55 protein-coding genes and 1 riboswitch (1 of these 56 only partly in view) are annotated in these 57,671 nt (G+C 36.3%); of the genes, 35 read left to right on the plus strand and 20 right to left on the minus strand.

The window, feature by feature from the left end; translation table 11 throughout:
- Positions 1-159: 159 nt before the first annotated feature.
- The 3 genes from ACIP9C_RS19910 to ACIP9C_RS19920 all read left to right on the plus strand — a co-directional run bounded on the left by ACIP9C_RS19910 (position 160) and on the right by ACIP9C_RS19920 (position 1,899).
- Positions 160-660 carry a YehS family protein gene (locus ACIP9C_RS19910; protein WP_401013585.1) on the plus strand — a complete coding sequence of 167 codons (501 nt, stop codon included), beginning with the start codon at positions 160-162 and terminating at the stop codon, positions 658-660.
- 154 nt (positions 661-814) lie between these two features.
- A complete protein-coding gene (locus ACIP9C_RS19915; RefSeq protein WP_401013588.1) occupies positions 815-1,009 on the plus strand; it encodes a hypothetical protein in 195 nt (64 codons plus the stop codon).
- A gap of 194 nt (positions 1,010-1,203) precedes the next feature.
- Positions 1,204-1,899 carry a hypothetical protein gene (locus tag ACIP9C_RS19920; RefSeq protein ID WP_401013590.1) on the plus strand — a complete coding sequence of 232 codons (696 nt, stop codon included), beginning with the start codon at positions 1,204-1,206 and terminating at the stop codon, positions 1,897-1,899.
- A gap of 44 nt (positions 1,900-1,943) precedes the next feature.
- Here the strand turns inward: ACIP9C_RS19920 and ACIP9C_RS19925 are convergent, their stop codons facing one another.
- Both ACIP9C_RS19925 and ACIP9C_RS19930 read right to left on the minus strand, forming a co-directional pair.
- Positions 1,944-3,638, minus strand: a complete 1,695-nt coding sequence (locus ACIP9C_RS19925) for a methyl-accepting chemotaxis protein (RefSeq protein ID WP_401013593.1) — start codon at positions 3,636-3,638, stop codon at positions 1,944-1,946.
- A gap of 361 nt (positions 3,639-3,999) precedes the next feature.
- Entirely contained in the window at positions 4,000-4,995 is a 996-nt protein-coding gene (locus tag ACIP9C_RS19930; protein WP_401013596.1) for a M23 family metallopeptidase, read from the minus strand.
- Positions 4,996-5,197: 202 nt separating this feature from the next.
- Between ACIP9C_RS19930 and ACIP9C_RS19935 the strand changes: the two genes are divergently transcribed.
- The 3 genes from ACIP9C_RS19935 (at position 5,198) to ACIP9C_RS19945 (ending at position 9,875) form a co-directional block, all read left to right on the plus strand.
- Complete coding sequence (locus ACIP9C_RS19935; protein WP_401013808.1) at positions 5,198-7,093, plus strand: PrkA family serine protein kinase; 1,896 nt, start codon at positions 5,198-5,200, stop codon at positions 7,091-7,093.
- 165 nt (positions 7,094-7,258) lie between these two features.
- Positions 7,259-8,425, plus strand: coding sequence for a sporulation protein YhbH (yhbH, locus tag ACIP9C_RS19940; RefSeq protein WP_340822275.1), 1,167 nt, complete (start codon positions 7,259-7,261; stop codon positions 8,423-8,425).
- Between the two features lie 49 nt (positions 8,426-8,474).
- Positions 8,475-9,875, plus strand: a complete 1,401-nt coding sequence (locus ACIP9C_RS19945) for a SpoVR family protein (RefSeq protein ID WP_401013599.1) — start codon at positions 8,475-8,477, stop codon at positions 9,873-9,875.
- Between the two features lie 69 nt (positions 9,876-9,944).
- Here the strand turns inward: ACIP9C_RS19945 and ACIP9C_RS19950 are convergent, their stop codons facing one another.
- Positions 9,945-10,382: a hypothetical protein gene (locus ACIP9C_RS19950; protein WP_401013602.1), complete on the minus strand. Its 438-nt coding sequence runs from the start codon at positions 10,380-10,382 to the stop codon at positions 9,945-9,947.
- Between the two features lie 210 nt (positions 10,383-10,592).
- On the opposite strand from ACIP9C_RS19950, the gene ACIP9C_RS19955 reads away from it, so the two are divergent.
- Entirely contained in the window at positions 10,593-11,468 is an 876-nt protein-coding gene (locus ACIP9C_RS19955; protein ID WP_401013605.1) for a radical SAM/SPASM domain-containing protein, read from the plus strand.
- A gap of 124 nt (positions 11,469-11,592) precedes the next feature.
- Here the strand turns inward: ACIP9C_RS19955 and ACIP9C_RS19960 are convergent, their stop codons facing one another.
- Positions 11,593-11,982 (minus strand): helix-turn-helix domain-containing protein, encoded by a 390-nt coding sequence (locus tag ACIP9C_RS19960; RefSeq protein WP_340822280.1) that lies wholly within the window; start codon positions 11,980-11,982, stop codon positions 11,593-11,595.
- 214 nt (positions 11,983-12,196) lie between these two features.
- On the opposite strand from ACIP9C_RS19960, the gene ACIP9C_RS19965 reads away from it, so the two are divergent.
- On the plus strand, positions 12,197-12,865 hold the full coding sequence (locus tag ACIP9C_RS19965) for a restriction endonuclease subunit S (protein ID WP_401013609.1): 669 nt from the start codon (positions 12,197-12,199) through the stop codon (positions 12,863-12,865).
- Positions 12,866-12,941: 76 nt separating this feature from the next.
- Here ACIP9C_RS19965 and ACIP9C_RS19970 read toward each other — a convergent pair whose 3' ends face one another.
- A complete protein-coding gene (locus ACIP9C_RS19970; protein WP_401013612.1) occupies positions 12,942-14,615 on the minus strand; it encodes a ribonuclease J in 1,674 nt (557 codons plus the stop codon).
- 160 nt (positions 14,616-14,775) lie between these two features.
- On the opposite strand from ACIP9C_RS19970, the gene ACIP9C_RS19975 reads away from it, so the two are divergent.
- Together ACIP9C_RS19975 and ACIP9C_RS19980 are read left to right on the plus strand one after the other, a co-directional pair.
- Positions 14,776-15,000, plus strand: coding sequence for a hypothetical protein (locus tag ACIP9C_RS19975; RefSeq protein ID WP_401013811.1), 225 nt, complete (start codon positions 14,776-14,778; stop codon positions 14,998-15,000).
- A 44-nt stretch (positions 15,001-15,044) separates the two neighbouring features.
- Positions 15,045-15,254, plus strand: a complete 210-nt coding sequence (locus tag ACIP9C_RS19980; protein ID WP_401013615.1) for a hypothetical protein — start codon at positions 15,045-15,047, stop codon at positions 15,252-15,254.
- A gap of 952 nt (positions 15,255-16,206) precedes the next feature.
- Here ACIP9C_RS19980 and ACIP9C_RS19985 read toward each other — a convergent pair.
- On the minus strand, positions 16,207-16,491 hold the full coding sequence (locus tag ACIP9C_RS19985; protein WP_401013617.1) for a hypothetical protein: 285 nt from the start codon (positions 16,489-16,491) through the stop codon (positions 16,207-16,209).
- A gap of 422 nt (positions 16,492-16,913) precedes the next feature.
- Here ACIP9C_RS19985 and ACIP9C_RS19990 point away from each other — a divergent pair, with 422 nt between their 5' ends.
- From ACIP9C_RS19990 to ACIP9C_RS20010, 5 genes are all read left to right on the plus strand, one after another.
- Positions 16,914-18,386: a helix-turn-helix domain-containing protein gene (locus tag ACIP9C_RS19990; RefSeq protein ID WP_401013620.1), complete on the plus strand. Its 1,473-nt coding sequence runs from the start codon at positions 16,914-16,916 to the stop codon at positions 18,384-18,386.
- A gap of 317 nt (positions 18,387-18,703) precedes the next feature.
- Entirely contained in the window at positions 18,704-18,913 is a 210-nt protein-coding gene (locus ACIP9C_RS19995; RefSeq protein ID WP_401013623.1) for a hypothetical protein, read from the plus strand.
- A 16-nt stretch (positions 18,914-18,929) separates the two neighbouring features.
- Complete coding sequence (locus ACIP9C_RS20000) at positions 18,930-19,133, plus strand: gamma-type small acid-soluble spore protein (protein ID WP_401013626.1); 204 nt, start codon at positions 18,930-18,932, stop codon at positions 19,131-19,133.
- 84 nt (positions 19,134-19,217) lie between these two features.
- A complete protein-coding gene (locus ACIP9C_RS20005; protein ID WP_401013629.1) occupies positions 19,218-19,400 on the plus strand; it encodes a cysteine-rich CWC family protein in 183 nt (60 codons plus the stop codon).
- A 94-nt stretch (positions 19,401-19,494) separates the two neighbouring features.
- Entirely contained in the window at positions 19,495-20,073 is a 579-nt protein-coding gene (locus ACIP9C_RS20010) for a DUF305 domain-containing protein (protein WP_401013632.1), read from the plus strand.
- A 611-nt stretch (positions 20,074-20,684) separates the two neighbouring features.
- Here the strand turns inward: ACIP9C_RS20010 and ACIP9C_RS20015 are convergent.
- Entirely contained in the window at positions 20,685-21,296 is a 612-nt protein-coding gene (locus tag ACIP9C_RS20015) for a metallophosphoesterase family protein (protein WP_401013814.1), read from the minus strand.
- A 324-nt stretch (positions 21,297-21,620) separates the two neighbouring features.
- On the opposite strand from ACIP9C_RS20015, the gene ACIP9C_RS20020 reads away from it, so the two are divergent.
- The 9 genes from ACIP9C_RS20020 to ACIP9C_RS20060 all read left to right on the plus strand — a co-directional run bounded on the left by ACIP9C_RS20020 (position 21,621) and on the right by ACIP9C_RS20060 (position 35,264).
- Positions 21,621-23,117, plus strand: a complete 1,497-nt coding sequence (locus tag ACIP9C_RS20020; RefSeq protein ID WP_401013635.1) for a class I adenylate-forming enzyme family protein — start codon at positions 21,621-21,623, stop codon at positions 23,115-23,117.
- 147 nt (positions 23,118-23,264) lie between these two features.
- Positions 23,265-24,248, plus strand: coding sequence for a C39 family peptidase (locus tag ACIP9C_RS20025; RefSeq protein WP_401013638.1), 984 nt, complete (start codon positions 23,265-23,267; stop codon positions 24,246-24,248).
- A 90-nt stretch (positions 24,249-24,338) separates the two neighbouring features.
- Entirely contained in the window at positions 24,339-25,571 is a 1,233-nt protein-coding gene (locus ACIP9C_RS20030; RefSeq protein ID WP_401013641.1) for a carboxylate--amine ligase, read from the plus strand.
- Positions 25,568-26,269 (plus strand): cysteate racemase, encoded by a 702-nt coding sequence (gene cuyB, locus ACIP9C_RS20035; protein ID WP_401013644.1) that lies wholly within the window; start codon positions 25,568-25,570, stop codon positions 26,267-26,269. Before ACIP9C_RS20030 ends, cuyB begins: the two co-directional genes overlap by 4 nt.
- 147 nt (positions 26,270-26,416) lie before the next feature.
- Entirely contained in the window at positions 26,417-27,565 is a 1,149-nt protein-coding gene (locus ACIP9C_RS20040) for a DEAD/DEAH box helicase (protein ID WP_401013647.1), read from the plus strand.
- A 1-nt stretch (position 27,566) separates the two neighbouring features.
- The gene (locus ACIP9C_RS20045) at positions 27,567-28,796 is read left to right on the plus strand and encodes an aminopeptidase (protein WP_401013650.1); all 1,230 of its coding nucleotides are present in this window, start codon (positions 27,567-27,569) and stop codon (positions 28,794-28,796) included.
- Between the two features lie 32 nt (positions 28,797-28,828).
- Positions 28,829-29,761: an SGNH/GDSL hydrolase family protein gene (locus ACIP9C_RS20050; protein WP_401013653.1), complete on the plus strand. Its 933-nt coding sequence runs from the start codon at positions 28,829-28,831 to the stop codon at positions 29,759-29,761.
- A gap of 1,268 nt (positions 29,762-31,029) precedes the next feature.
- The gene (locus ACIP9C_RS20055) at positions 31,030-32,187 is read left to right on the plus strand and encodes an exonuclease SbcCD subunit D (protein ID WP_401013656.1); all 1,158 of its coding nucleotides are present in this window, start codon (positions 31,030-31,032) and stop codon (positions 32,185-32,187) included.
- Positions 32,184-35,264 carry an AAA family ATPase gene (locus ACIP9C_RS20060; RefSeq protein WP_401013659.1) on the plus strand — a complete coding sequence of 1,027 codons (3,081 nt, stop codon included), beginning with the start codon at positions 32,184-32,186 and terminating at the stop codon, positions 35,262-35,264. The genes ACIP9C_RS20055 and ACIP9C_RS20060 overlap by 4 nt, the downstream gene beginning before the upstream one ends.
- A gap of 187 nt (positions 35,265-35,451) precedes the next feature.
- Here the strand turns inward: ACIP9C_RS20060 and ACIP9C_RS20065 are convergent, their stop codons facing one another.
- Together ACIP9C_RS20065 and ACIP9C_RS20070 are read right to left on the minus strand one after the other, a co-directional pair.
- Positions 35,452-35,574: a hypothetical protein gene (locus tag ACIP9C_RS20065; RefSeq protein WP_255639590.1), complete on the minus strand. Its 123-nt coding sequence runs from the start codon at positions 35,572-35,574 to the stop codon at positions 35,452-35,454.
- A gap of 28 nt (positions 35,575-35,602) precedes the next feature.
- Entirely contained in the window at positions 35,603-35,935 is a 333-nt protein-coding gene (locus ACIP9C_RS20070) for a magnetosome magnetite crystal formation protein family (RefSeq protein ID WP_401013662.1), read from the minus strand.
- Positions 35,936-36,063: 128 nt separating this feature from the next.
- Positions 36,064-36,171: riboswitch (TPP riboswitch) on the plus strand.
- A 121-nt stretch (positions 36,172-36,292) separates the two neighbouring features.
- Here ACIP9C_RS20070 and thiT point away from each other — a divergent pair.
- A complete protein-coding gene (gene thiT, locus ACIP9C_RS20075) occupies positions 36,293-36,853 on the plus strand; it encodes an energy-coupled thiamine transporter ThiT (protein ID WP_401013664.1) in 561 nt (186 codons plus the stop codon).
- A gap of 254 nt (positions 36,854-37,107) precedes the next feature.
- Entirely contained in the window at positions 37,108-37,863 is a 756-nt protein-coding gene (gene map / locus ACIP9C_RS20080) for a type I methionyl aminopeptidase (RefSeq protein WP_401013667.1), read from the plus strand.
- A 47-nt stretch (positions 37,864-37,910) separates the two neighbouring features.
- Here the strand turns inward: map and ACIP9C_RS20085 are convergent, their stop codons facing one another.
- A complete protein-coding gene (locus ACIP9C_RS20085; protein WP_401013670.1) occupies positions 37,911-38,624 on the minus strand; it encodes a hypothetical protein in 714 nt (237 codons plus the stop codon).
- A gap of 207 nt (positions 38,625-38,831) precedes the next feature.
- Here ACIP9C_RS20085 and ACIP9C_RS20090 point away from each other — a divergent pair, with 207 nt between their 5' ends.
- Together ACIP9C_RS20090 and ACIP9C_RS20095 are read left to right on the plus strand one after the other, a co-directional pair.
- Positions 38,832-39,659 carry a polyphosphate kinase 2 family protein gene (locus ACIP9C_RS20090; RefSeq protein ID WP_401013673.1) on the plus strand — a complete coding sequence of 276 codons (828 nt, stop codon included), beginning with the start codon at positions 38,832-38,834 and terminating at the stop codon, positions 39,657-39,659.
- A 109-nt stretch (positions 39,660-39,768) separates the two neighbouring features.
- Positions 39,769-40,359: a GNAT family N-acetyltransferase gene (locus ACIP9C_RS20095; RefSeq protein WP_401013676.1), complete on the plus strand. Its 591-nt coding sequence runs from the start codon at positions 39,769-39,771 to the stop codon at positions 40,357-40,359.
- A 376-nt stretch (positions 40,360-40,735) separates the two neighbouring features.
- On the opposite strand, the gene ACIP9C_RS20100 is transcribed toward ACIP9C_RS20095, so the two are convergent.
- Positions 40,736-41,485, minus strand: a complete 750-nt coding sequence (locus ACIP9C_RS20100; RefSeq protein ID WP_401013679.1) for a class I SAM-dependent methyltransferase — start codon at positions 41,483-41,485, stop codon at positions 40,736-40,738.
- 139 nt (positions 41,486-41,624) lie between these two features.
- On the opposite strand from ACIP9C_RS20100, the gene ACIP9C_RS20105 reads away from it, so the two are divergent.
- The gene (locus ACIP9C_RS20105; RefSeq protein ID WP_401013682.1) at positions 41,625-42,701 is read left to right on the plus strand and encodes a helix-turn-helix domain-containing protein; all 1,077 of its coding nucleotides are present in this window, start codon (positions 41,625-41,627) and stop codon (positions 42,699-42,701) included.
- A 120-nt stretch (positions 42,702-42,821) separates the two neighbouring features.
- On the opposite strand, the gene ACIP9C_RS20110 is transcribed toward ACIP9C_RS20105, so the two are convergent.
- From ACIP9C_RS20110 to ACIP9C_RS20120, 3 genes are all read right to left on the minus strand, one after another.
- On the minus strand, positions 42,822-43,382 hold the full coding sequence (locus ACIP9C_RS20110; RefSeq protein WP_340822317.1) for a beta-class carbonic anhydrase: 561 nt from the start codon (positions 43,380-43,382) through the stop codon (positions 42,822-42,824).
- A gap of 181 nt (positions 43,383-43,563) precedes the next feature.
- A complete protein-coding gene (locus ACIP9C_RS20115) occupies positions 43,564-43,698 on the minus strand; it encodes a hypothetical protein (RefSeq protein ID WP_401013685.1) in 135 nt (44 codons plus the stop codon).
- Positions 43,699-43,840: 142 nt separating this feature from the next.
- Entirely contained in the window at positions 43,841-45,076 is a 1,236-nt protein-coding gene (locus ACIP9C_RS20120; protein WP_401013688.1) for an aminopeptidase, read from the minus strand.
- 198 nt (positions 45,077-45,274) lie between these two features.
- Between ACIP9C_RS20120 and motA the strand changes: the two genes are divergently transcribed.
- Together motA and motB are read left to right on the plus strand one after the other, a co-directional pair.
- Positions 45,275-46,078, plus strand: coding sequence for a flagellar motor stator protein MotA (gene motA / locus ACIP9C_RS20125; protein ID WP_340822322.1), 804 nt, complete (start codon positions 45,275-45,277; stop codon positions 46,076-46,078).
- Positions 46,062-46,838 carry a flagellar motor protein MotB gene (gene motB, locus ACIP9C_RS20130; protein WP_401013691.1) on the plus strand — a complete coding sequence of 259 codons (777 nt, stop codon included), beginning with the start codon at positions 46,062-46,064 and terminating at the stop codon, positions 46,836-46,838. Before motA ends, motB begins: the two co-directional genes overlap by 17 nt.
- A 64-nt stretch (positions 46,839-46,902) precedes the next feature.
- Here the strand turns inward: motB and ACIP9C_RS20135 are convergent, their stop codons facing one another.
- Positions 46,903-47,124: a DUF1128 domain-containing protein gene (locus ACIP9C_RS20135; RefSeq protein WP_340822324.1), complete on the minus strand. Its 222-nt coding sequence runs from the start codon at positions 47,122-47,124 to the stop codon at positions 46,903-46,905.
- A 182-nt stretch (positions 47,125-47,306) separates the two neighbouring features.
- Here ACIP9C_RS20135 and ACIP9C_RS20140 point away from each other — a divergent pair, with 182 nt between their 5' ends.
- Both ACIP9C_RS20140 and ACIP9C_RS20145 read left to right on the plus strand, forming a co-directional pair.
- Complete coding sequence (locus ACIP9C_RS20140) at positions 47,307-47,633, plus strand: YtxH domain-containing protein (protein WP_401013696.1); 327 nt, start codon at positions 47,307-47,309, stop codon at positions 47,631-47,633.
- A gap of 24 nt (positions 47,634-47,657) precedes the next feature.
- Positions 47,658-48,581 (plus strand): YihY/virulence factor BrkB family protein, encoded by a 924-nt coding sequence (locus ACIP9C_RS20145; protein ID WP_401013698.1) that lies wholly within the window; start codon positions 47,658-47,660, stop codon positions 48,579-48,581.
- A gap of 328 nt (positions 48,582-48,909) precedes the next feature.
- Here ACIP9C_RS20145 and ACIP9C_RS20150 read toward each other — a convergent pair whose 3' ends face one another.
- Together ACIP9C_RS20150 and ACIP9C_RS20155 are read right to left on the minus strand one after the other, a co-directional pair.
- Positions 48,910-50,814 carry a heavy metal translocating P-type ATPase gene (locus ACIP9C_RS20150; protein WP_401013700.1) on the minus strand — a complete coding sequence of 635 codons (1,905 nt, stop codon included), beginning with the start codon at positions 50,812-50,814 and terminating at the stop codon, positions 48,910-48,912.
- A gap of 345 nt (positions 50,815-51,159) precedes the next feature.
- A complete protein-coding gene (locus tag ACIP9C_RS20155) occupies positions 51,160-52,701 on the minus strand; it encodes a fumarate hydratase (protein ID WP_401013703.1) in 1,542 nt (513 codons plus the stop codon).
- Between the two features lie 226 nt (positions 52,702-52,927).
- On the opposite strand from ACIP9C_RS20155, the gene ACIP9C_RS20160 reads away from it, so the two are divergent.
- Positions 52,928-53,728 (plus strand): YwqG family protein, encoded by an 801-nt coding sequence (locus ACIP9C_RS20160; protein WP_401013705.1) that lies wholly within the window; start codon positions 52,928-52,930, stop codon positions 53,726-53,728.
- A 45-nt stretch (positions 53,729-53,773) separates the two neighbouring features.
- Here the strand turns inward: ACIP9C_RS20160 and ACIP9C_RS20165 are convergent, their stop codons facing one another.
- Positions 53,774-53,959 (minus strand): SE1561 family protein, encoded by a 186-nt coding sequence (locus tag ACIP9C_RS20165; protein WP_401013707.1) that lies wholly within the window; start codon positions 53,957-53,959, stop codon positions 53,774-53,776.
- 368 nt (positions 53,960-54,327) lie between these two features.
- On the opposite strand from ACIP9C_RS20165, the gene ACIP9C_RS20170 reads away from it, so the two are divergent.
- Positions 54,328-55,509, plus strand: coding sequence for an MFS transporter (locus ACIP9C_RS20170; RefSeq protein ID WP_401013817.1), 1,182 nt, complete (start codon positions 54,328-54,330; stop codon positions 55,507-55,509).
- 367 nt (positions 55,510-55,876) lie between these two features.
- Here the strand turns inward: ACIP9C_RS20170 and rlmD are convergent, their stop codons facing one another.
- A complete protein-coding gene (gene rlmD, locus ACIP9C_RS20175) occupies positions 55,877-57,253 on the minus strand; it encodes a 23S rRNA (uracil(1939)-C(5))-methyltransferase RlmD (protein ID WP_401013710.1) in 1,377 nt (458 codons plus the stop codon).
- Between the two features lie 72 nt (positions 57,254-57,325).
- Positions 57,326-57,671 carry the 3' end of a polysaccharide deacetylase family protein gene (locus tag ACIP9C_RS20180; protein WP_401013712.1) on the minus strand. 473 nt of this gene lie beyond the right edge of the window, so only the last 346 of its 819 coding nucleotides appear in the window; its start codon lies off the right edge, out of view; the stop codon is at positions 57,326-57,328.

Raw genomic sequence — 57,671 nt, forward strand, 5'->3', positions numbered from 1 at the left:
CGAGCTAGTTTTTCATACATTTAAAAAGAAGGAAATGTGCAAACTATATACTATAGTTAGGAATAACAGGAAAGCTAGCTAAAAATGCAATTCACTCTGTTATAATAAATCCTGGCTCTTAAAATTAAGGTTTAGCTAGAAGATCGAGGAGGTTTTGATATGACGAATAATGATATTTTGATTCGTTTACGATATGCACTAGATATTAAAAATACGGATATGGTGGAAATCTTTAAGCTAGGTGGCATGAAATTTTCAAAAGAAGATGTTTTAAATATGCTAATAAAAATTAAAGATGAAGAAGAAGAGAACATCCCAGAGAATTACATCAAATGTAATAACAAAATGTTAGAGTCATTTCTAAATGGTTTAATTACATTTAAAAGAGGCCCGCAACAATCAACACAAGGTCAACAAGAAGGACCCCCACCGGTGACAGGGAATGAAAGCGCAAATAATATGCTGATGAAAAAAGTGAAAATCGCATTAGCATTAACAACTGAGGATATGCTTGAGCTTTTAGATGAAGGTGGCGTGTCAGTATCGAAAGGTGAACTCGGTGCGATCTTAAGAAATCCAAGCCATCGTAACTACAAAGAATGCGGTGATCGATTCGTAAGGAATTTTTTAAAAGGTTTAACATATAAATATAGAGATTGAAAACAACAATCATTACTTATTTAAAAAATATATTGTAAAAGTACCATTTTTTTCTTTTGACCATTGCAATATGTGACAAAATTGTGTACACTTGAATTGACACAATGTTGTCACAAAAGGGAAAAGAAATGTTCATGAACAGAGGGGTGCTTTTATGATATTTTTTGATCTTATTTTAATTATTGTTTCTTGCATTAGTATTCCATTAATAGTAGCTATCATGTTAGATATTTTTTATGCAGAACACAAAAAAGTTCGTTTTTCATTACGCCGTACTTCAGTATGGTATATGTTTGTTTTTGCTTTATCCTTTATTCCATCTGTGTTACTCGTAACACAATTTGCATGATTTTTTACAATAAACATTTAGGGGTAAGTGTTTATTAATATTTGAGCAGCGACACGTCTTAAAAAACGTTGTCGCTGCTTTTTTGTAGTGGTCAGCTTCTCAAATGAAGAATGAAAAGAGAGATTACTGAATAAGATTTCTAGTATATAGATGTATTTTTCCTATCTATTATTTATTTTGAAGGTGGGATAATAATGAAAACAGTTTTTCTATTATTGTTGGGTACAATTTATTTGTTTTTAGCAAATGCAATGGAAGCCATACTAATTAAGAAAGCGTATTTTTTAATTGGAATTGCATTAGTCATTGTTGGGGTCATTCGTTATATTAAATGGAAATATCATACTTATAAAATTATGACAGAGCTAAAAAGAGCAAGTGAAGAGGAGTTAAATAATATCCCGCATACTCATGGCACAATAGCCAGTGACGGTTTACATGCACTATTGCTCAATGAACATACAAAAACACTATTAGTGGCTGTTAAAGAAGATTGGGAAGCTGAGTTAGCAAAGAAGGAAGTCCATTTTAATGAAATTTATGAAGTAGCCATTGTTGAGGATGGTCATATCATTGCCAGAACGAGTAATGGATTATTTAGTGAATCGTTACTAGAGGATGACGAAAGCTCTATGGGAGAAGAAGAGGAGATTGATGAAGAAGAGTGTGAGGAAATGGAGGAGGTTTCACAATTAGCTATAAAGATGGTGGTAGATAATATTACTGCTCCGATTATTGAATATGCCTTTTTGGAACAAGAGGATGCGATTTCAAAAGAAGATGATACGTATATAGAGGCAATGGAGTTATGTGAGCAATGGTATCAAAAAATCAGTATTATTATAAAGCGCTATGAACTTGAAAGAGTGCCAATTCGACGGTGGCAGTAATAAAAAAGCTATCTCGAAAAAATTTCGGATAGCTTGTAATACTGTTATAAAGTAAATTTTTGTAGTTGTGTGTTAAGCTCTTCAGCCATTTCTGCAAGTTGATTTGCACTCTTTGAAATCTCATCCATCGTCGCGGCTGTTTCTTCGACAGTTGCAGTTGTTTGCTCTACGCCTGCAGCAGACTCTTGTGAAATAGAAGCCATTTCATCAATAGAACCATTAATCATTTCAGAGTGTTGAGAAATTTTTGTTAGGTTATTTGAAATGACATTGATATTGTCATTCATATCTTCAATAGCTAGAGAAATTTGATCGAAAGTATTATTTGTTTGATCTAATTGCGCAGTACCTTTTCGTACTTCCTCATAGCCAGATTGTAGTGAATTTGTTACACTTCCTGTTTCGTTTTGAATGCGGTGAACAATTGTTGAAATATCAGTAACAGAGAATTGTACTTGTTCGGCAAGCTTACGTACCTCATCGGCAACAACCGCAAAGCCTTTGCCATGTTCTCCTGCACGTGCCGCTTCAATTGCAGCATTTAAAGCAAGCAAATTCGTTTGGTTTGAAATCTCATCAATTACTGAAACGAGCTTTGAAATTTCAGCAGACTGCTCGTTTAAGCCTTCTACCTTTTTCACAGAATCCAATACAATGTCATTAATAGTTGCCATTTGTTTTGTTGATTGAACCATTAATTTTTTACCTGACGTTGTTAAATCATGTACATGCCCCGAATGTTCTTTTAACTCCATTCCTTCTTGCGTTGTTTCATGAATGTTACGTTGGAAAGTTGTCATAGTTTCTGCTAAATCACTAGCTGTAGATGCTTGTGTTTCAGTTCCAGTAGCAAGCTCTTGCATAGTATAAGAAATTTGTTCTGTACCCGTCTGAACTTCATTGGCAGATTGCGCTAATTCCTCGCTGCTAGCAGCGACCGTTTCAGAAACATTATGAATAGAGCTTATAGTATTCTTTAATTTCTCATTCAGGTCATTGGCAGAAAGCATTAATTGCCCAATCTCATCTTGATTTGTTACTGAAAACTTATTATGGCGCAAATTCCCATCAGCTAATTCTCTCATACGATTGGAAACAATCGTAATTGGTTTAGAAATTCGACTTGCTGTAAAAATCGCTAAAAGAATGCCTGCAACAATTAAGATCAGACTTACTGTGGACCCAATCGATTTATTGTTTGAACTCGTTGAAACGACATCATTGCCGACTTGCGTAATCAATTCAGCACGTTTATCAGCTACTTCTTCATAGCCATCACGAACTTCATTTACGAGTTGATTAATAGATGTTAAATTTTCTAATGCTAATTGTTTATCGCCCTTCTTATATACTTCAAATACTTCACTATTCACACGGTTGCTCCATTCACGAGCCAATTCTACTAGCTTTTCACGTTCAGCCGTTTTTTCATATTGCTCTACGATACGGTTATTATCCTCAGCAATCTGACGGTACTCATTAAAAGTATCTATGTATTTTTCATCGCCCGTTACAACATAACTTAAGGCTGCAGATAATCGTACGCTTATAGACATAGATAGATTTTTACTTGCTTCTAAAACAACTAAATCTTCCTTAACAAGTCCTGTTGCTTGCTTCTCCATGTTTGTATTAGAAAAATAAGTATAAGTAGTAAAACACACAAATAATACTAATAAAATTATAAATCTACTTAAAATGCGCGCTTTGATTGATTTAAACTGAAATAAATGGTTCATTTTTTCCATCCTTTAGCTTTTTCTATAGAATTAGTCCTATCTTTTTTATTTTATTACTATTTCATAAGAAAAGTAGAATTTTTTTGTTGAAAATACTAAAAAAGGTTTTTTGGCATAATTAATTTACAATTTTCTTATATTTTTATCAGATTGCAAAAGATGTATATCTATTTACCTATGTTATTGTCATTTTTAGAAAGCGAAAAATTATCAATTTCCTACATCGTTGCACCTGTGCGAAAAGATATAGTAAAAAAACAAGCCTCTCCACTATGGTTTTCGTGGGGGGCTTGCTTTATGTCTCTGCTTACGCTACGTACGAATGTCTATAAACGCTAACAAATTGCCCTTTGCAAGCTCTTTATTGCTTATCCTTTTTGGCCTGACGCTCCCATTGCAAAAGGGATGGGTATGGATCGAATGCCCATTCTGTTCGACCATTAAATTTATATATTCCATAATGAAGATGTGGTGGAAATTTTCCTGAAGTTCCTTCTTTCCCATAGCCAGAGCTACCGACATAGCCGAGTATTGTTCCTGGCTCTACAACATCTCCAACCTTAATGTCCTTATTATAGCTACCAAGATGGGCATAATAATGATAAGAATTATGATTATCTCGAATTCCAATTCGCCATCCACCAAATTGGTTCCAGCCTTTGATTTCGACTACACCATAGGAAGTGGAAAGTATAGGTGTCCCATAGCTAGCAAAAATATCAGTGCCTTCATGGATGCGCCTACCGCCCCAGCCTCTGTTGTCGCCCCAAGTACCTCTAAAGCTGTAATTGTAGCGAGTTGGAATAGGGAATGTATGAGCATCTAGCTCAGTTGTTTTAAAATGTTTATACAAAGTAGAAATTGTTACAATTTGATTGACAGCTTCTTCACTTTTGTAATATTCCCATAAAGCCAGTTTGAAGTCCTCATCTGTAGAACCAAATTTACTTAAATAGCTTGCCATGGAGTATATAACATCTCCATCATCTTTAGGACTAGCAATCCCATCATTATTGCCATCAAGCCCCATTCCACCGAAGTAACTGATTGTTTCGGGTATCGTATCTTCCTTGACAGGGTTTAATGCGCCTGACCAATATTCATCAGAAAATTGAATGGCGATGTAGCCATCTCGCTTAGGAATATCTTTGCGAACAGATTGGAGATTGCGCTCATATTGGTCGATTGCTGCTAAGAAGTGCCATGGAATCAGTAATTCATCGTATTGAACATAATAAGACATACGTTGTTGTAAAATTTCTTCATTACTAGGTCCTTCATTTGCCAAAGTAACTGTTGGAAAGAAATAACTCCACACTAGCATACAAGTCAGAAGGAAAATAAAATGACGACTCAAAATTGAACCTCCTTTCTACAGATTAGAATAACCGAAATTTTATATTTCATAAGTCCGCTTTAAATACAGTAAATGCCTTTTTTTGAAGCAAGAAATAAAAGGAACAATAAGAAGAAACTTAATCAAAGAAAAAGTAATGGGTATCATAATGTCTTTAACTTCATACTATGTTATAAATCAAGCCCTGAATGGAGGGAAGGCTATCAACATTTTAGATAAAGTGAAAAGCTATCGCGAAGAAGAAAATCGACTGAAGTGGGAAGGTACATTTGCAGATTATCTAAGCATTCTGAAGGAAAGACCTGAAGTTGCTCAAACAGCCCATTCTCGCGTCTACAATATGATTAAAAGCGCTGGAGTAGAGGAACGCGATGGGCAAAAAATGTATCAATTTTTCGGGCAAGAAATTTTTGGGCTTGAGTCAGCAATTGAAAGACTGGTGGAGGAATATTTCCATCCAGCAGCTAGAAGGTTAGATGTTAGAAAACGAATTTTGTTATTGATGGGGCCAGTAAGTGGAGGAAAATCAACGATCGTGACTTTGCTAAAGCGTGGACTTGAACAGTTCTCGCGTACAGAAGAGGGAGCAGTTTATGCAATTAAAGGATGTCCAATGCATGAAGATCCCCTGCATTTAATTCCACATCATTTACGTAATGAATTTTTTGAAGAGTATGGAATACGAATTGAGGGCAGCTTATCGCCTTTAAATACGATGCGTCTTGAAAAAGAATACGATGGACGTATTGAGAATGTCATCATTGAACGTATAACTTTTTCTGAAGACAAACGTGTCGGTATTGGAACCTTCACACCTTCTGATCCAAAATCTCAAGATATAGCCGATTTGACGGGTAGCATTGATTTCTCAACAATTGGCGTATTTGGTTCAGAGTCAGACCCTCGTGCTTATCGCTTTGATGGAGAGTTAAACAAGGCAAACCGAGGGATGATGGAATTCCAAGAAATGCTGAAATTAGATGAAAAGTTTTTATGGAATTTGTTGTCACTGACACAGGAAGGGAATTTTAAGGCAGGAAGATTTGCCTTAATTAGTGCGGATGAGTTAATCGTAGCCCATACAAATGAAACTGAATATCGTTCCTTCATTTCCAATAAAAAGAACGAAGCATTACACTCGCGAATTATTGTAATGCCAATCCCTTATAATTTAAAAGTGAGCCAAGAAGAACTGATTTATGAAAAAATGATCAATGAAAGTGATATGTCCCATGTTCATATTGCGCCGCATGCATTGAAGGCCGCAGCAATCTTTTCGGTCCTAACAAGGCTGGAAGTTCCGAAAAAACAAGGTGTGGATCTTATAAAGAAAATGCGCTTGTACGACGGAGAAAATGTGGAGGGATTTAATTCCGTTGACTTAGAGGAGCTTAAAAAGGAGTTTCCTAACGAAGGCATGAACGGTATTGATCCACGGTATATTATAAATCGTATTTCTTCAGCTATTATTCGAAAAGAAATTCCATCGATTAATGCATTGGATGTTTTGCGAGCACTGAAGGATGGTCTTGATCAGCATGCTTCTATATCGCAGGAAGATCGCGAAAAATATATGAACTATATAGCTGTGGCAAGAAGAGAGTATGATGATATTGCCAAAAATGAAGTGCAAAAAGCGTTTGTTTATTCGTATGAGGAATCAGCAAAAACGTTAATGAATAATTACCTCGATAATGTAGAGGCATTTTGTAATAAAAATAAAATTTTTGACCGCTTGACTGGTGAAGAAATGAATCCAGATGAAAAATTAATGCGCTCCATTGAAGAACAAATTGGTATTTCTGAAAATGCGAAAAAGGCATTCCGTGAGGAGATATTAATTCGTATATCGGCTTACGCTAGAAATGGAAAGCGGTTTGACTACAATTCTCACGAAAGATTGCGAGAAGCGATTCAAAAGAAATTATTTGCTGATTTAAAAGATGTTGTGAAAATCACGACTTCTTCAAAAATGCCTGATGAGTCACAATTGAAGAAGATTAATGAAGTTGTAGCAAGACTTGTCGATGAACATGGCTATAATACAACGTCAGCAAATGAGTTATTACAATATGTAGGAAGCTTACTGAATCGTTAATTTTCATTTTAGTGGCAGCCACAATTATGCAGAAAAGCGTAATTGATAGACGTAGGAGTGTCCCAATTTTAGGGCACTCCTTTTATTTCTCTAAAAAAAGTTCAATAAAGCGGATCACTAGCATAGTATAGAAAAAGCGAATTTGATAGATGGGTGAGGATAAAAATGACTGAAAACGAAAATAAGGGTTTTGTCATCTCTCAGGAAAATTGGTCCCTCCATCGTAAAGGGCACCAAGACCAGCAACGTCATATGGAAAAGGTTAAAGATGCGATTAAAAATAATTTACCTGATTTAGTTAGCGAGGAAAGTATTGTCATGTCAAATGGTCGTGAGGTAATTAAAATACCTATACGCTCCCTCGATGAATATAAAATTCGTTACAATTATGATAATTCGAAGCATGTAGGTCAAGGACAAGGTGATAGTAGCGTAGGGGATGTTGTCGCGCGTGACGGTAGCAAGAGCAATCAGCAGGGCAATGGGAAAGAAGCCGGTGACAAGCCTGGTCAAGATTATTATGAAGCAGAAGTAAGTATGGAAGAAATTCAAAGTGTGTTATTTAAAGAGCTGGAGCTTCCTAATTTACAGCAAAAAGAAAAAGCAGATATTAAAACCGAAAAAATTGAATTTAATGATATAAGGAAAAAAGGGCTTATGGGTAATGTGGATAAGAAGCGCACAATATTGAATGCGCTGAAACGCAATGCCATGGAAGGAAAGGCGCAGATTACACCAATTCATAATGATGATTTACGCTTTAAAACATGGGATGAAGTGGAGAAGCCTGAATCAAAGGCAGTAGTCCTTGCAATGATGGATACAAGTGGTTCGATGGGTGCTTTTGAAAAATACTGTGCTAGAAGTTTCTTCTTTTGGATGACGAGATTTTTACGTTCGAAATATGAAACAGTAGAAATAGAATTTATAGCACATCATACAGAGGCAAAAGTAGTTACAGAGGAAGAGTTTTTCACAAAAGGAGAAAGTGGCGGAACGATCTGTTCTTCTGCGTATATTAAAGCGTTAGAGTTGATTCGAGAGAAGTATAATCCTAGTCGTTATAATATTTATCCTGTGCATTTTTCAGATGGTGAAAACATTTCAATGGATAATGAAAAATGTTTAAAGCTAGTTAATGAATTGATGGACGTATCAAGCATGTTTGGATATGGCGAAGTAAATCAACATAATCGTTTTTCGACATTAATGTATACGTATAAAAAAATTGATGATCCAAAGTTTAGGTATCATATTTTAAAGAAAAAAGGCGATGTCTATGATGCCTTGAAGAGCTTTTTCCAAAAACATGAGTTGCAAAATGAAAATTAATATGAGGAAGGTGCGAAGCATTCATTTTTCCAGAGGAGGAGGTTGAAAAATGGAGAAGGAGCTTCACCGTGCGATTGATGAAATAACAGAAATTGCAACAGGGTTTGGTTTAGATTTTTTCCCAATGCGTTATGAAATATGTCCTGCAGATATTATTTATACATTTGGCGCATATGGTATGCCTACGCGTTTTTCCCACTGGAGCTTTGGAAAGCAATTTCATAAGATGAAGCTGCAATATGATTTAGGGCTAAGTCAAATTTATGAGCTTGTTATTAACTCAAATCCGTGCTATGCATTTTTACTTGATACGAATTCACTCACACAAAACAAGCTAATTATTGCGCATGTATTAGCACACTGTGACTTCTTTAAAAACAATGTACGGTTTTCTAATACAAGACGAGATATGGTAGAGAGTATGACAGCAACTGCAGAGCGGATTGCGGGCTATGAAAGGGAATATGGTAAGGAAGAGGTAGAACAGTTTTTAGATGCGATATTAGCTATTCAAGAACATATTGATCCTTCTTTATTAAGACCAAAGCTGTCATCAGAAGATGAAGAGCAGGATGAAGAAGAAACTGTTACTTCCAGATCGCCGTATGATGATCTTTGGAATTTAGATAATAAGGAAAATGAGCAAAGGTCGGTACGTAGAAAAATAAAACAGTTTCCAATGAAACCGGAAAAGGATTTATTACTTTTTATTGAGGAGCATAGTCGTGAACTAGAGGGCTGGCAGCGTGATATTTTAACAATGATGCGTGAGGAAATGCTATATTTTTGGCCTCAATTAGAAACGAAAATAATGAATGAAGGTTGGGCTTCCTTTTGGCATCAGCGCATCATGCGGGAGCTCAATTTAACAACAGTGGAGACGATTGAATATGCCAAATTAAACGCTGGTGTAGTGCAGCCATCAAAAACATCAATCAATCCTTATTATTTGGGATTGAAAATATTTGAGGATATTGAAAAACGCTATAATAATCCAAGTGAAGAGATGCTAAGATTAGGGGTACTACCAAATAGCGGACGTGAAAAGATGTTTGAGGTGCGTGAAATTGAATCGGATATTTCCTTTATTCGCAACTATTTAACAAAGGATTTGGCAAAGCAAGAGGATTTATATTTGTTCCAAAAAAAGGGCAATGAATATCGCATTACAGACAAAGATCATGAAATGGTTCGAGATCAACTTGTATCGATGCGCGTCAATGGAGGGTTCCCATATATCGTTGTGAAAAACGGCGATTATCTACGAAACGGGGAGTTATATTTAGTGCATGGTTATGAGGGAATGGAGCTAGATCCACATTATTTAGAAAATGTATTGCCGTATATTTATCAATTGTGGGGACGTCCTGTGCATTTAGAGACGTTTGTTGAGGGAAAACCGATGCTTTATTCGTATGATGGTACAAAAAATTATAAGCGCTCTGTCTAAAGTAAAACTTCTATCAGGTAGGAAGAAAAAACCTACAGATAGAAGTTTTATTTTTTTATTGAGATAACTTTATTCGTTGTTTTCAATGTTAGAAGGATGCTCTTCACTTGCTGAATTTTGTAATTCTGCTTCAACGTCTTGTGATTGATTAGAAGTCGAATGTATATCACTATCAACGACTAAACTATCACGAACCTTAATACCTTGTTGTCCGCCTGCTTCGTCATTATCATCTCCGGCAATACCACTTCTGCCATTTCCATCAGCGAATTTAGAATTAAGATTTCTTGTTTGGCTATGATTGAGCGCATTTTGTCCGCCTTGGTTGGCATTTGTACCAACATCTTTATTGATTTGTCCGCCACCTTCAGCTCTTTGCTCAAAATGGTTCTCTGTGTTGCCAATATTAAAAGTGATATTTATAGTAATATTATTTTTTCCTTCTTTATCTCTTTCTGGTTCCTCAGAGTGATTGTAATTTCTAGAGGCATTATTATAACCGGTCATAGTTTTCTCCCCTTTCTTTAAGTATTATTATTAAAGTATTAATTTTATAGGGGTTCACTTGTACGTGTAGCCTTATACATCTATGGAAATATTGAATATATTATATAAAGCAGTAGTTATTAATAATGAATTTCTGCGCGACGTAACGAAAATTTGTTAAAATGAATAAGATTATATGAATATCTATGGAACTGGAACGGTGAATAAACGTTGAAAACATTTAAAAAGGTTTATATAGAAATAACAAGCGTATGTAATTTAGCTTGTAGTTTCTGCCCGCCAACTGAGCGTGCAAAAGGGCTTATCAAGGTAGAACAGTTTAATAAAATACTTGATGAAATACGACCTCATACTAAATACATTTACTTACATGTTAAAGGTGAACCACTTTTGCATCCGCGTATTAATCAGCTATTAGATGCGGCACATGATAAGGGCTTTAAGGTGAATATTACGACGAACGGCACACTTATTAAAAAGAATCGTGAAAAGCTTTTGGGCAAGCCAGCACTACGACAAATTAATTTTTCATTACACAGCTTTGATGGTCATGAGGGCTCTGAAAATCGTGAGAAATATTTAGGGGATATTTTAGATTTTGTCCGCGAAGCAAAAGAGTTTAACACAATTATTTCGTATCGTCTGTGGAATTTACAGCAGGATCATGTATCAGATCTTGCAGCTAGAAGAAACCGTGAGACATTAGAAATATTAGAAAATGAATATAATCTCGATTTTCGCATTGAGGAAAAAGTTCAGCCGGGCAAGGGTGTAAAAATTGCGAACAATGTTTATTTAAATCAGGACCATGAATTTAGATGGCCAAGCTTGCTGGAGCCAGAGGATGAAGGCAAGGGCTTTTGTCATGCTTTACGCAGCCAAGCAGCCATTCTTGTAGATGGTACCGTTGTGCCATGTTGTCTTGATGGAGAAGGTGTTATTAATTTGGGGAACGTACATGAGCAGTCCTTTAGTGAAATTGTAGAAGGCGAGCGTGCGAATAATTTAGTTGATGGTTTTTCAAGACGAGAAGCGGTCGAAGAGTTATGTAGAAAATGTGGCTACCGACAAAAATTCGGAATGTAACGCCAAAAATATAATTTGGCTGTGGCAGCTTCCTACAAGGTATATGTAGATTTTCATTAATCTTAAAATTGTGCGAGTGCCTGGCACTTCCTTATACTATGTCTACAGTCTAACAGCTCCAATGTTATTCAACATTGGAGCTGTTTTTCTTTGATTGAGCATCAATCGTATTTAGAAAATCTCTTGTGATGCGTACTACATATTTTACTTCGTCTAAATTGCGCTCTCTTAATAATGAGCGATGAATGTCGAGCATAAGATTTTTTTCTTCAATATCAGTAACACCCGATAATCGTTGGAAATTAAAAAGTTCTTCTGGTGCAATATCTAACGCTTTCATAAGCAACTCTAAAGTACTTAACGTAATATTTGATTGCCCATGCTCAATATTTGAAATGCGACCTTTACTAAAACCTAACTTCCCCGTTCTCTCTGCTACTTCTTCTTGACTAAGCCCTTTGGAAACTCTAATGATACGGAGTTGTTCACCTACTAGCTTTAAAAAGTCTGACATATCACTCACCTCTATGTAAAAAGCTAGTGAAAAACAATGAATATGCATATACCATTAAAGTTATATAATGTAGATAATGTTACATTAAAATGGTACAATAATCATTATAATAATGTGATTTAAAAGAATTTATAGTATTTGATACCTTCTACACGAACATTATTTGATTGATTGTGCGAATTTTTAAAGCTCTTTAAGAATGGAGGATCTAAACTTGTTGGAGCGTTATAGACTAGATGAAGTAGCTCTTATTGTTGCTAGTTTAACAACACCTAATATTTCAGATTACTCAAACGTAGCTCAGCCTCTTATTACTGCAAAGGATTTAAAATGGTTAGCACTTGACGGTGATATTCGTAAATTATCTAAATGGAATGATACAGTTAATATTCATTTTAAGTGTACGAAGGTGCCAGCTAAAACAATTATTCTCGCGAAAAGTGACTTGGGTTGTGCTAAAAAATTTATATTTCAATGTGAGCAAGAAGTGTATATTGCTAATGATGTAGTGGCAATTATTCCAAATGAATCAATTATTTTAAGTGATTATTTATATTTTTTTCTTCATTGGTATCAGCCAAATAAAGACTGGAGACAATTGCATCATATAATGTTAGATTTACCTGCATTAGAGATACAAACAAATATTGTCAAGCTGTTAAAAACAAGTCAGCTTTTATTGAAACATAAAAAATCATTGCTAGCTGTAGTGGAGGAGCTACCAATGCATATCCAAAACATTTCAAAGCAAACTGAACAACATGCTAGCCATATAAATGACGGATTTGACCAACTTCAAACGTTATATCATTTGGCACTTCACAAAATCTTTACGGGAGAGCTATATCAGTTCCACAATAACAATTATAAAAGGAAGTCTTGAGCTCACACTAAATAAAAATAAGTCGGTGTGTAAAGGAAAGCCTAACACCGACTTGTTAACATAAAGCGATATGAAGTTAAATTTCGATGATAATAGGCAAAATCATCGGTTTGCGTTTTGTTTGTGCAAACAAATATTGGCCGACCGCTTTTTTTATTTCTCTTCTTAAAACAAATAACTGTTGTTTCCCTTCCTCTTGTAGTTCGGTAATTGTTACTTTTACAAGATCATTCACTTTATGGAGAAGTTCTTCTGACTCTTTTGCATAAACAAATCCTCGTGATGTAGTATCCGGTTCTAAAATAATAGACCCATCTGTCTTACTAAGTGTTAACACGATGACAAGCATACCATCCTCAGATAGTTGTTTACGATCACGTAATACAATTCCTTCAACTTCACCAATGCCAATACCATCAACATACGTATCACCAGATGGGATTTTTCGTGTTTGCCTAGCTTTCGAATTTTCGATATCAACAACATCCCCATTTTTCATAATAAAGGTATGTCCTCTTTTGACACCGACCGATTCTGCTAACAAACGGTGTTGATGGAGCATTCGAAATTCTCCATGAATGGGAATAAAAAACTTTGGTTTCATAAGTGTTAGCATAAGCTTTAAATCCTCTTGATAACCATGTCCTGAAACATGCATGCCTGTGTTACTGGATGATCCATAAATTACTTTAGCACCAAGCTGAAATAAATTATCAACTATTCGCGAAACACCTTTTTCATTACCTGGTATTGGAGAGGCAGCTAAAATAACCGTATCGTCTGGTAAAATTTTTACTTCACGATGATTGCCACTAGCTAAACGGGAAAGTGCAGCCAATGGCTCTCCCTGACTCCCTGTGCATAATACAACAACTTCTTCTGGAGGGAGATACTTCACTTCACGAGCATCAAGTAACAAATCATCAGGCATCGCTAAATAACCGCGCTCTAAGGCGACATCTACAACGTTCACCATACTGCGACCTAATAACGCTAGTTTACGATTTGTTGCGATAGTGGCGTCTACAATTTGTTGAATTCGATTTACATTGGAAGCAAAGGTGGAGATGATTATTTTGCGTTCGGCATGAAGAAAAGCTTCTTCGATATGGTGACCTACAAGTTTTTCCGACGGTGTTAATCCAGGTCGTTCTGCATTTGTACTTTCAGATATTAATAATAAAACACCTTCAGATCCAATAGCTGCCATCTTGTGTATGTCGGCAAACTGATTATTTACGGGTGTTAAATCAAACTTGAAGTCCCCAGTGTGCACTACATTTCCTTCAGGTGTTTGAAAAACGATACCTAAGCAGTCAGGAATACTATGGTTTGTTCTGAAGAAACTAACATCAATCTGTCCGAAATGTAACGAGGAGTCGGAGCGAATCTCTATTAAGTCAGTCTCTCTTAAAAGCTTATGCTCCTTTAGTTTTAACTCAATTAACCCTAATGTAAATCTGGTAGCGTAAATGGGAACATTAATTTTCTTTAAAAGGTATGGAATGCCACCAATATGATCTTCATGCCCGTGTGTTACAATCAAACCTTTAATTTTTGCTTTGTTCTCTTGTAAGTATGTGATATCAGGGATAATCAAATCGATGCCGAGTAGGCTTTCATCTGGAAACTTTGCTCCACAATCGACAATAAGTAAATCATTTCCGTATTGTATAACATACATATTTTTTCCAATTTCATTAATGCCACCAAGTGCAAAAATAGATAGTGCTTGATTTGTTGCGTTCAATTTTATTACCTCCGTTTAAGCGTATTCCGATAAGTTTTATTATTGCTCAGGTTTTCAATCTTATACTTTTACGGACCTTTAAAGAGTTACGAAATGAGCAGGGAATGACAAAAACAGCTATTGGATATGATAAGTGCATTAATGGAGGAGTTGTTTGACAATGAAGGAATTTAAAATAACCTATTTCTTTGATGAAATTCATTATGTTAGGCGTTTTATTCATATTGAGTCACAAGAAAAAGCACAACAATTGGTTAAAAGTGAACGCGATCAATATATTGCTTTTACAGATAGCAGAGGAATATATCATGAATTGCATACAAGAAATGTTCGGGTTGTTCAAGTTTCCGAATATCATCGGGTCGATAAAACGAAGGACACATAATCTTTATGCGTTTACACACATTAACGATAAAGGAGTGTGACAACATGAATAAAGAAAATGTACCACCTGAGAAAAGAATGTTTATGAATTTATCAAGTAAAGACAAGCCCGATATGGTTGATTCGGATACCATTAGTATTTTTGATTTGCATGAAGATATGCAAACAGTCGATATCATTCCAATTGAAGAGCTCAATAAAAGGGTGAAAAGAGAAGGCGATGAATTGATTGAAATGCGGCCAGATGAATTATAGAAAGGGAGAATGTGTTTTTGTCATTCAAATGAAGAACTAAGTGAAATCCAACATAAATGTCAGCGAAGTTTAACATAAAAATAGCAAAAACGAAAACTGGACTTAAACCGTCCAGTTTTCATTTTTTTAGATAGCATATGTGTTGGACGACTCATCCTACTTCCCCATTGTAAGGGCAATTTTTTTATCAAAAATAAAAAATTAAAAAGAAAAATATGATTTTTAATAAAGTCACAATTAAATAATTTTAATACAGAAATCGTTATTAAAAACTATAATTATAAAAATGTAAAAACAATCAATTTATATAATATCAACTTTTGTAAAATTTAATATTTTGCTGAATAAGTAGTAATTTAGCCTTTTTAATTTTCTCAAAAAAAAGATATAGGAAGAAAAAATAAGATTCTTATGTGCTTTTAAAATAATATATAGTTCAGATAATTGCAGAAGAAAAAATAAATGCAAAAAAATTTAAGGAAGGGGTCGAAGAAAAAAAGAAATAAATAAATTTAAAAAAACTGCAATTTTTGCTCTGCTACAGCATTTGTAACACCAGCAATAGTAACTCTAATTAACGCGAAAGCCACTATGCATACTCAATGCGGATATTTGAAGTGAAAACAGACCTTCACATGAGAATAGACGGTGAAAAGGTAACTGGCCAATGGTATGGCAGAACGCTTCGTTTAGTCAAATACAGAAGACGATAAAGAATTTTATATAAGTACAGTACCGGATGAGCCTATAGTAAAAAAATCGGCAACATATGACATCTATGATTTAACAGACGCAGATCAAGGAGTTGATGTTCATAAAAAGTTAAAATCGGGCGGAAAATTGTCAATTCACAATTGTGATCGTACAACTACTGTCCCTACTTCAGACTACTATAGGGAATCGATTTATGAAGAGGTGGTAGCTCAATTGATGTCATTTAATCAATTACTGATCAAAAGAAAATCTTCTCTATATGGAGCGAACCAGTTGCTGACAAAACAACAGTATCAGCAACCACACCAACAGAATCAGTTACTGTTACAACAAAATTACTTATTGTTAGAGCAAAATCAGTTATTAACACAACAAAACCAATTGTTGTCGCAACAAAATCAGTTGTTGGTTCAACAACGTAATCCTTCACCAATCCACCAACATCAGTTGCTGGCTCAAAGGCGGGTGTATCTGCCGTTGCAACTAGAACAGGTGTCGATACAAAAGAACTGGTTGTTGGCACAACAACAGTATCAGTTGGTGAACGAATGGAAATATTTGCGGAGCGAGCGGTATCAAATACTGATTTAACCCAAGAATCAGGTACCGATTCAATGCTGCTATATATATGTAATTAGTATCTACAGTAAAAGTACTTTAGAAGGGCTTTGAATTTAAATTAAATAAATTGGAAATGATCTCAATAATATAGTTGTTGGTGTTTAGCTGATACAAAATTTCAATAAAGTAAGTGAGATTGATAAGACGCTCCATTCAATAAATATTTGCCTTTAGTAATATTGTAATAAACTATTATCAATATGTTTTACATAAAGACAAAGTCTATAATGGCTTTGTTTTTATGTTTTTTAAGAAATTTTAGTATCATAGTGTTTTAATTTTAAATTTTAATATTTAGATAAAATAAAAAGGAGCTGATAGATTATGGAAAGATTTTTAGATCGCCCAGAAAAAATACTGATTTATCTTTATTGTAAAAGCGGACAAACGAAGATTGATGAGTTGGCAGAACATTTACAAGTTGGACGATCAACTATAGAAAAAGAACTTCATTTTTTAATGGAGACATTAAGTAACACAAGATTTTTTATAAAATCTGGGGAAGTCCATTTAGAAATAATTTCTCCTTCACTAATAGATGATGCACTGAAGTTACTATATAAAGATAATGTGTTTTTTAAAATAATAACAATAATTTTCGAAAAAAATATATATTCTATAAGTGAGATTACAAATATCCTGAATATGAGTAAATCTACAGTGTACCGTAAATTTAAAGTCATAAAAGAATGGCTACACGAATATAAAATAAAATTAGTTACTACTCCAGTGCTAACAATTCAAGGTGATGAAAAAAATATTAGAAATTTAATGCAACAATTTTATGATTTTTATCTATCTCGTTCTTTATCGGAAATAAGATTCTTTAACAAGGAGCTCTTTGTGAAGAAAATTGACGAAATTTGTATTTTGAATAGTTTCAATTTGACACCACAAGGTCTACGAAAATTGTCAATTTCCATGGAAATTTTGCATATAAGGAGTCGACTTGCAAGGTATATTCAATATGAAAATTTCCCAACTGAAGAAAATTCTCTTTATATAAATATTACTAAAAAGCTACAATCGTTTTTTCCTACTTATATGGACAAAAACATTAAACAATGTGAGATTATTTATTATGCAACGAATTTATATAACTACTTAATACGCAAGAGAAAGCTAACAATAGGTGAAATTTATTCTTTAAAAGATACTAGTATGCGTTATAGTATGATTTTTGATTTTTTAGAATATATATCTGAAAAATTTTATTTTGATTTTTCTTCTGATATAAAACTCGTTGAAGGGTTAAGTAGATATACTGAACTCTACTATATTGATTTACGTTTAGGAACGAATAATAGGTTAAATGAGTTAAGCGGTTACATAAACATTTGTAAAAATCATCCTTTTTATTTTCTTGTAAAAGAAGCAGCATTAAAGTTATTTAAGCAATATAATTTTCTACCTGAAATTAAAGAAATTGATATATTTGCTCTTTACTATTTTCTCTCAATAAGCCAACTTAGAATAAAAAAGATACAATCTGTATCGATAGCTATAATAACTGAATCAGAATTTGAACAAGAAAGTATATCAGAATATTTAAAGTTTAAATATGGAACAAATATACAAATATACTCATTAAACCTATACGCTTTCAAAAAGAATATATTTTATCAAGAATATGATTTGTTAATAAATATGGAGAATAACAATAGTCTTTTCAAAGGCGTTGAAAGCCTAACGATCTCTCCTTTATTAAGTAACGCCGATAAAAGTAAACTTGATTATAAAATAAACGAACTTTTAAATAAAAAAATGACTAAATATACTGATCTAATAGTATTTTAACGTAATCTCGATATGCCATTTGCATTGGATTTATCCTAATGAATTTTAAAATTGCCTAACGCAATCTTAAGCAAGATGTAAAAGAGCAATTATCACCTATTTTCTGTTTACTCTAATAGCCTTGCAATCTACACGAACAATGAATTTAGTCTTTATTCAACTTTCTGTAGTAGTCAAATTTTTTGATTTTCAAATCTAAAAAACATGGAAAGTTCACGTTATGCATGTTTTAAAATACTATAAGGTGGATATACAATAAAGAAGTACACATAATCTATACACGTTTACACACATTAACGATAAAGGAGTGTGACAACATGAATAAAGAAAATGTGCCACCTGAGAAAAGAAAATTTATGAACTTAGCAAGTAAAGATAAGCCCGACATGGTTGATTCAGATACAATCAGTATTTTTGACTTGCATGAAGATATGCAAACGGTTGATCCCATTCCCGTTGAAGAGCTCAATAAAAGGGTGAAAAGAGAAGGCGATGAATTGATTGAAATGGAGCCTGATGAATTATAGAAAGGAATGAATTTGCTTGCAAAATAGGGATGAAGAGCAACTTACGGCGTCTGGTACGAATATTAATGATGTAAAACAGAAAAATGCAGAAGCAGGTTTATCCTATAATGAAGTGAAAGAGCTACTAGCTAAAACGGGTGGATATGGTACTGGCAAATATAGTGATACAGATAGTGAAGAAGTGAAGGCGCAAAATAATCAATCAATGCGTAATATGTGATAGTGTAGGGAGTGCGAAATTTAGCCTGTATTTCGTGCTCCTTTTGTTGTACAGTACAACCATCGTAGAAAGGAGTGTAATTATATGCTATATGAAGAAAAATGTTGTCCTATATGTGGGAAAGAAAATCAATGTGGTGTTGCAGAAGGCCAGGAGGAATGCTGGTGTATGGATGAAAAATTTCCTGAAGATATAATAGGAGCAGTCTCTAACGAACCTAAAAAGTGCATTTGCCAAAAATGTTTACATACATATAAAAACATATAGCTTTCTCTGTTTCATTATCTTGGTATTTGATGGTACAAATGTCTATCGCACAACAACCTACCTGGCATACATTACTCTGAAAGGAGTGTGTCTAATGACTAAACCAATTCCACTTAGTAATGTAACCCAGGCATATTTAGAGGAAAACAAAAGAATAATCAATAAGATGATGCAAGGTATGACCTATGTAACCATAACATGTAGCATATCGGAAAACTTCATTAAACAAATAATTCCACATCAAATTGCGGCTATTAGAATGTCAGAAAATGTATTGCAATATACAACGAATATTGCCGTTCAAAATTTCGCATTAGAAGTTATACAAACTCATACTGAAATAGTCGAGAGTCTAGAAGCAATACAAAACAGATGCTGTATCGTACAAAATACAGAATATGAATTATATGAATATATGTGTACATTTAAAGAAATTGCTGAAACAATGTTCCAAGCATTGTGCTCACCACCAACTTCTAATAGTATCAATGTAAATTATATTCAAGATATGATTGTTCATCATCAAGCAGGTGTACGATTAGTACAAAACGTTCAAAGATTCTGCATATGCCAAGAGTTAATTCCAATTCTTCAATGTATGATTCAAACATTATGTTGTCAACTTGAAGAAATGCAAAAATTACTTGATGCGCTACAAGATTGTGATTGTTAAAAATAAAACGCTAAAATTGTTCGCAATTTTAGCGTTTTATTTTTTGATAATAGAATTAATTGAAATGTATTAAAACATCAATGTGTTTGATTTTTGCTCCGAGTGGACGCGTTCCACGGGCTTGGCTTCAATCTCCTTACGGGGATTGAATCTCAAGTTGGTTTCCGTTCCAGGCACTCTATTTCCGCCGATATGGCTCCAACTAATTTTTCGCTCGTGCTGTTCCTGCAGGAGTGTCGTGCATTCCACTCCAACCAACTAATATTCTTCACATTGATAAGTAGATGGACTTTACTTGTAGCATGTATGGATGTAATGAGGATAAATCTACGAGACCGTTGATGTCCGCTATGGCGGTTGCTTTCCGCGGACACACCGTAAGCCGCAACCCTCGCTAACACGAGGACTGCTGGGTCTTACGTTGCGTGCTGTTCCTACATGAGTAACCGCCTTCGCTACCAGCAACTAGTAACCCTACTTAATATTTCGCTCTAACTCACAAAAAATATAACAGTAAAGATTTGCCTATCTCACTTTTTAACGTAGTTTCTCAAAGTTTGAAAAATTATGAGAGATTGAAGGATTTATATTGGTTTCTAAGTATCTGTAATTTAAATGCCAACTGCATCCTTAGCTTCGAAGGACGATGCGCACATAAAAGTGACTGTTCGCTTGTCGCTATCATATAGGCACCATTCACGGTGATCAACTACAGAGCCCACATTGATGCGATATTGCTTTGCTTGCAACTCAATTGGTTGACCGAAATGAATACGAATCGGCAACTTTTTATTTTGACGATAGATTCCTGATTCGTGGCTATGTCCGAAAAAAAGAAGCTGCTTATCGATTGAAGGAAACTTAGGCTGCCATGAAATACTCCATTGAAATTGGTGTCCATGGATAAGCATTGCACCTTCAATGTCCATTGTTTCAGGCATTGTAATAAAGCGTTCAATTCCTGTAACGTGCGTAATACGTTCTTCTTGATTGCCTCGAATAGACGGGAATGTCAGTAGTTTTTCGAAATCATTATTTATAATAGCGGCCTTTTGCAAAGACAAGCCTGATATCGTTTTTGCTTTTTTCTTACTTACTGTACATTCATATAAATCGCCTAATCCTATTATTTCAGCATCTTTTGCTGTTTGTTGTATTTGAGCTAATACTGCCTTTGTATCATCAATATTAGAATGTAAATCTCCTAAAAGTGCATACAGCATAATAATCATGCCTTTCATTTTCAAAATAATTTTACAAGTATCATACACCTAACAGAATTTGATAGAAAAGTAATATGTATCAGAATATTTTGTGACACAACTTACATATTTTGAATGTGTGGGAAAATTGCTAACAAATAAGTTGCTTGATAAAATAGTTTATGTAATCTAAATTTTCTGAATAATGTTAGCGGATTCCTATTTTAAAGCTTTTAAATTGTTTTAGCAGACATATTTCATCTCTGTATGTGGAGTAGCTATTGACTAGCTCAAAACGCTAATTCGCTGAGGAGTAAGTAACAACTAAAAATGAGGGGGTATATGATGACGATAATTATGACGGATATTTTACAAAAATGCGCTACACAGCAACCTGATGCGATTGCAACGATTTATGAAGGTGAAAAGGTAACTTATAGCGAGTTTTATAAGTATGCAGAAAAGTTTGCAGCATATTTACAAGAACAGGGCTATGAGAAAAATGATGTCATTGCGCTATATACACTAAATTCCGATATGTTTTTAATTGCTTACATCGGTATCCAACTAGCCGGTTATGTTGTGATGCCTATCAATACAAAACTTGCAGCACGAGAGGTTGACTTTATCGTTAATCATTCAGAAGCAAAAGGACTCATATATGACGAGAGAATAGAAGAAGTACTAGCTGATATTCCGTATAAATTTCAACATGTAATCGGCTTAAAAGAAATGAAAGAGGTTATCGAAAACTATAAAGGGCAAAGAAAGAGTATACAATTACAAGCTAATGATACGGCTGTCGTAATGTATACGTCTGGTACTACAGGGAAGCCAAAAGGGGTAATGCTGACGCATCAAAATATTGCTTCGACAGCAGATATTTGGTCAGCATCTATGAATATGACGAATGAGGACAGCATGTTTATTTGTACACCATTGTTTCATTGTGCAGGACTCCATGTATTTGCGATGCCAATGTTCTATAAAGGTGGTACGGTAATTATAGAGGAAAGTTTTTCACCAAAGAACACGTTAGAACAGCTTGTGAAAACACAGGCCACTATTTTCTTTGGTGTACCCTCCATGTATACGATGATATTAAATACACCTGAATTTAAGGATCATTCCTTTATGAATTTACGTTTATTATGTTATGGTGCAGCACCAATGCCATATGAACTTGTGAAGCAAGTTAAAGAAGCTTTGCCGAATGTAAAAGTTCAAAACTTATATGGTCAAACAGAAAATTCACCTGCTGCTACCTCTCTTTTAGATGCAGATGCATTGTCAAAGATTGGCTCAGTCGGAAAACCGTTGGCACAGACAGAAGTACGTGTTGTAGATAGCTATGGAGAAGCAGTGCCAGCAGGAGAAGTTGGTGAAATTTGCGTTAGAGGACCCCAGGTAATGAAAGGTTATTTGCGCAATGATGAAGAGACAGCCCGAGCTATTCAAGATGGTTGGCTTTATTCAGGAGATTTAGGGCGGTTTGATGAAGAAGGCTACTTATATATAGTCGATCGTAAAAAGGACATGATTATTCGCGGTGGGGAAAATATTTATCCAATTGAGATTGAGGAAGTATTATACCAATTGCCAGAAATTTTAGAGGCAGCAGTTGTTGGCTTACCACATGAGGTGTACGGTGAAGTACCAAAAGCGTTTGTCGTATTAAAAGAAGGGAAGCTGTTAGATGAAGAGTCTATTTTAGCCTATTGTCGTTCACAGCTTGCAAAATATAAAGTGCCTTATGAAATAGAATTTTTAGCACAGTTACCACGTAATGCATCAGGAAAGGTGTTAAAACATACGCTTCGACCTAAAATAGCAACATCTTAAAAGTATAAGATTTTGTCAATACATTGAAAAGTAGCAGGATAAAATATGAACACCTATTAAATTAGCGTATAATAAAGCTACGACAAATTGTAAAAATAGAATAGAAGATTATATATTTCTTCGAATGAGATAGGAGCGGAATTTGTCTTGTGGAGTGATTATAAACGCCTTTTAATAGTAAGTATTATGATTATCATGCTACTTTCTGGTTGTAATCAATTAACACAGCAGAGTCGACCAAAGAATCAATTAACTGTTTTGACGGTAGAATTTAATAGTGGTGCACCAATTCCAAGTCTCTATATAACAATGACAGATACGGAGACCGGTAGGAAAATTGAAGAAGCAGTGGGCTCTGAAGAGGGTGAAGCTACTTTTTCAAACCTTGTAGAGGGCAGAGAATATACGATTACCGCAACAACGTTAAGTAGCAAGGATGATAATGGCTATACGACAATTGAAAAATTTACGTATGATGTGACAAAGCCGTATTATCGACTGCCAACGCATTCCTCAAGAGCAGAGCAAGAGCTTGCTGTTCCAGTAATCATGCAGAAACCAGAGCTTCCTCAAGGTTGTGAAATTACGGCACTAACAGCTGTTTTAAATTATTACGGCATGGATGTTACAAAGCTTGAAATGGCGGATAACTATTTGCCTAAACAAAATATATATACATCTGGCGGTCAACGCTACGGGCCGAACCCAGCGCTTGCGTATGCAGGAAATCCACGGGATAAGGCAAATGGTATGTACGTCTTTGCAGCGCCTATTGTCAAAGCTGCGGAAGCCGCTATTGCAGATAAGCAGGCCAACCTTCGTGTAACCGATATGAGCGGTGCCTCTCAAAGTGAAATGTTAGACCTTGTAGAAGAGGGAGTTCCGGTTGTCGTTTGGGTTACACTTGATTTATCGACACCTAAAACAACTGCAAATAAAGGCTGGATTTATGAAGGTGAAACGGTGAAGCACGCTGCATACTTAAACTTACATGCCGTAGTATTAACTGGTCATTCAGATCAGCAAGTTGTCGTCATGGACCCATTACAGGGGAATGTTTCATATAATGTAGACGAATTTTTCAAGAGCTATCAGGAGCTAAATATGCAAGCGGTAGCGGTTCATAAATAATAAATTTCGCAAGAGAAGCTATTGGAGCGCAGTTTTGACAGCAGTAAAATATGTTACACTAATAAAAAAAGCTAAAGTGAGTTGAGTAGAATGGCCATTGAGCACGCTTTTTTACCAGTTTTATTGGGCGATGAAATGAATGCTTACGGTATGGCGCGAGCATTTTACGAGTCCTATGGCGTTAAACCACTTGCATTAAATCATACGAATATGGAAAAAATTCAACAAAGCGATTTATTAACTTTTCGTGAAGTACCAAGATTGCATATTGAAGAGCGCTTTGTTGTTGCTTTAAAAGCTATCGCAGAGGAATTTTCAGAAAAGAAATTATTACTTTTAGCTTGTGATGAATTTTATGTAAAGAAAATTGTGCAGCACAAAGATGAATTATCGAGTTTTTTTGTTATTCCATATGTCGATGAACCACTTGCCAATCAATTATTAAAGCGTGAAAGTATGTATCAGCTTTGTGCAAAGTATGGCTTCCATTATCCTGAAATGCATGTGTGTACTGTAAATGACTACGAGCAATTAACGATGCCATTTGAATATCCTGTTATCATTAAGCCTATGAATATGACAAAGTACGCAAGTTGTATTTTCCCAGGTAAGAAAAAGGTATATACTGCACATAATGAAGATGAAAAAGATGCTATTTTTCACGCAATATATAAGGAATCTGCTTACCGTGATGATTTAATGGTGCAACAATATATTCCAGGTGAAGATGCCCATATGCGTGTTGTAAATGCTTATGTTGGACAAGATCACAAAGTCAAGCTACTATCTGTAGGGAACCCGATTTTAGAGGAGCATTCACCAGACGGTATTGGACGCTATGTCGCTATTATGACGACTTATGACAAGGAACTAATGGATTGTGTTAAAACGTTTCTGGAGGCGCTACAATTTAAAGGCTTTGCTACATTTGATATGAAATATGATGAACGTGATGGACTGTACAAATTATTAAGTATGGAATTACATAATGAACTATCGAATTATTATGTGACAGCAAGCGGCTATAATTTAATGCAGTATGTAGCGGATGATTTTATTCGGGGAAGTAAACAGCAGCTAACATATGTGCAAAACAAGCACCTTTGGACGATTGTGCCTAATGGTGTATTATTTAAATACGTATTAAATGAACAACTTGTAATTGAAGCTAAAAGTTTGATTCGACAAGGCTTAGCAACGGATTCTATTTTTAATTATAAAGATATGAATGCGAAGCGTTGGTTGAATGTAACGCTTGATAATTTAAGCTTCTATCGCAAGTATAAGAAATATTTTAACAACAAAGGTCTGTCTAACTCATGAAAAAACAAACTTTAGGTATAATTGGTGGCGTCGGTCCACTGGCAACAATGTTTATCGGCGAAATGATTGTAAGACGTACAAAGGCAACAAAAGATCAGGACCATGTACATACCATTATTGATAATGATACAAATATTCCTGATCGAACGGCTTTTATATTAGATAAAACAAAAGAAAACCCTGTTCCAGTATTAATAGAGGATGCAAAAAAACTAGCCGCTGTTGGAGCAAATTTGATTGCCATTCCGTGTAATACGGCACATACGTTTTATGATGAAATAGCACAAGGCTCTCCAATTCCTGTGTTACACATGATTCGTGAAACGGCGAAGCGTGCTAATGATCTAGGGGCAAAACGTGTTGGTATTTTAGCGACAACAGGTACGTTAACGTCACGCATGTATCAAGATGCATTAGAGGAGTTTGGTATTATACCAGTAATACCAGATGATCAAATGAAAGAAAAAGTGATGGCGATTATTTACGATTATGTGAAGGCTGGTAAGGATGTCACACAAGAAGATTGGCAGCCTATCGAAGAAGCAATGCTAGCCTTGAATTGTGATCGTATCGTACTAGGCTGTACAGAGTTATCAATCGTCAATCGAGACTTAAAATTAAGTGACAAATATATAGATTCATTAATCGTTTTAGCTGAATGTGCTATTTTAGCATGCGGCTATGAATTAGTGGAGTAACATTTGGCTCACCTATTGTAAAAGGTGAGCTTTTTCAATACACGTCTAAAAAATTAATGAGTATTGCACAATATATAGAAGGAAAATGCTTGTGCACAGCTAGTGTGTTAAACTAATGTCAAGCAGGATAATAAGGTGGGAATTAACATGTCAGTAATAAATTTATTAAAAGAAGAATTACAAGCAAAATGGAACTTTGAAGAACCAATGAAAATTCAAGAAGAAATGATTCCAGCAATGCTTGAAGGCAAAGATATTGTAGCAGAATCACCAACAGGCTCGGGGAAAACATTGGCCTATGTGTTGCCTTTACTTAATAAAGTAAATGGATCGAAAAAGCAAACACAAGGTCTGATTGTTGCGCCATCTCAGGAATTAGCAATGCAAATCGTCGAAGTAATTCGTGAATGGATAGCGGGTACTGATGTTACCGTACAACAACTTATTGGTGGTGCAAACTCTGCACGACAAATTGAAAAGCTAAAGAAAAAGCCAACAATCGTAGTTGGTACACCAGGTCGCTTAAATGAATTAGTGCGTTCAGGTAAATTAAAGCTAAAAGAAATTGAAACAGTTATTTTAGACGAGTGTGATCAGCTACTAAGCCGCGAGTATCGCGTTGTGGTGAAATCCTTTATCGAAGGGTCAGCGTTTGGTCGCCAAGTAGTTGTTGTTTCTGCCACAATTACTGAGGAAATTGAATTAGTCGCAAGCCGTATGATGTTTGAGCCATTACGCTTTAAAATTAAACCTGAGGATATGGTGAAGTTTGGTAAAGTTGTGCATTCGTTCTTGAAAGTAGAAGAACGTGATAAAACAGACTTCCTACGTAGACTATCACATACAGAAGGTTTACGTGCCCTTGCTTTCGTCAATAATATTGATCAATTGCTAATGAAAGAAACCAAGCTACAATATCGTTCAGCACCAATTGTGACATTACATTCTGACATGAAAAAGGAAGAACGTAAAAAAGCTTTAGATGCATTCCGTAAAGGAGATGCACGTGTTTTAATTGCCACAGATATTGCAGCGCGTGGTTTAGATATTGCCGGTTTAACACATGTTATTCATGTCGATGTTCCACGTACAATTGAACAGTATTTGCATCGTTCTGGCCGTACTGGTCGTGCAGGTGCAGATGGTGAAGTACTAACATTGTTATCATACCATGATGAAAAAACGTATAAAAAGTGGACACGTGAAATTCCAGGCAAACCAGTGCAGAAGGTATGGCATGATGGCAAGCTCGTAGAAGGTAATTCAAAAACAATTGGACAAAAGCGAGGGAACTAATATGACATTTGAAGAAAAATTACAGGCATATGCAGAACTAGCGGTTAAGGTTGGTGTCAATATTCAACAAGGGCAATACTTATTAGTGAATACATCGGTGGAAGCTTTAGACTTTGCTCGTCTAGTGGTGAAGGAGGCATACAAAGCTGGAGCTGGTCGTGTTCATGTTAATTTTTCAGATGATGAAATGGATCGTGCTTATTTCGAGCATGCGTCTGATGAGGAATTTAATCGTTTTCCAGATTGGGTTGTTAAAATGCGTGATGAGCTAATCGAACGCAAAGGGGCATTATTATGGATAGATGCTGCAGATCCAGATAAATTAACTGGTATTCCAGCAGACCGTTTAGCAACACATCAAAAGGTATCAGGCGCAGCATTGAAAAACTATCGTAATGCAGTCATGAAGGATTTAATTGCATGGTCCATCGTAGCAGTACCTTCACAAAAGTGGGCAGGAAAAGTATTCCCGAATTTAGAAGTTGAAAAACAAGTACCAGCTCTTTGGGAAGCCATCTTTAAAACGGTGCATATTGGTGAGGGGAACGCTGTTGAAAACTGGCGTACACATGTTGCCAATTTAGAATCTCGCGCTACATTACTGAACAATAAAAAGTATGCAAAGCTTCATTATACTGCACCAGGTACTGACTTAACGATCGCGTTAGCACCTCAGCATAAATGGCTTACAGGTGGCAGTAAAACTCCTGATGATACTATTTTCATCGCTAATATGCCGACGGAGGAAGTTTATACGTTGCCAATGAAGCAAGGCGTAAATGGCTATGTTAGCAATACTAAGCCATTAGTTTACCAAGGCAATATTATTGACGGCTTTAAGCTTACATTTGAAGAAGGAAAAATTATTGAAGCGAAAGCACAAGTAGGGCAAGACCTTTTACAAGAGTTAATTGCAGTCGACGAGGGTTCTTGTTATTTAGGAGAGGTAGCACTTGTTCCACATGAGTCCCCAATCTCAGCTTCAGAGATACTGTATTTCAATACATTATTCGATGAGAATGCATCAAACCATTTAGCTATCGGCGAAGCTTATCCAACTTGTTTAGAAGGTGGAAGAGATTTAGAAAATGGACAACTGGAAGCGTTAGGGGCGAATATTTCAGTTACACATGAGGACTTTATGATTGGTAGCGGTGATATGGATATTGACGGTATTTTACCAGATGGTACTGTGGAGCCGATTTTCCGTAAGGGTAGCTGGGCTTTTTAATAGACTAACGTAAATAAATGTGAGGTGAGCAGATGAAACGACTATTGAGCCTAGTAAGTATAACGGTGCTTTCGTTGACACTTGGTGTTTCATCTGCTTTTGCACGCGCTGAAAATTATGTTTCACTTGGCGATTCATTGGCAGCTGGTCAAACACCGTATCGGGAAATTGATGCAGGCTATAGTGATTTTATCGCGATGCGTTTAGGAAAGATGGGACAACTGAGTCACTATACAAAAGAACTCGCTTTCCCAGGCTTCACAACAACGGACGTTTTAGAGCGAGTAAAATCAGAAGAGGCAAGTGAGGTATTAGCAAACGCAACACTTATTACAATTTCAGCAGGTGCCAATGATTTACTACGTCTTGTGCAGGTCAACCCAACGGCTGGTACATTAGCGTTTTCGCAGCTTCAGGTAGACTATGCTTTAAATATAGCCCGAAAAAATATGGAGGATATGTTAGCAGAGTTAAAATTACGTGCACCCAATGCGAAAGTGTACGTCATGGGTTATTATTTTGCCTATCCAAATGTGCATGCAACACAAAAAGAGGGAACGAATGCACAGCTCATGAAGTTAAATACGATTTTAAAGCAACAAGCTGAGCGGGCAGGGATGACTTACATTAATGTCTACGATGCTTTTGGATTGCAAGCTACTCAGTTCTTGCCAAATATTGTCGATGTCCATCCTAATTTTGAAGGTTATCGTCAAATGGCGAATGCCTTTTTAAACTCTTATAGTGGTAGTGATATGTTTGCAATCTCTACAACAGAATTACCACAGCCTAATCCAATGACATTTCAGGAGATATTAGAGAAACAGGCAGAGTCAAAGGGAAATTCCGTAGAAGCGAAACAGGAGAAAGTTTCAACTGTCAGGAACATTCAGGGCTTTATTGGCTATGCTACTTTCATAGAAAAAGCCAGAGCCAATCAGCGCTTAAAACTACAACGAATTTAGGGAATGAAAGATACAAAAAGCTGTAAAGTAAAAAAGTATGCTAAGTAAATGAACTGCCTCCTAATTAGGAGCAATTCAAGTAACTTAGCATGCTTTTTTATTACATAAAGTGCCAGGCACCGAAACAATTTTGAATTTTATGGGTGTTTTATGGGTGACAGGCACCAAAACAATTCTGAATTTTGTTAGTAGGGCGTTTCTAATATCCAAGTAAAAATCCACGAAGACTCCAGCGGGAACAGCACATGTTGTAAGACGCAACAGTCCGCGCGACAGCAAGGGTTGCGGCTTACACTGTGCCCGCGGAAAGCGAATTGGATTTTTACGGAATAGAAGGCTGAAATATTGTTAGGTACCCGTGCCAAGTGCTGTAACGAGTAACTGTAACGGGTGTCAGGCACAAAAACAATTCTGAATTTTTTTTTAGTAGGGTGTTTCTAATATCCAAGTAAAAATCCACGAAGACTCCAGCGGGAACAGCACACGTTGTAAGACGCAACAATTCGCGCGACAGCGAGGGTTGCGGCTTACACTGTGCCCGCGGAAAGCGAAGTGGATTTTTACGGAATAGAAGGCTGAAATATTGTTAGATACCCGTGCCAAGTGCTGTAACGAGTGTCAGGCACCGAAACAATTCTGAATTTTTTTTTAGTAGGGCGTTTCTAATATCCAAGTAAAAATCCACGAAGACTCCAGCGGGAACAGCACATGTTGTAAGAAGCAACAGTCCGCGCGACAGCGAGGGTTGCGGCTTACACTGTGCCCGCGGAAAGCGAAGTGGATTTTTACGAAATAGAAGGCTGAAATATTGTTAGATACCCGTGCCAAGTGCTGTAACGAGTAACTGTAACGGGTGACAGGCACCAAAACAATTCTGAATTTTTTTTTAGTAGGGCGTTTCTAATATCCAAGTAAAAATCCACGAAGACTCCAGCGGGAACAGCACACGTTGTAAGACGCAACAATCCGTGCGACAGCGAGGGTTGCGGCTTACACTGTGCCCGCGGAAAGCGAAGTGGATTTTTACGGAATAGAAGGCTGAAATATTGTTAGGTACCCGTGCCAAGTGCTGTAACGAGTAACTGTAACGAGTGACAGGCACCGAAACAATTCTGAATTTTATGGGTGTCAGGCACCGAAACAAGGCACCGAAACAGACAGGCACCGAAACAATTGAGGATTCTTCCAAATAAAAGAAGTTCTCTTAAAGTAAGAATATAGTTAAATGCATGATAAAATAAAAGAAAAAGACAGGAGGCGCAAATACAATGAAATTATTCCATACAGCCGATTGGCATTTAGGCAAGCTTGTACAAGGGATGTATATGACTGAGGATCAACACTATATTTTACAACAATTTATGCAAGCCATTGATAAAGAAAAACCAGATGCAATTATTGTAGCAGGAGATTTATATGATCGCTCAATGCCACCTGTAGAGGCTGTTAATTTATTGAATGATGTTTTAGCAGAAATTGTACTGGAAAAGAAAATTCCTGTGTTAGCGGTCGCAGGAAATCATGATAGTGCAGGTCGATTGAATTTTGGTAGTCGTGTAATGCGTGATAGTGGATTACATATAGTAGGTCAGTTCACAAAAGAACATGCACCTATTGTTCTAACTGACGAATTTGGTGAGGTTCATTTTCATCTTGTACCGTTTGCAGAGCCAGCTTCAGTCCGTACTATGTTAGAAGATGATACGATTCAATCACATCAAGATGCAATGCAAAAAATTATCGCACATATCAAACAAACGATGGATACAACAAAGCGTAATGTTTTTATTGGACATGCCTTTGTGACGAAATATGGCTATGAGGAAGAGAACACGAGTGACTCAGAGCGTCCACTATCTATCGGTGGGTCTGATTGTGTGGATGCAACGCTATTTAAACATTTCAACTATACGGCACTGGGTCATCTCCATAAAGCCCATTTTGTATTGAATGAATCGATTCGATATGCGGGTTCTCCTTTAAAATATTCGTTGTCTGAACATTTACATGAAAAAGGCTTTCTAATTGTAGAACTAGATGCAAGTGGAAACGTAGAAGTCACTAAACAAAAACTTGTGCCAAGACGTGATCTACGAGTGGTAGAGGGCTCGATGGACGATTTATTAAAACTACCGCCAAGTGATGATTATGTTTTCGTACGTTTAACAGACACCACACCTGTTGCTTCACCGATGGAGCGAATTCGAACAGTATTTCCACATGCGATGCATATTGAACGAAAAGCGTCACGAATGCAAGAAGACCATGAAATACAAGCAATTGAAATGGAAAAAGTAGAGGACATTGATTTATTCCGAGGATTTTATGCTGATATTTTGGGTGAACAGCCTGACTCAGAAACTGAGCGTTTATTTATAAATATGCTACAGGAATTATTAGAAGAGGAACGGGAGGCAGTTCGATGAAACCACTCAAGTTAACTATTACTGCTTTCGGTCCTTACAAACATACAGAGATTATTGATTTCCAACAGCTTGGTGATTATCGATTATTTGCTATATCAGGAAAAACAGGTGCTGGTAAAACGACAATTTTTGATGCCATTTGTTATGCACTTTATGGATCAGGAAGTGGCGAAGATCGTCAGGATACAGCGATGCTTCGAAGCGGTTTTGCTGCAGATGATGTTTATACTTCAGTAGAATTGATTTTTGAAATGAGAGGTAAAGTTTATCAAATTGTACGTCAGCCGGGCCATGTTAAAGCAAAAAACAAAAGTGTTACAGGAAAAAAAGTTGAATTAGCAGAAATGAAGGATGGTAAATTTGACTTTAGTATTGTAGAAAAGCAGCAAACAAATGAAGTAGATAAAAAGTTACTAGAAATTATTGGGCTGACAAAAGATCAATTTAGTCAAATTGTAATGTTGCCACAAGGCGAGTTTCGCAAACTTTTAACTTCAGATTCTACCAATAAAGAAGTGATTTTACGTAAGATTTTTAAAACGGATCGTTTCAGTGCAATGACAAAAAAGCTAGATCTTAAAAGAAAAGAAGCAGAAATGGATTTAGAACGAGCCCAGCAATTAAAAGAGCATTTACTTGGGCAAATTGCAGGCGTTTTACCGCACAGATCATCAACACTGTTTACTTGTATAAGCAATAATACCGACAATATGCATCAGCTAAAAAATGCCCTTGAGGAGGAGCAATTCTTTTATAGTGCTAGTATCCGAGCGGAACAAATGCGCTATGAAGAAGCTTATGCAAATCATCAAAAAGAACAAGAATATTACAGTATGGCAAAGGCGCTCAATGAACAATTCAATCAACAGGCACAACGGCAAGCGCGTTTGCAATTGTTGATGCAACAACGAGAAAAGTATACAGCTATGGAACAGGAAATACAGTTAGCTGAGCAAGCAGAACGTCTCATTATGCTTGAACAACAATGTGTAGATTTACGGACAGAGCAAAATCGTAAAGAACAACTTTATCAGCAAGCTACAATGAATCATCAAAATGCAGTAGAACAGCTGAAGAAATCGCAACATTTGTATACAGAAGAAGAAGCAAAAGAGCCTGAGCGTCAGCAAATATTGCAACGCGAAATAGAGCTATTAGCATTGGTACCGAAATTTGAGGCATTTGAAAGTAATCAGCAACAATTAGAAATAACAGAACAGCTTGTTGAAAGTTCCAAGCGTGCAGTAGCTGATAATCTTGATATTTTAGAAAAAGAACAAATGCAAGTTCGACAATTAACAGCAACGATTGAGCAATATGAAAAACAGATGGAACCATATGCAGGCTATTTAGAACGGCTTCCCTTACTGAAAGAGCAAGTAACACTATTAGCTCAAATCGAAAAATATGAGCGAGCGATTGAAGTAGCTGAGCAAGCTGTTAATAATGCACATCAACAATACAAAGAAAGTAAGCAAGCACTGCAAACAAAAGAGCAGCAATGGATTTCCGGTCAGGCAAGCATATTAGCAGCTAAGTTAAAGGATGGAGATCCATGCCCTGTTTGCGGTAGCACAACACATCAACTAACACATAGAGAACCGTCAGAAGTAGTAGATGAAGCGGAGCTAGAATCTTTACGAGCGATGACCAATGCAATTGAGCGTAAATATTTGGAACAAGAGGCGACGTTAAAATCGACTAAAAAACTGCTTCAAGAGGCAATTGAACAAGTAGATGCTTATCATATTTCAGTAGCTGATCGATTAGAACTAACAACCTCTTTACACGCTATTGAACAACAAGTTACTGTATTAAAAATAGTGAATGACCAACTGTCTGTCGCGCGAGCTAAGCTAAAGGGGCAACAAGAAAAAAATGAACAGCTACAACAAAAACAATTACAATTAGAGCAACATTTTGCAGAGCAATCGAAAGAGTTAATAAAACAGCAAGCGATTATAGAAGAACAGCAAAAGCAAATACCAGAACACGTACAGTCATTACGAGCTTTAAAACAAACGATTGCAGATGTGGGATCTCGAAAAATGGCGTTACAGGCAGCTTGGAATGCAATACAACAAAACTTACAAGCGACTAAGGAAGCAACAAATAAAGCATCAATGGCAGAAGAACTAGCAAAAACAGCATATGAGGAATTGCTAAATAAACTCAATGACAAGCGTGAACAGTTTTTAGTAAGCATGAAAGATGTTGGTTTTGCAACCTATGAAGACTATGCTGCTGCAAAGCGTAGCGTTAGTCAAATTGATGATTTACGTAAAGAAAGTCGAGATTATACATTACAACTGCATTCCTTACAGCAACAAATTGAAGATGGAGCAAAGCATCTTGAAGGAAAAGAGAAACAAAATCTAGCAGTATTAGAGGAAAAGCTTGAGATGCTCCGTACCACATATGAGGAAGCATTTAAAACCTTACAACAGACGCAAAGCTATGCAAAGGCATGTGCGGACTTTATTGATAAAGTAGAGGAAACGGCAAAGGAAATCCGTGTCCTTGAAAAAGAAGCAGGTCGTGTAAAAGAGCTTTACACAGTGTTGAATGGTCAAAATCCGAAAAAACTTTCCTTTGAGCGTTATATTCAAATAAATTATTTAGATAAAATCACTGCGGCAGCTAATATTCGTTTAGTCCATTTATCGAATGGACAGTTTGAACTGCGTCGTTCAGATCGGTTAGAGAAACATGCGAAGCAAAGTGGGCTTGGGTTGGATGTCTATGATGCGTATACAGATCAATTAAGAGATGTCAAAACATTATCAGGTGGGGAGAAGTTTAATGCATCACTAAGTCTTGCATTAGGTATGGCCGATGTAATTCAAAGCTTCCAAGGCAATATTCGTATCGAAACAATGTTTATTGACGAGGGCTTCGGTTCATTGGATGAGGAAGCGTTAAATAAAGCAATTGATACGCTAATTGATTTACAAGACTCTGGAAGAATGATTGGTGTTATTTCACATGTGGCCGAGTTAAAGGCTGCTATGCCGGCAGTATTACACGTTGAAAAAACGTTGAGCGGACATAGTACAACCCATTTTGAAGTAAAATAAGTGCCAGTCACTCAAACAATTCTGAATTTTCATAGCACTGCCAGTAGGGTTAGACAAACAAAAGTGCCAGTCACTCAAACAATTTATGCATAACAAAGTAAAAACCCACGAAGTCTCCTGCGGCATACAGAATGCTGCGCCGCAGGAAAGCCAAGTGGGTTTTTACGTTATAGGAGCCTATTGGCTATTATTTTTTGTGTGTCGTTACGTTTGGTGTTGTTCCTTTTTTTGCTGCGACCACTTTTTTGACAATAGGAATAACGATGGGCGCTAATTTTATAGCAGTTTTAACTACCTTCGATACTTTCATGAATACGACAGCTCCTTAGTACAAAATTTTAACGAATAACGCGTACAGCTTGAACAATATTCCAAATGACAATGCCTAATGAAACGAGTAAATAAATACCAAAAGATACAAACCATATGATAATAAATGTATTCCCATTAGACGAAGGATCAAACGTGTTTAATGACATAGTAGAAAATACAAAGACGATAAAGAAAATGATACCAAAGACAAATGGTATTAAATGAGAAATAAGTGCTTTGATGGAGTGTCTCTTGACATCACTATCTTTAGACACAAAATAAACGATTAACGGAACGATAAATGGTGCAAAAAAAATACTGAGATAACTAAAGGCAGATAAAATTTTTTGATTCTCCATAGTAGTCCCTCCTTTTTAATTATTTACGCATAGAAAACTCGAAAGTTTCAAAAAAATTAATGTTGAAAAGGTTGTAATTACAAAAGTGTTTGCGTACAATGAGGGTGTTCAACAAAAAAATAAGATGTAACGACCACAAGGGGAGCTGATGATGTCAGCTGAGACTGGGCACGTAATGCCTTTACTCTTCGAACCTGTAAGTTAACACTTGCGTAGGGATGTGGATAGAAACCGACACTTTTACGATGTGAGGCTCTGTCCTGGCATCGTTTTTTTATGCCGGATTGACATGCATCTCAAAATGATTTCTATTCCTGCTCTTGTATCCTACATCGGAACAAAGGAGAGAATAATAATATGGACAAAAAAAGATTACTCATGCTGGTGGAAATTGCAATTTTCGCAGCGGTAGGACTTGTACTCGATCAAGTTTCCTTTAAAGTATGGGCACAAGGTGGCTCGGTAAGCTTAGTAATGATACCAATCATCTTAATGGCATTTCGTTGGGGCCTCTTTGCTGGGCTAACAACAGGTTTACTGATTGGTGTTATGCAAACGATGTTTAACTCCTACATTGTGCATTGGCTTCAAGGATTACTAGATTACGGGGTAGCATTTACAGTAGTTGGGATAGCGGCAGTAGTACGCGAACCAGTATTTAAAGCGACAACAGCCTTAAACAAAAAGAAAATGGCCCTTTACATTGTAATCGGTACGGTGTTAGCAGGCTTCCTACGTTATTTAGCTCATACGTTTGCAGGTGCGGTATTTTTTGCAGAATATGCAGGCGAGCAAAACGCATGGATTTATTCAATCATTTACAATGGAACATACATGCTTCCAGCAACAATTTTAACAGCAATTGTTGCTGTGCTATTATTTACAGCGGCGCCACAATTAATGCAGCGGAAATCTTAAACACTATAAGAATGTCCTAAAAGTGAAAATAGTATGCTAAGTGTTACTTAGTATGCTATTTTTTTTATAATCTAAGGTCTCCACGTGATTGGGTTGCTATTTTTTAGACGAAGAACTTATAAAAAGGTCTGTTTTTTATTTACAAGGTACTTATGAAATAATGTTAGCATAGAATAATTAAAGCGTTTGGCGTTATGGACATATAAAGTTATGTTATATTAATGAATAGATATTAGATGAAAGGGACGTTAAAAATGATTGTAAAAACGCAAGAAGAAATTGAAGCCTTTAAAAAAATTGGTCGCATTTGTGCAGAAATTCGTGAGGCAATGAAGGCAGCTACAAAACCGGGTGTGACAACACTTGAATTAGATGAAATTGCAGGCAGCATGTTTGCTGAAGCAGGAGCTATTTCTGGTCCTAAAGGTGAATATGATTTCCCAGGATACACTTGTATTAGTGTCAATGAGGAAGTTGCCCACGGTATTCCAGGACAACGTGTTATACAAGAAGGGGATATTGTAAATATTGACGTATCCGGTTCTCTAAATGGCTATTTTGCAGATACTGGTATTTCATTTGTAGTAGGGGCAGGTTACGAGGATAAGGAAAAACTTTGCCGCGTAGCAAAAAGTGCCTTTGATCGCGCTATGACAAAAGTAAAAGCAGGTTCTAAATTAAACCAAATTGGGAAAGCTGTAGAGCGTGAAGCTTATGCAAATGATTTAACTGTTATTATGAATTTAACAGGTCATGGATTAGGTCGTTCATTACATGATGAGCCAAACCATATTTTAAATTATTACGATGCTTGGGATTCAACAATTATGAAAGAAGGTATGGTGCTAGCAGTTGAGCCGTTTATTTCTGCGAAAGCAGAACATATCGTTGAAGCTGGTGATGGCTGGACATTTGTTACACCTGACAAATCATTAGTTGCCCAAATTGAGCATTCTATTATTGTTACAAAAGACAAACCAATCATTTTAACTTCGTTAGATGAAGCATAAAATAGCCAAGTGATAAATAAGGCTAAATGAAAAACCTGCTTACCGATTTATTTTCGGTGAGCAGGTTTTTTTTTGACAAATAGGATACCAACAATTAGGACGCCACATAAAAATAAAGCCGCTGTCGTCACAAGTAATTCATCAAGGTTATTATGGAATGCAATGCCAATATAGGCCCATATAAACACGCTAGGATAAACAATGTCGAAATGATAGTAGCGAATATGTAAGGCGATGGCTACACCAATTGACAGTAAAATAACTGCCCAAAGTGGGTTGCTAAGCCCAAAACCATGCCATTCATAAGATGTTAGCGTAAAACTTGCATTTGTCATCATGATAAATGTAGACCAGGCAAAATAAATTGAAATGGGCAAACGGCCAGTTAAAGCATTATTTGTATGCGGGAAAGTATTGTAAAGGATGAACAAGTACAATACTAAAATTACGGAACAACAGAAAAATACGATGAATAATTCATAATGCCAAAATAAAATAGAGAGCGCCTGTAAAATGCATACATTGCTAAAGAGAACAGTCTGTTTAATAGATGTCTTTTGAAAATTCATAACTAACCAATAAGCAAGTAAAATGTAAATTAATATCCATATCATATAACTAATATTAATAGGTGCAAACATTACGGGAAAACGATTTGAGATTTCTAACGAAGATTGACCATTTATTTTTATGAAATAGGATGAAAAGGTTAGGATGAGCGAGACAATAAAGGTTATTGTCATTAAAATAAACTTAGGCAAGGATTCCTCTCCCTTCGTGTTAAATTGTATAGGGAAAAGACAAATAAGTATATGACTGTCACATAATATCTATTTTATTATAGCGGAAAACCCTTACAATGTATCATATGAATTTGCTTTAAAAAATCTACAATTTACCATTTGAATATGCATCCAAATATTTCTTTAGTACAATAGAAATAACCAATTTGAAGGAGTGGAATTTTTATGGCTCAAAATCTTAAAAATCTTGACCTATCGATTGAACTAGATAAAAAATTATATAAAAAGAAATTAAAAGTACTTCAATACGAAATGTTAAATGCACAGCAATTTTTACTAAACAATAAAATCGGACTTATTCTAGTATTTGAAGGAATGGATGCAGCAGGTAAGGGTGGCGCCATTAAACGTCTAATTGAACGTGTAGACCCTCGAGGTTACATAGTCCATCCAATTTCAGCTCCACAGCCTCACGAACTACGCTATAACTATTTGCAACGCTTTTGGAGAAAGTTACCGCAACATGGACAAATCGCTATATTCGATCGTTCTTGGTATGGAAGAGTGCTAGTAGAGCGTATTGAAGGGTTTGCGAAAAAGGATGAATGGTCTCGTGCTTATGAAGAGATTAACAACTTTGAAAAGATTTTAACTGCTGGAGACTACATTATTATAAAATTTTGGTTACATGTGTCAGATGAAGAGCAGTTGAAGCGTTTTAATGAGCGAGCGCAGGATCCATATAAATCATGGAAGTTAACGGATGAAGACTGGAGAAATCGTGAGAAAACACCTGAGTATATAGAAGCGGCCAATGAAATGTTTGCAAAAACAGATAAGAAAAATGCTCCTTGGATTTTGGTGGCAGGAAACGATAAAAAACATGCACGAGTACAGGTGCTACAAGAAACACTTGCACATATTGAACGCGAGGCACAAAAAAGAGGTCTACATCTATCGAATGTTTTAGATAAGTCCCATATAGAAGACGCTGAATCATCAAGTATCGAATTACAAATACATTCTAAAAAACAAGTAAAAACAAGTAAATAAATTGACTGATGCTGTGATAACAAGACAAGGCTGTTTTAGTTGTAGCAGCATCTTTTTTTACATACAATGAATATGTATTGACATTTATCGGAAGGCTTGTGGGGGAGAAATGGTGCTTAAAATTTGGAATTTATTAAGGAAAAAGGGTGGAAATGTGGTCTCGATTCAGGGGATAAAATGCTACGTTCGCACATTCCAAGAAAAAGATGCACAAAGCTTAATGGGTCTTGTAAGTCGAAATAAATACTTTTGGTCTACATATGAGCCGTTACAGCGTCCTGAATACTATACAGTTGATGCACAATATAAAAAAATTCAAGAAAGTTTATATTTAATGAACTCGAAGAGGGAATATACATTTGGTATATATGAGCTAGGTACAAATAATTTAATAGGACACATTTCGTTGTACGCTATCAAACGTTTACCTTATTCAAGTGCATTTGTTGGCTACGCAATGGATGAAATCTATGTTGGAAAAGGAATCGTTACAGAAGCTGTAGAATTAGTTGTACAATTTGCCTTTGAACAAATAGGATTACATCGTGTGGAGGCATATGTATCAACTGAAAATAATGCATCTATCCGCGTCTTAGAAAAATCAGGTTTTCAACGAGAGGGCTTATTAAGGAAGTTATTGTACATCAATGGTCAATGGGTAGATCACTATATGTATGCACGCTTAGAGCCATCATTATGAACACGCTATAAGCTATCTATAGCGTGTCGACAAAAGCATCTAAAGCTGGTGCTAATTTTTCAATCCTTCTTATAGTAAGGAAATGGAATATCCCTAATTTTTGTGATGATGGCATATATCGGCAGTAACCTTTTGCATGTTTTTTGGAGTCATCAAAATCTACATTGCCCTGTTGATTGGAGCGGAGGGTCGCGACTCCTGCGGGAACGCACAAAACGTAAGACGCAACAAACCGCGCGTTAGCGAGGGTTGCGGCTTACGTGTGTGCCCGCGGAAATTAACGCATCTCTAATTTGAAATGAAAGAAGATTTTAGCATGCTAGGTACGCCTAGTATGCTTTTTTGAAGTTGTTCTTTGTGTTTCTGGGATTGATTGTCATTTAACAGCTTCAAATGTTATGACTTGATTGCGATTTGTTGGGTATTGCTGATAGCAATAGTCTGCTGAAATAACGATATCTCTAAAACCAACTTGCATTAAAAGCCTTTTAAATTCATTGATCGCATACCATTTCAAAGTGAAAATTTCAAATTCGCTTTCGATACATTTACCATCTTTCCATTTATCGTAGCGATGATGCGAAGTAGTCGTTTGATTAATATAATTTATTTCAGATTGTGTTACTTGCAATGTAATTAATTCGCATTGATTGTTTGTAAACGTTCGATAGTGTGAGCTACCTTCACTAAAATCGGGTTGTAAAAATAAATCTACTATTAATCTCCCATTTGATTCTAAATGATGATAAAAATTAGTTAGTATATGAAAAGCCTTTTCATCGTCATCAATTAATAAAAATGTTCCTGCAGGAATAATTATTGCTTCATATTGTTGTTCTGACTGAAAGGTCTCCATATTGGCAAGAAAGATGTTTGCTTCTTTATTTGCCATCTTCAAATTGTTTCGGCAGTACGCTAACATTTCTTCGGAAAGATCGAAACCTTCAATTGCCAATCCTTGCTCAAGTAATGGAATTAAAATACGGCCCGTTCCAACAGCTGGCTCTAATATTTTTCCTTTTACATGAGAAAGTCTTTGGCTATAGTATTCAACATCTCCAAACGAACTGCCAATTGGTTTATCAAGATTATATACTTCTGCTGAAATAGAATGATAAGTTTGCATATGTTCCTCCAACTAAATTATTTTTACTATTTATAGTATTATTATACATAATTTAGTTAATTTTATTTTAAAAAAACACAAGAAATATCATATAAAAGAAATAGATGCTACTTATAATTTTATTTGGGGGGTGAAATAAATGGATGAACAGATTCAAAATATGATTGAGTGGATTGAATGTAAATTAAAAAATCAATTTTCATTAAATGAGCTTGCTAATTTCATGGGCTACTCCCCTTACTATTGCTCTTTTAAATTTCACCAAGTAACAGGTATAAGTATCCGACGGTATATTCATCTTAGAAGATTGTATTTATCTACAGAAGATTTGGCGCAAAACAGGAAGATAATTGACATCGCCTTTGAGTACGATTATTCTTCACAGGAAGCATATAGCAGAGCCTTTAAAACTGTTTTTGGTATTAGCCCGAAAGAATATCAACTTAGCAAGTTGCCTGTTCAGTCAATTGTTAAACTCACTATTAATAAAGACGGGGAATGGTATGGAATGAATGTTAATCAAATAGTTGAGGTAGAGCGGTTACAAAATACGAAAAGGGAGTTGTTTGAGAGGGACGTACTTAACATTTTGAACGGACAAATGATGTATGAGGAATTTAAGAATAATAGACTAATGGGGGCTTCCGATTACGCTCCATTTAATGAAGCTATGTGTGTAAACGCCACTACTACACAAGTTTTTAATAAAGCGTTTATAAACAAACGAGCTGACGGACATCATGATTCTGTAGAGAATTATATTCAGAAGGTAATTGCACCATTAGAGAGTCTTTTTAACAAAGAGTATAAATGTATCGTTTTATGGTTTGGTGAAGACATGTTTTGTCAAATGAACCTTCTGACTATCTTGTCTTATCTTGAACAGTCAGGCTATGAAGGGAAAGTGTTCTTAAATAGTTTCAGGGAGGACGAGTTTAAAGTTAATCAAACTGAGCTTCAATTAGGACATTATGATGCTGTATACAACGAAGTATTGGTCAACCACAATAAGCCGTCTAACGAAGTATTACCCGTAATGTATCAGGCAATCAGCATATATTTAGATATGCTAAACGAAGATAATGCAGTAGTAAAATTTGTTGCCAAAAATAAAGATGTGCCAACAACCGAATTATTGAAGCAATTATTTGCTCTATTTCCGACAGTAGGCTATGGTGATACACAATATGTAGAGCTTATAAATAAAATTAAATAGAGCAACAAAAAAATGTGTCTATCGTTCGACCTTTCGATACAATAGACACATTTTTTTATATTGAATGATTGTCTGCCAATAGAACAATGAGCTACAAATATGCTCAGTTAATTTTGTATATTATTTGCTACCATCGTCGATTAAATCAAGTCGACCAGTATTCGGATCAATTACTAAACCATGAACAGGTACAGTTTGTACCATTAGTGGGTGATTACGAATCGTATCAACGCTTTTCTTAACACTAGTCGCTACGTCACCGAAACCACGTAAAAAGTCTTTTAAATCAATACCTGAGTATTCCATCATCTTAATAGTTTCTGGTTTGATACCTCGGTTAACCATTTTGCTAAGCATTGCATCTGGATCAACTGCGCTCATACCACAGTCATAATGTCCAACTACATACACCTCATCAGCTTGTAGTTCATAAACAGCAACAAGTAAACTACGCATTACTGCACCAAATGGGTGACTTACTAAAGCACCAGCACTTTTTACAATTTTTACGTCGCCGTTTCTTAAGTTCATCGCTTTTGGTAATAGTTCTACAAGGCGAGTGTCCATACAAGATAAAACAACGATACGCTTATCTGGGTACTTAGTTGTAATAAAAGGCTCATATTTTTTTTCTTGAACGAAATCTTCATTAAACTTTAAAATATCATTTAACATTGTCATGAAAGTTTGCTCCCTTCCCTACAGAAATATTTTAGAGCAAAAACGTAAATATGCAAATAATAATAACAATATTCATGCAATTTTATGAAAAAAAAAGAAGTTTGCTTAGTTAATTAGCGAATTATAAGGCGATTGCATATATGCAAAAAAACAGCTACGGAAAGTAGCTGTTTTTATATGATTAATATTTTTCTTTTGGTTGTGGGTCTATAGTTACTGAAGATTTAGTATCTAAACCAACTTGTAGGTAGTGGATGAAGAATCCTGTAGAAATTAATAATACGGCTGAAAAGCCAAGTACAGTTGTGATGAACATAATAAAAGCTCCTCTCTACTTAAATAATCTACTATAAGAACTATACTAATTATACAATAGGTTGCTAGGAAAATGTAAGGATAATTTATGACATCCATAAGATACCTAGCCTAGAATAATATTAATAGTACTGACTATTTTCTTAAAAGGCCCAGTTACCATTGCGGAAAATCGGTTCAATTTGACCATCAGCTTTAATGCCATCAATATTCATATTTGCTGAGCCAATCATAAAGTCAACGTGCGTTAAACTTTGATTCAAACCATGTTTCAGTAGTTCCTCCGAAGACATTTCTTTGCCGCCCTCAATACAAAATGCGTAGGCATTACCTATTGCTAAATGGTTAGAAGCATTTTCATCGAATAATGTATTGTAAAATAATAACCCTGATTGCGAGATAGGTGATTGATGTGGAACAAGTGCTATTTCCCCAAGATAATGAGCACCTTCGTCTGTCGCTACTAGCGAAGCTAAAATTTCTTGCCCCTGTTCAGCCTGTATATCGACAATACGGCCATCTTTAAATGTTATTTTAAAGTTATCGATAATATTTCCGCCATAGCTTAAAGGCTTCGTATTTGATACATAGCCATTAGCACCTGTCTTTAGAGGTGCTGTGAAAACTTCCTCTGTTGGCATATTCGCCATAAATGTCTGTCCTTGTGTATTGACGCTACTACCACCGGTCCATACATGTTTTTCTGGTAATTCAATCGTTAAGTCTGTACCTGGAGCTGTATAGCGAAGGGATTTGTATTGTTTCCCATTTAAGTAGTCAGCTTTGTTATGTAGCTGTAAATCGTGTGCTTCCCATGCACTTACAGGATGTTCTTGGTCTGTGCGTGTTGCTGCGAAAATTGCTTCCCATAAGGCATCCACTTGTTGTTCTTCTGGTAGATGTGGGAATACTTTAGCAGCCCAAGGTTTAGAAGGAGCAGCGATAACTGTCCAGCTAAATTTGTCTGCCTGCAGCATATTATAATAGTTTACTAGTGCTTTACCTGAGGCTTTTTGGAAAGTCATAATTTTTTCGTGATCTATATCCTTTAGAAGGTCAGGATTTTGTGAAACGATACTTAAAAAGGCAGCACCTTGTTCAGCTAGCCATTCACGCTCTTGAATTTTCCATGGTGGGAAGAAATCAAATGAGTCTTTTGGAGCTTTTTCATAGCGTGTACGAACAAGTCTATCATCCGATAAATCGACAAAAACCTGTTTTGCACCATTTTCATAGGCAATTTTAGTAATTATTTCTGCTAATTTTAAGTTATCGGTCGAACAACTCATGTAAAGGTATTGATTTTTCTGGATATTTACACCTATTTTCACAGCTAATTCGGCATATCTTAGTAATTTTGTGTTAAATGATAATAACAAATTCTTAACCCCTCTCGATTATAGACAATTTAGTGTATTATTCTTAATTCAATATAATCAAATATGGTCGAAATGTGAATAAAAAGCATTTATTTCATCGAAAAATTAGTGAAATACATTTATACTATATAATATCTTTATTTAAATTATGGAAAATTGGACGAAAATAAGTAAGATAGAAGATTTGGAGGTTCGAGAATGGATTTATCGTCAGTAGTAGGGGTAATTTTAGCGTTTATCGCCCTGTTAACAGGGATGGTGTTAAAAGGTGTAAATTTAAGTGCCTTTTATAACCCAGCGGCTATTTTAATTATCATCTTCGGTACAATATCTGCTGTAACAATTGCTTTCCCAATGAAGGAATTAAAGCGGGTGCCAAAGCTGTTTAAAATTCTTTTTAAAGAAACAAAACTAGCGGATGATATTGAAATCATTAAGATGTTTTCACAATGGGCCGATTTAGCACGCCGTGAAGGTTTGTTAGCGTTAGAAAGTAAGGCTTCAGAAATTGAAGATCCATTTTTAAAAAATGGTCTTACATTAGCAATTGATGGTCAGAACGCAGATTATATCCGTGATGTATTAACGGAAGAAGTAGAGGCGATGGAAGACCGACATACAAGTGGCGCAGCCATTTTTACACAAGCAGGTACATATGCCCCAACATTAGGGGTACTCGGTGCGGTAGTAGGCTTAATCGCAGCGTTAGCAGATATGAACGATATTGATAAGTTAGGACATGCCATTTCAGCTGCTTTCATGGCAACATTATTAGGTATTTTTACAGGTTATGTACTATGGCATCCATTTGCCAACAAGTTAAAACGTAAATCAGCAGTTGAAGTGAAGCAAAAACGTATGATGATTGAAGGAATCCTTTCTGTATTAGAAGGGGAAGCTCCACGTGTTATTGAACAAAAATTATCTTCTTATTTAACGATGGAAGAGCGTCGTCAAATTTCGGGTGAAAGCGGGGCGGGCGGCCTTGGCAAAGAAAGCTAAGAAAAAGAAGCATGAAGAGCATGTTGATGAGTCTTGGTTAGTACCGTATGCAGATATTTTAACGTTATTATTAGCGTTATTTATCGTACTTTTTGCATCCAGTTCAGTTGACCAAGAAAAGTTAGATCGTATGTCAGCAGTATTTAATCAGGTTTTTGATGGTGGTACGAGCTTTTTAGAACAGCCATCGCCACTGCCAACGCCTGATGCAAATAATGACCAAACACCGCAACAGCCACAGCAAAACTCAGCGTATTTAAAGGATCAGCAGGAGTTAGCTGAAATTAAAGATAGTGTAGATAATTTTATCGCAGTAAATGAGATGGAAGGTCAGTTCGCAACTGAAATGACTGATGAGGGATTGCTAGTAACAATTCGAGATAGCATCTTGTTCGACCCAGGGAGAGCAACCATTAAGCCAGAGTATAATACAATAGCTAAGGAACTTGCAGGCGTATTAGTATCCGATCCTGCCCGTAGTATTGTCATTACTGGTCATACCGATAACGTTCCTCAAACAGGTCCCGAATTTGCTTCAAACTGGGAATTATCGGTTATGCGTGCAGTGAACTTCTTGAAAATTTTAGTGGATAGTAACTCAAATCTTGATCCGGTTTATTTTAGTGCAAAAGGATATGGTGAATATAAAGCCATCGCACCAAACAATACGGCTGAAGGTCGCGCAAAAAATCGTCGTGTGGAAGTGTTAATTCAACCACTTGTTGCCGAAGACGGTTCTGCAGCGAAAAACACACAGTAATAAGAAAAGCTATTAGCAATAGACTCGACGTCCTTGCTAATAGCTTTTTTAGTGAGCTGAACAATTATTTACGTAAAGAGCCTAATTCGGCAACGATAGCCTGCATTTCACTTGGGCTAAATGTGTCACGTTTCATAACCATTTCGTACAGATAGACTAAATCTTCATAATTTGCTTCATCAAAATTCTCAGATTTCATAGCATCTACATTTACCATGCGGAGCTTATCTTTCATTTGATCGACCATATAAATAACGTTTTCTTTTGACGGCACTGATAAATCCATTCAATTAAACCTACCTTTCATAATCCTAGCCAATATCATTTCATTGAATAAAAAAAATGTCAATACTGTAATTGGGCGTTGCTTTAAAAATGCACTGTTATTGGGTAGAATAAGGGCAGTAAGCTGTTTAGTTATTTTTAAAAAAGGGAATACACATTAAACAAGCAGGGGGTAAATAAAATATGGGACAAAGTAAATTATTAGCATCTATCGTCGTAGGCGCAGCTGTAGGAGCCGCTATAAGCATGTTTGATCGTACTACACGAGAAAAAACAGTCGCTACTACAAAAAGAATGAAAGAAGCGGTATCTTATTACGCATCACATCGAAGTGAACTACAAGACCTAATTGAAGAAAAGGTGTTAGCAGCAAAAGTACTTTGCGATAGCGTATCAGATAATGTCAACACGCTAGCCGAGAAAGTGGATGAGTTTAAAGAATTGCCTTCTACAATTCAAGGGATGATTAGCGATACTAAATCAGCCTTCAATTCGCCAGATAAAGAATAAGCTGTAGTAAAAGGAGGGGATTAAATGGAAAAGAGAAAAGCATCCATACGTTCAACGATTGGTGAGGTTAAGGCGTTTTTCTCACCAAATGAAGATGCGGTAGATGTGATGACATCGAAGGGCTTTATCCAAGATTTAATGCTTCGCATACAACGCGTTGAAATATCAGCTCTTGGGGCACAACTTGCTTATTTCTTTTTACTTTCTTTCTTCCCCCTATTAATTTTCCTTGTTACCCTATTGCCATATTTAAACTTAGAGACAACGCAAGTGTACTCGTTTTTAGTCAATCTAATGCCAGATGAAGTATATAGGCTTATTGAAAGTACATTAAATGAAGTTTTAACAAATCGCAATAGTAGTTTATTATCCATCGGGGTACTAGGGACGATATGGTCTGCTTCAAAAGGAATAAATGCGTTAATAAGAGCTCTAAATAAAGCGTATGATACGGAAGGTAGAGTAGGTTTTGTAGACAGAGGGCTATCACTTGTATTTACTATTGCTTTAGTTATTGTCATTGCAGTAGCTCTTCTATTACCTGTCTTTGGACAGCAAATTGGGCATTTTTTATTTTCAATTGTTAGCATTGAAGATGAGTTTGAATCTCTTTGGCGTAATATTCGTTGGTCAATGCCGCCATTACTGATCTTTTTAGTGTTGATGGCAATTTATTGGTTAGTACCGAATACAAGCCCACGATTGAAAATAATGGGTGTATGGCCAGGAGCAATATTTTCTACGCTTGCATGGCTCGTTGTAACATATGGTTTTTCTTTTTATATAAGTAACTTTGGAAACTATTCTGCTACATACGGTAGTATTGGTGGCGTTATTATTTTAATGCTATGGTTGTATTTTACAGGGATGATTTTAATTTTTGGTGGTGTGTTAAATGCCACAATGCAAAAAAGAGCCTTGCTAAAAGCTGAAGGTGCTATTAAATAACTTTAGAAAAGGGTGGTCTCAATTGGAGACCACCCTTCTTTTTACAGTTAACTCGGTTGATTTTCAGGGCATATTATTAGGTTTTCAAAACGTAAAAATCCACTACGCTTTCCGCGGGCACATTGTAAGCCGCAACCCTCGCTGTCGCGCGGTCTGTTGCGTCTTACTTTGCGTGCGTTCCCGCAGGAGTCTACGTGGATTTTTGCTTTGTTAAAAATTCAGAATTGTTTGAGTGCCAGGCACTTCATATGTGGCACCTCGCAGGAATTGAAATCAACGGTTTGTCTATACATTGAAAGGGTGGGCTCAGTTTGAGACCACCCTTTTTTTATACATTTTTATTAAGCATTCGTAAGCCATTTAATATTACAAGAATTGTACTACCTTCATGTCCGATGACACCTAGTGGTAAATCAACAGCTTGTAAAAAGTTAGAGGCAATTAGCAAAACAATGATACCAATAGAGAAGAAGATGTTTTGTTTGACGATTCGTTGCATTTTGCGAGATAAACGTACTGCATAAGCAATTTTAGATAAGTCATTTTTCATCAACACAACGTCTGCCGTTTCCAAAGCAACATCAGTACCTTCGCCCATTGCAATCCCAGTAGTAGCTGTGGCTAATGCAGGTGCGTCATTAATGCCATCTCCAACCATTCCTACAAAGTTATGTTGTTTAAGTAGGCGTTTCATTTCAGTAACTTTTGTATCGGGAAGACACTCTGCAACGTATTCAGTAACGCCAGCTTCTTTCGCAATTACTTTTGCTGTTTTGTCATTATCGCCAGTAAGCATGACGACATCTATACCCAATTCTTTTAATAATGTGACGGCTTTCTTTGCCTCATCACGAACTGTATCTTTTAACGCAGCAAGTGCAACAATACCATCTTTGTCACGCATGAAAATTACCGTTTTACCTTCTGAGGTAAGCTTCGCTAATGCATTATTCGCAAAAGCATTGGCTTCATCCACACCTACAAAATCGGGTTTACCGATAAGATACTCTGTTTCGTTAACGTAGCCCTTCATGCCCCAACCAGGGATATCTTCAATTGTTGCTTGCGCAAACTGTGAAATATGTTGTGCTTTTGCGTAGCTTGTAATTGCTTGGGCTAATGGGTGATTTGACTGTGCCTCAATACCTGCAAGAAGAGCTAGTGCTTCTTGTCGATCTAAGCCTTCACGTACGATAAACTCTGTAACGACTGGTTTTCCTTGTGTAAGAGTACCTGTTTTATCGACAGCTAATGCACGTAATACACTTAGATGCTCTAAATGCAAGCCACCTTTAAATAGCACCCCATTTTTAGCGCCATTTGAAATAGTTGCTAATGTTGCAGGCATTATGGATGCAACGAGTGCACAAGGGGAGGAAACAACTAAGAGCACCATTGCTCGATAAAATGTAGTCGTCCAATCCCAACCGAGTAAAAAGTGGGGAAGGAACATCATAAGTGCTACAGATAGTAATACAAACTTTACATATGTGCCTTCGAATTTTTCGATGAATTGCTGAGAAGGCGATTTTTCGCTTTGAGCATTTTGTACAAGCATAATAATTTTTTGGAATAATGTTTCGGAATTTGGTTTCGTCATTTCCATCGTAATTGCACCATTTAAATTAACTGTCCCTGCAAATACTTCGTCACCTTCAAATTTAGCAATAGGTAGTGGCTCACCACTAATCGCTGATTCATCAATAGATGACTGTCCTTTAAAGATAATACCGTCTGCTGGAACACGTTCACCTGGTTTAATAAGTAAATGATCGCCAATTTTTAATGTGGAGACAGCAACCTTCATCGGTTCAAATCCACCCCGTACTAGCCAAGCCTCTTCAGGTTGTAAATTCATAAGAGCAGAAATTTCACGATGACTTTTGTTCATAGCATATGTTTCAAGAGCACCACTGACAGCGAAGATGAAAATAAGGATTGCGCCTTCTGTCCAATAGCCAATAGCAGCAGAGCCGACTGCAGCTAATATCATAAGTAATTCTACATTCAATTTTTTTTCTTCTAGTGTTTCTTCAATACCTTCTTTTGCTTTTGCAAATCCTCCGACACAAAAAGCAACAACATATAAGAGAATAGAAGCTGTTGTTTGATCATTTGTATCTAAACGCCATGCAAGTAAAATAAATAATCCAGCCATAACAGCAGCAATCAGTTCAGCATGTATCTTTATATTCTCAATTAGACTTACATTTTCTCGATTAGTATATTCCATCAATATCCCCCCTGATAATGAAAATCAATATCAAAAACCTTATGAAATAAGGAAATATAAACATTCTTGTAGTTGATAATCACTTTCATTTACATCTTTTCTAATTTAGAATTATTATAACAAAGGTTTTTGGAAAATGAAAGCAATAACTTTTAGAGGATATGGTCTAGGGAAGATATCAATTAAATATAATAATGTGTTCAAGAAACTGATTGTTGATTTTCCCATTCTGAACATTGCATTGAGAACAGAAAAAGACACAGTATATTCACTAGGAATATTCTGTGCCTTTACATTTTGTGTACGTACCAGGTAAAACTCTTTAGTTAAAAATGTTCAACTAGATTAGAAAACTCTTTCTGCATGTTGAGCAAGCTTTTCTAGAGAAGATTTGTCTACATCAGCGTGAAGCGATTTACCGTGAGAGTCCATTGTTACTACAGCTGTGAACCCTTCAACATTTAAGTGCCACATAGCTTCAGGAATACCGAATTCCATTAAGTCTACACCATCTACACCTTTAATGCAGTCTGCATAGTATTGAGCAGCACCACCAATTGCATTCAAGTAAACACCGCCGTGTTCGCCTAAAGCAGCAAGCGTTTTAGGACCCATACCACCTTTACCAATTACAGCACGGATACCGAATTTTTTCATAATATCGCCTTGATATGGCTCCTCACGAATAGAAGTAGTTGGACCAGCAGCTTTCACTGTCCAGTTGCCTTCATCGTCTTTAGCCATTACAGGACCACAGTGATAAATAACTTGTCCGTCAAGATCGACTGGTGCATCATGGCTCATTAAATGATGGTGAATTGCATCACGGCCAGTGTACATACGACCAGTAATAGATACAACGTCACCTACTTTAAGTGAACGAATTTGTTCTTCTGTGATTGGAGCAGTTAGCTCTACTACATTTGTCAACGTTTCATCTGTTGTTGCAGCAACTTCTTCTGCTTCTTTAAATGTAATTTTTTCACCTTCTTGGTAGTGCCAGTTGATGATTTCGCCTGTTTCAGGATTAATATCAACTGCCATACGACGGTATGCCCAGCAGTTATATGCTACTGATACGTAAAATGAAGCAGGAATACGGTGCATTACACCAATTTTACAGCCAAGTAAAGTTGCTTCACCGCCGAAGCCCATTGTACCGATACCGAAAGTGTTTGCAGTTTTCACAACATATTCTTCTAATTTTGCAAGGTCAGGATTTGAATTTGTATCTTCAACATGACGGAATAATTGCTCTTTTGCTAAATCATATCCAGAAGAGCGATCGCCACCGATACCTACACCGATAAAGCCTGCAGAACAGCCTTGTCCTTGTGCTTGATAAACAGAGTGTAAAATACATTTACGGATACCATCTAAATCACGACCAGCACGGCCAAGACCTTCTAACTCACATGGTAGGCTGTACTGGATGTTTTTGTTTTCACAGCCGCCACCTTTAAGAATTAATTTAATCGTAATATAATCTTTTTCCCATTGCTCGAATTTCATAACTGGCAGACCATCACCAAGGTTATTCCCACTGTTTGCACCAGTTAAAGAATCAACGGCATTTGGACGTAATTTTGCATCAGCTGTTGTATCGTTAATTGCTTTTTTAATCGCTTCTTTAATTTCTAATTGGTTTACACCTACAGGAGTGTAGATTTTAAATGTTGGTAGACCAGTATCTTGACAGATTGGTGATACGTTGTCTTCTGCCATAATAATATTATTTGAGATTGTTTCTAAACTCATTGCTGCGCGAGTGCCCGCATTTTCAGCTTCTTTAGCTTTTTTAATGGCACGACGTACATCTTTTGGTAAGTTTGTTGATGTTTCAGTAATTAAATTGTAAAGACTTTTCTCCAAAGTTTGAAGATTCATTTTGATATTGCCCCCCAATGAAAAATTGATTATTTCCACGATACATTATACTCTTTTCCACTAATGAAAAAAAGAGTCCATCTAATTGTGGTAGGAATTAGCGATTATTTTTATAGATTTTGTAATGTTTATTCATTAACCTTTAAATGTTCAAAGAAAATAGTATTTGATTTTTGGGAACATTTGTTCTAAAATGGAATTAACTTTACTTTAAGGAGGATATTTCATGTCTGAAACAATATCGTTGAAGTTACCAAAGGAAGTTGAGCAATTTCGAAATATAATAGAAGGAACAATGGAGCCTGTTGTTGTAATTGAAACCTATGAAAAAGAAACAACTTTATTTGAAAGTAAGTTTGCAGGTAATCCGTATTTTCCACTTTCTATGGAATATCCAAAAAACGCGGAACATCAACCATTAAAGCTTTTAGCCCAAATTAATTTTGCTGAAGTACCTAAGCACTTACCACATTTCCCTAACGAGGGAATACTGCAATTTTATATTGATGGCTATGATGATGTACTTGGAATGGATTTCGATAATGGGAAAAATCAAAATGGTTTTCGAGTTATTTTCCACGATACAATCGTCAAGGATGAATCGCAGCTTATTCAAGATTTCTCATTTGTAGAAAATAAGGAAGAAGAATTGTATTTTCCAGTAGATAAGGAAATGGCGTTGTCCTTTAAAGCAAAATTTGAACCTTTATCTATGGATGACTTTAGAAGCAATGAAATATACGCAAGCATCGAAACTGCTGCTGAAGAAGACGAAGAGCTGACAGATGTATTATATGATGTATTAACTGGTGATGGTCATAAAATTGGAGGTTATCCTTTCTTTACGCAGGAGGATCCTAGAGCATACGGCAATTATACGGATTCAACAACGATGTTACTTCAAATAGATAGTGAAGGAGATCATATTATGTGGGGAGATTGTGGTGTTTGCAATTTCTTCATTACAGAGGAAGAACTTAAAAATAAAGATTTCAGCAAAGTTGTTTACAATTGGGATTGTCATTAAAAAAGCAAGCGAGCAATTTATATGCTCGCTTGCTTTTTATTGTTACTATTGTTCACGAGCGTTGAATTGCTCCATTTTATCTTCTAAATCATCCATCATTTGAATTAAACGATCAATATCTTGTAATTCAGTTTTTTCTGGGTCGATGGCATCTAATACTTCTAAAAACATTTCAAGACGTTCTTTTAAGTAAGTCACTTGTTGTTCTTTATCCGTGATTGACTTTGACATGCATACACCTCATTTCGTCCCTTACATAGTAGCTGATTTGGGACTAAATTTCAATGCCTAGGTTAACACCTAGGACTTAGAGATTATTTTTAAAAATCAATAGACAGAATATTTACAATATTGATGTTGTGTGTTAAAGTTATTTTAAGAAATAGTAAAGGAGCTGATGGTACAAAACGGTGAACTCTAACTCGAAAAGGAGGGAGTTTAAACAAGTAATCGGTCAAATAAAAAAGCCGAAATTCGTGTTTATACAAGTTGAATGAAGATAAGTGTTAGTTAGGCCTTAGCGTAAAATCACATGTGGTGAGCGCTAAGGCTTTTTGGTATGCTGTAATGTGGAAGAAGACTTGATGTTGGAGGAAAAAATGAATTACTTCTCAGATTACAGCAAAAAAAGATTTACTATTTTAGTGTTAATTGTATCTATATCGGGATTCTCACAAGGAATGCTACTGCCGCTTATCTCCATTATTTTTGAGCGTGATGGTGTATCCTCCGCTTTAAATGGTTTAAATGCGACGGGACTATACATAGGAACTTTATTAATCTCACCGTTTATCGAACAGCCTTTACGAAAATGGGGCTACAAACCAATTATTTTAATCGGTGGGGCATTGGTCTTTGTATCACTTATCATATTCCCTTTATGGAAGAGTGTCACATTTTGGTTTGTGTTACGTTTGCTAATAGGTGTCGGAGATCATGCGCTACATTATGCTACACAAACATGGATTACGAGCACAGCTGATCATAAAAGCTTAGGAAAAGGTATGGCTATTTATGGTTTGTCCTTTAGTATGGGCTTTGCGGTAGGGCCATTAATGGTACAGCTTATACAAATTGCAGAAGCATTGCCGTTTATTGTGTCATCGATTATGTGCTTATTTGCTTGGTCATTTGTATTCTTCTTACGCAATGAAAAGCCAGAGCGTTTAACGGGTGATATGAATGCAAGAGGATGGAATCGCTATAAGGTGGCAATTGTCTTTGGATGGATAGCATTTTTAGGTCCGTTTGTATACGGATTTTTAGAATCTTCATTAAACGCCTTATTTCCAGTATACGCATTACGTATAGGCTTTGAGGTAGACATGATTCCGATTATTTTATCAGTCTTTACATTTGGGGGCATTTTAACGCAAGTGCCACTTGGTGCACTTGGCGATAAAATTGGGCGACGGAATATACTGATGTTCGGATCATTTGGAGGCGCTATTTTATTTAGTATTGCTAGTTTTTTAGAGCACTCACAAATGGCTGTAGCCATCGCGTTTTTCTTCGCAGGTACATTGGTCGGTTCAATGTTTTCTCTTGGTATTACATATATGGCTGATTTAACGCCTAAAGAGCTACTACCAACCGGAAATCTTCTTTGTGGTATTGCCTTAAGTATCGGTAGTTTAACAGGGCCGTTTTTAGGTGGAGTTTATTTAGAATTTGTAAAAAATTATAGCTTCCTTTTACTTGTATCACTTCTATTACTAGCTGTAGCAACAGTTCTACTCGTATTTGGGAAAAATAAAAATAAGCGATCAGTGACTGTTTAATGTCATGGTCGCTTTTTAAATACAAAATAAAAGAGCGGGGCTCATCTCCCGCTCATAAAACAAAAAACGCCCAGCAAATCCGTGCTGTAATGGCGTTTTTCGGTGTGACACGGATGTTCCGTCCATGCCACGTAGGTTTGGCACCTAGAAATACATTATACAGACAAGCAATCATAAAAGCAATTAGATTATAATGGCATGCCTGGGGAAGCATGTGATTCCGCGAAAGCGGGTGGGAATTCCGCGAAATTGGGCAGTGATTCCGCGGAGAGAGGCGTTAATTCCGCGAAAGTGTGCGTTAATTCCGCGGAAGCAGGCAATAATTCCGCGGAAGCAACAGTTTTTTACTTGAGATGCTCAAATTTATTTATTTTTTTAACACAAGCTTAGCAACACATTCGACTTGTGCGGTTTGTGCGAACATATCTACTGGTTGGATATATTCTACATCATAAAGCTTTGATAATTCCTGTAAATCCTTAGCTAATGTAGATGGGTTACAAGACGTATAGACAAAACGTTTCGGTTTTAGCTTAAGGACAGTGCGGATAAATTCTGGTGCAAGACCTGTGCGTGGCGGATCTACTGTAATAACATCAGGCGTGAAGCCTTCTTTGCGCCATTTTGCTAAAACACTTTCAGCCGTGCCGACTGCATATTTCGTATGTTTAAAGCCATGGTTGCGCGCGTTTGTTCGCGCGTCTTGAATACTTTCTGGAATTACGTCCATACCACGAACCTCTTTCGCTTTATCAGCCAGCCATAAACCGATAGTACCAACTCCGCAATAGGCATCAACAACGGTTTCTTTGCCCGTTAATGCCGCTGCTTTTTTGATTTCATCGTATAAATGTACAGTTTGTGTTGGGTTCAATTGGAAGAATGCTCGAGCAGATAGATCAAATGCTAATTCTCCTAGTTCCTCATGTATTGTGTCCTTGCCATCAAGCACAATCGTCTCATCACCAAAAATAAGTGATGTTTTTTCACGATTGATGTTTTGTGCAATCGATACGATACTTGGATCTATTTTTTTAATACGCGTTAAAAGCTCAGCAAGGTGAGGGATTTCTTTACGAGTCGTAACAAGCACGACCTGTGTTTCACCAGTGCGAATTCCTGTACGTACAACAATCGTACGCACTAAACCATCGAGCGTACGACCATCGTAAATCGTAATATTTAGCTTTTGTAAGATTTTACGTGTCGCTACAGTAATTTTCGATGTGATTGGATGTTGTACAAGGCAATCATTAATATTCAGTAGCTTGTTGCTGCCTTCTGTAAAAAGTCCGGCATAGACACGTTTGCCTTCTTTGCGTACTTGGAATTGGCTTTTATTGCGATAATTCCAAGGGTTGTCCATACCAAGTGTATTGCGAACTTCTACGGCTTCTGCTAATGGCTTAGCATAGCGTTCTAACGCTTGAATAACGATATCCCGTTTTTCGATAAGCTGTTTTTCGTATGTCATATGTTGAAGCTGGCACCCACCGCATTCATTGTAAACTGGGCAGGGTGCTTCCTGACGAAATTGTGAGGCTTTCCGTATGGCAAGTATATCTGCCTCTGCGAAATTGTGTTGTGTTTTCGTAACTTGGGCAGTAATTTCTTCTCCTGGAATAGCGCCTTTTACGAAGACGACGTTGCGTTTATAAAAGCCTACGCCTTCGCCATTAATCCCAAGTCTTTTTATAGTTAATGGGAATTTTTGTCCCACTTCCATCGTAGTTTGTTGCGTCAAGCGATCCACGTCCTTTAACTTTGTTCAGCACGTAGGTATTGATAACATGCTGATGTCATTTCCCCATTATAACTAAGGAGTGGACGATTGCATAGTGACAGGGAAATCTTCATACTCCAATACTAAATCGTCAAGCGATAAAAAAGTATAGCCTTGCTTCTTTGCTTCAGCAATGAATAAAGGTAGAGCCTCCGCATTATCTTGCGCTACTGTATGCATTAAAATGACAGCGCCAGGGTGAAGTTGGTCCATTAAAGCATTATAAGCATAATCTGCTCCACGTCGTTCATCCTTTAGCCAATCTTTAAAAGCGACAGACCAGAAAATATGACGGTAACCTTCTGCGTTGCCGACTTCTAACAACTTAGCATTGAAAATTCCTTCTGGTGGTCGAGCATAAGTTGTACGGTCTATGCCT

This window comes from Lysinibacillus sp. NPDC093210 (assembly GCF_044753985.1).
Taxonomy (GTDB): Bacteria; Bacillota; Bacilli; order Bacillales_A; family Planococcaceae; genus Lysinibacillus.

Coding starts and splice junctions, on each gene's coding strand:
- ACIP9C_RS19910 (WP_401013585.1), top strand. CDS start 160: ATGACGAATAATGATATTTTGATTCGTTTACGATATGCACTAGATATT.
- ACIP9C_RS19915 (WP_401013588.1), top strand. CDS start 815: ATGATATTTTTTGATCTTATTTTAATTATTGTTTCTTGCATTAGTATT.
- ACIP9C_RS19920 (WP_401013590.1), top strand. CDS start 1,204: ATGAAAACAGTTTTTCTATTATTGTTGGGTACAATTTATTTGTTTTTA.
- ACIP9C_RS19925 (WP_401013593.1), bottom strand. CDS start 3,638: ATGAACCATTTATTTCAGTTTAAATCAATCAAAGCGCGCATTTTAAGT.
- yhbH (WP_340822275.1), top strand. CDS start 7,259: ATGACTGAAAACGAAAATAAGGGTTTTGTCATCTCTCAGGAAAATTGG.
- ACIP9C_RS19945 (WP_401013599.1), top strand. CDS start 8,475: ATGGAGAAGGAGCTTCACCGTGCGATTGATGAAATAACAGAAATTGCA.
- ACIP9C_RS19950 (WP_401013602.1), bottom strand. CDS start 10,382: ATGACCGGTTATAATAATGCCTCTAGAAATTACAATCACTCTGAGGAA.
- ACIP9C_RS19960 (WP_340822280.1), bottom strand. CDS start 11,982: ATGTCAGACTTTTTAAAGCTAGTAGGTGAACAACTCCGTATCATTAGA.
- ACIP9C_RS19975 (WP_401013811.1), top strand. CDS start 14,776: ATGAAGGAATTTAAAATAACCTATTTCTTTGATGAAATTCATTATGTT.
- ACIP9C_RS19980 (WP_401013615.1), top strand. CDS start 15,045: ATGAATAAAGAAAATGTACCACCTGAGAAAAGAATGTTTATGAATTTA.
- ACIP9C_RS19990 (WP_401013620.1), top strand. CDS start 16,914: ATGGAAAGATTTTTAGATCGCCCAGAAAAAATACTGATTTATCTTTAT.
- ACIP9C_RS19995 (WP_401013623.1), top strand. CDS start 18,704: ATGAATAAAGAAAATGTGCCACCTGAGAAAAGAAAATTTATGAACTTA.
- ACIP9C_RS20005 (WP_401013629.1), top strand. CDS start 19,218: ATGCTATATGAAGAAAAATGTTGTCCTATATGTGGGAAAGAAAATCAA.
- ACIP9C_RS20010 (WP_401013632.1), top strand. CDS start 19,495: ATGACTAAACCAATTCCACTTAGTAATGTAACCCAGGCATATTTAGAG.
- ACIP9C_RS20015 (WP_401013814.1), bottom strand. CDS start 21,296: ATGCTGTATGCACTTTTAGGAGATTTACATTCTAATATTGATGATACA.
- ACIP9C_RS20020 (WP_401013635.1), top strand. CDS start 21,621: ATGACGATAATTATGACGGATATTTTACAAAAATGCGCTACACAGCAA.
- ACIP9C_RS20030 (WP_401013641.1), top strand. CDS start 24,339: ATGGCCATTGAGCACGCTTTTTTACCAGTTTTATTGGGCGATGAAATG.
- cuyB (WP_401013644.1), top strand. CDS start 25,568: ATGAAAAAACAAACTTTAGGTATAATTGGTGGCGTCGGTCCACTGGCA.
- ACIP9C_RS20040 (WP_401013647.1), top strand. CDS start 26,417: ATGTCAGTAATAAATTTATTAAAAGAAGAATTACAAGCAAAATGGAAC.
- ACIP9C_RS20045 (WP_401013650.1), top strand. CDS start 27,567: ATGACATTTGAAGAAAAATTACAGGCATATGCAGAACTAGCGGTTAAG.
- ACIP9C_RS20050 (WP_401013653.1), top strand. CDS start 28,829: ATGAAACGACTATTGAGCCTAGTAAGTATAACGGTGCTTTCGTTGACA.
- ACIP9C_RS20055 (WP_401013656.1), top strand. CDS start 31,030: ATGAAATTATTCCATACAGCCGATTGGCATTTAGGCAAGCTTGTACAA.
- ACIP9C_RS20060 (WP_401013659.1), top strand. CDS start 32,184: ATGAAACCACTCAAGTTAACTATTACTGCTTTCGGTCCTTACAAACAT.
- ACIP9C_RS20065 (WP_255639590.1), bottom strand. CDS start 35,574: ATGAAAGTATCGAAGGTAGTTAAAACTGCTATAAAATTAGCGCCCATC.
- ACIP9C_RS20070 (WP_401013662.1), bottom strand. CDS start 35,935: ATGGAGAATCAAAAAATTTTATCTGCCTTTAGTTATCTCAGTATTTTT.
- thiT (WP_401013664.1), top strand. CDS start 36,293: ATGGACAAAAAAAGATTACTCATGCTGGTGGAAATTGCAATTTTCGCA.
- map (WP_401013667.1), top strand. CDS start 37,108: ATGATTGTAAAAACGCAAGAAGAAATTGAAGCCTTTAAAAAAATTGGT.
- ACIP9C_RS20090 (WP_401013673.1), top strand. CDS start 38,832: ATGGCTCAAAATCTTAAAAATCTTGACCTATCGATTGAACTAGATAAA.
- ACIP9C_RS20095 (WP_401013676.1), top strand. CDS start 39,769: ATGGTGCTTAAAATTTGGAATTTATTAAGGAAAAAGGGTGGAAATGTG.
- ACIP9C_RS20100 (WP_401013679.1), bottom strand. CDS start 41,485: ATGCAAACTTATCATTCTATTTCAGCAGAAGTATATAATCTTGATAAA.
- ACIP9C_RS20105 (WP_401013682.1), top strand. CDS start 41,625: ATGGATGAACAGATTCAAAATATGATTGAGTGGATTGAATGTAAATTA.
- ACIP9C_RS20110 (WP_340822317.1), bottom strand. CDS start 43,382: ATGACAATGTTAAATGATATTTTAAAGTTTAATGAAGATTTCGTTCAA.
- ACIP9C_RS20115 (WP_401013685.1), bottom strand. CDS start 43,698: ATGTTCATCACAACTGTACTTGGCTTTTCAGCCGTATTATTAATTTCT.
- motA (WP_340822322.1), top strand. CDS start 45,275: ATGGATTTATCGTCAGTAGTAGGGGTAATTTTAGCGTTTATCGCCCTG.
- ACIP9C_RS20135 (WP_340822324.1), bottom strand. CDS start 47,124: ATGGATTTATCAGTGCCGTCAAAAGAAAACGTTATTTATATGGTCGAT.
- ACIP9C_RS20140 (WP_401013696.1), top strand. CDS start 47,307: ATGGGACAAAGTAAATTATTAGCATCTATCGTCGTAGGCGCAGCTGTA.
- ACIP9C_RS20145 (WP_401013698.1), top strand. CDS start 47,658: ATGGAAAAGAGAAAAGCATCCATACGTTCAACGATTGGTGAGGTTAAG.
- ACIP9C_RS20150 (WP_401013700.1), bottom strand. CDS start 50,814: ATGGAATATACTAATCGAGAAAATGTAAGTCTAATTGAGAATATAAAG.
- ACIP9C_RS20155 (WP_401013703.1), bottom strand. CDS start 52,701: ATGAATCTTCAAACTTTGGAGAAAAGTCTTTACAATTTAATTACTGAA.
- ACIP9C_RS20160 (WP_401013705.1), top strand. CDS start 52,928: ATGTCTGAAACAATATCGTTGAAGTTACCAAAGGAAGTTGAGCAATTT.
- ACIP9C_RS20165 (WP_401013707.1), bottom strand. CDS start 53,959: ATGTCAAAGTCAATCACGGATAAAGAACAACAAGTGACTTACTTAAAA.
- ACIP9C_RS20170 (WP_401013817.1), top strand. CDS start 54,328: ATGAATTACTTCTCAGATTACAGCAAAAAAAGATTTACTATTTTAGTG.